Origin of the sequence: Klebsiella sp. Ech2A, from assembly GCF_030078455.1 — a bacterium.
Taxonomy (GTDB): domain Bacteria; phylum Pseudomonadota; class Gammaproteobacteria; order Enterobacterales; family Enterobacteriaceae; genus Klebsiella; species Klebsiella terrigena.
The window spans coordinates 1-56,989 of sequence record NZ_JAQGFU010000013.1; the positions used below are offsets into that span (position 1 = coordinate 1).

52 protein-coding genes and 1 rRNA gene are annotated in these 56,989 nt (G+C 55.6%); 32 read left to right on the forward strand and 21 right to left on the reverse strand.

What is annotated here, in order from left to right; genetic code table 11:
• Positions 1-218, reverse strand: a 16S ribosomal RNA gene (locus PFH44_RS05045); the annotation flags it as partial.
• Between the two features lie 482 nt (positions 219-700).
• Here PFH44_RS05045 and PFH44_RS05050 point away from each other — a divergent pair.
• Together PFH44_RS05050 and mdtD are read left to right on the forward strand one after the other, a co-directional pair.
• Positions 701-1,402 carry a FadR/GntR family transcriptional regulator gene (locus PFH44_RS05050; RefSeq protein WP_283824472.1) on the forward strand — a complete coding sequence of 234 codons (702 nt, stop codon included), beginning with the start codon at positions 701-703 and terminating at the stop codon, positions 1,400-1,402.
• A gap of 10 nt (positions 1,403-1,412) precedes the next feature.
• The gene (gene mdtD, locus PFH44_RS05055) at positions 1,413-2,810 is read left to right on the forward strand and encodes a multidrug transporter subunit MdtD (RefSeq protein WP_133600277.1); all 1,398 of its coding nucleotides are present in this window, start codon (positions 1,413-1,415) and stop codon (positions 2,808-2,810) included.
• Here mdtD and rbsR read toward each other — a convergent pair.
• The 7 genes from rbsR to kup form a co-directional block, all read right to left on the reverse strand.
• Complete coding sequence (rbsR, locus tag PFH44_RS05060) at positions 2,807-3,790, reverse strand: ribose operon transcriptional repressor RbsR (protein ID WP_045853719.1); 984 nt, start codon at positions 3,788-3,790, stop codon at positions 2,807-2,809. The two genes, mdtD and rbsR, sit on opposite strands and share 4 nt — an antisense overlap.
• Before the next feature lie 12 nt (positions 3,791-3,802).
• Positions 3,803-4,735, reverse strand: coding sequence for a ribokinase (gene rbsK / locus PFH44_RS05065; RefSeq protein ID WP_283824473.1), 933 nt, complete (start codon positions 4,733-4,735; stop codon positions 3,803-3,805).
• Between the two features lie 99 nt (positions 4,736-4,834).
• A complete protein-coding gene (gene rbsB, locus PFH44_RS05070) occupies positions 4,835-5,725 on the reverse strand; it encodes a ribose ABC transporter substrate-binding protein RbsB (RefSeq protein WP_045853720.1) in 891 nt (296 codons plus the stop codon).
• A 27-nt stretch (positions 5,726-5,752) separates the two neighbouring features.
• Positions 5,753-6,718: a ribose ABC transporter permease gene (gene rbsC / locus PFH44_RS05075; protein WP_041143370.1), complete on the reverse strand. Its 966-nt coding sequence runs from the start codon at positions 6,716-6,718 to the stop codon at positions 5,753-5,755.
• Between the two features lie 5 nt (positions 6,719-6,723).
• Positions 6,724-8,229, reverse strand: a complete 1,506-nt coding sequence (rbsA, locus tag PFH44_RS05080; RefSeq protein ID WP_283824474.1) for a ribose ABC transporter ATP-binding protein RbsA — start codon at positions 8,227-8,229, stop codon at positions 6,724-6,726.
• A gap of 10 nt (positions 8,230-8,239) precedes the next feature.
• Entirely contained in the window at positions 8,240-8,659 is a 420-nt protein-coding gene (gene rbsD, locus PFH44_RS05085; RefSeq protein ID WP_045853722.1) for a D-ribose pyranase, read from the reverse strand.
• 186 nt (positions 8,660-8,845) lie between these two features.
• On the reverse strand, positions 8,846-10,714 hold the full coding sequence (kup, locus tag PFH44_RS05090) for a low affinity potassium transporter Kup (RefSeq protein ID WP_045853723.1): 1,869 nt from the start codon (positions 10,712-10,714) through the stop codon (positions 8,846-8,848).
• 338 nt (positions 10,715-11,052) lie between these two features.
• On the opposite strand from kup, the gene ravA reads away from it, so the two are divergent.
• Both ravA and viaA read left to right on the forward strand, forming a co-directional pair.
• On the forward strand, positions 11,053-12,552 hold the full coding sequence (ravA, locus tag PFH44_RS05095; RefSeq protein ID WP_283824475.1) for an ATPase RavA: 1,500 nt from the start codon (positions 11,053-11,055) through the stop codon (positions 12,550-12,552).
• Positions 12,549-13,997 carry an ATPase RavA stimulator ViaA gene (viaA, locus tag PFH44_RS05100; RefSeq protein ID WP_283824476.1) on the forward strand — a complete coding sequence of 483 codons (1,449 nt, stop codon included), beginning with the start codon at positions 12,549-12,551 and terminating at the stop codon, positions 13,995-13,997. Before ravA ends, viaA begins: the two co-directional genes overlap by 4 nt.
• An 8-nt stretch (positions 13,998-14,005) precedes the next feature.
• Here the strand turns inward: viaA and asnA are convergent, their stop codons facing one another.
• A complete protein-coding gene (asnA, locus tag PFH44_RS05105; RefSeq protein WP_045853726.1) occupies positions 14,006-14,998 on the reverse strand; it encodes an aspartate--ammonia ligase in 993 nt (330 codons plus the stop codon).
• 151 nt (positions 14,999-15,149) lie between these two features.
• Here asnA and asnC point away from each other — a divergent pair, with 151 nt between their 5' ends.
• The 13 genes from asnC to PFH44_RS05170 all read left to right on the forward strand — a co-directional run bounded on the left by asnC (position 15,150) and on the right by PFH44_RS05170 (position 26,642).
• On the forward strand, positions 15,150-15,608 hold the full coding sequence (gene asnC, locus PFH44_RS05110) for a transcriptional regulator AsnC (RefSeq protein WP_045853727.1): 459 nt from the start codon (positions 15,150-15,152) through the stop codon (positions 15,606-15,608).
• 91 nt (positions 15,609-15,699) lie between these two features.
• On the forward strand, positions 15,700-16,140 hold the full coding sequence (gene mioC, locus PFH44_RS05115; protein WP_283824477.1) for an FMN-binding protein MioC: 441 nt from the start codon (positions 15,700-15,702) through the stop codon (positions 16,138-16,140).
• Between the two features lie 381 nt (positions 16,141-16,521).
• Positions 16,522-18,411 (forward strand): tRNA uridine-5-carboxymethylaminomethyl(34) synthesis enzyme MnmG, encoded by a 1,890-nt coding sequence (mnmG, locus tag PFH44_RS05120; RefSeq protein ID WP_045853729.1) that lies wholly within the window; start codon positions 16,522-16,524, stop codon positions 18,409-18,411.
• 109 nt (positions 18,412-18,520) lie between these two features.
• On the forward strand, positions 18,521-19,144 hold the full coding sequence (gene rsmG / locus PFH44_RS05125; RefSeq protein WP_283824478.1) for a 16S rRNA (guanine(527)-N(7))-methyltransferase RsmG: 624 nt from the start codon (positions 18,521-18,523) through the stop codon (positions 19,142-19,144).
• 616 nt (positions 19,145-19,760) lie between these two features.
• Positions 19,761-20,141: a F0F1 ATP synthase subunit I gene (gene atpI / locus PFH44_RS05130; protein WP_045853730.1), complete on the forward strand. Its 381-nt coding sequence runs from the start codon at positions 19,761-19,763 to the stop codon at positions 20,139-20,141.
• 8 nt (positions 20,142-20,149) lie between these two features.
• Positions 20,150-20,965 (forward strand): F0F1 ATP synthase subunit A, encoded by an 816-nt coding sequence (atpB, locus tag PFH44_RS05135; protein WP_041143359.1) that lies wholly within the window; start codon positions 20,150-20,152, stop codon positions 20,963-20,965.
• Positions 20,966-21,012: 47 nt separating this feature from the next.
• Complete coding sequence (gene atpE / locus PFH44_RS05140) at positions 21,013-21,252, forward strand: F0F1 ATP synthase subunit C (RefSeq protein WP_000429386.1); 240 nt, start codon at positions 21,013-21,015, stop codon at positions 21,250-21,252.
• A gap of 54 nt (positions 21,253-21,306) precedes the next feature.
• On the forward strand, positions 21,307-21,777 hold the full coding sequence (atpF, locus tag PFH44_RS05145) for a F0F1 ATP synthase subunit B (RefSeq protein ID WP_041143358.1): 471 nt from the start codon (positions 21,307-21,309) through the stop codon (positions 21,775-21,777).
• A 14-nt stretch (positions 21,778-21,791) separates the two neighbouring features.
• Positions 21,792-22,325, forward strand: a complete 534-nt coding sequence (gene atpH / locus PFH44_RS05150; protein WP_045853731.1) for a F0F1 ATP synthase subunit delta — start codon at positions 21,792-21,794, stop codon at positions 22,323-22,325.
• Positions 22,326-22,337: 12 nt separating this feature from the next.
• The gene (atpA, locus tag PFH44_RS05155) at positions 22,338-23,879 is read left to right on the forward strand and encodes a F0F1 ATP synthase subunit alpha (RefSeq protein WP_041143356.1); all 1,542 of its coding nucleotides are present in this window, start codon (positions 22,338-22,340) and stop codon (positions 23,877-23,879) included.
• A 50-nt stretch (positions 23,880-23,929) separates the two neighbouring features.
• A complete protein-coding gene (atpG, locus tag PFH44_RS05160; RefSeq protein ID WP_041143355.1) occupies positions 23,930-24,793 on the forward strand; it encodes a F0F1 ATP synthase subunit gamma in 864 nt (287 codons plus the stop codon).
• Positions 24,794-24,819: 26 nt separating this feature from the next.
• Positions 24,820-26,202 carry a F0F1 ATP synthase subunit beta gene (gene atpD / locus PFH44_RS05165; RefSeq protein ID WP_041143354.1) on the forward strand — a complete coding sequence of 461 codons (1,383 nt, stop codon included), beginning with the start codon at positions 24,820-24,822 and terminating at the stop codon, positions 26,200-26,202.
• 20 nt (positions 26,203-26,222) lie between these two features.
• Positions 26,223-26,642 carry a F0F1 ATP synthase subunit epsilon gene (locus PFH44_RS05170; RefSeq protein WP_041143353.1) on the forward strand — a complete coding sequence of 140 codons (420 nt, stop codon included), beginning with the start codon at positions 26,223-26,225 and terminating at the stop codon, positions 26,640-26,642.
• A gap of 410 nt (positions 26,643-27,052) precedes the next feature.
• Here the strand turns inward: PFH44_RS05170 and PFH44_RS05175 are convergent, their stop codons facing one another.
• Positions 27,053-29,236 (reverse strand): right-handed parallel beta-helix repeat-containing protein, encoded by a 2,184-nt coding sequence (locus PFH44_RS05175; protein ID WP_283824479.1) that lies wholly within the window; start codon positions 29,234-29,236, stop codon positions 27,053-27,055.
• Between the two features lie 346 nt (positions 29,237-29,582).
• Between PFH44_RS05175 and glmU the strand changes: the two genes are divergently transcribed.
• The 7 genes from glmU (at position 29,583) to phoU (ending at position 38,015) form a co-directional block, all read left to right on the forward strand.
• On the forward strand, positions 29,583-30,953 hold the full coding sequence (glmU, locus tag PFH44_RS05180) for a bifunctional UDP-N-acetylglucosamine diphosphorylase/glucosamine-1-phosphate N-acetyltransferase GlmU (protein WP_159236681.1): 1,371 nt from the start codon (positions 29,583-29,585) through the stop codon (positions 30,951-30,953).
• Between the two features lie 205 nt (positions 30,954-31,158).
• Positions 31,159-32,988, forward strand: coding sequence for a glutamine--fructose-6-phosphate transaminase (isomerizing) (glmS, locus tag PFH44_RS05185; protein ID WP_283824480.1), 1,830 nt, complete (start codon positions 31,159-31,161; stop codon positions 32,986-32,988).
• A 337-nt stretch (positions 32,989-33,325) separates the two neighbouring features.
• Positions 33,326-34,366 (forward strand): phosphate ABC transporter substrate-binding protein PstS, encoded by a 1,041-nt coding sequence (pstS, locus tag PFH44_RS05190; protein ID WP_045853735.1) that lies wholly within the window; start codon positions 33,326-33,328, stop codon positions 34,364-34,366.
• Between the two features lie 125 nt (positions 34,367-34,491).
• Positions 34,492-35,451, forward strand: a complete 960-nt coding sequence (gene pstC, locus PFH44_RS05195) for a phosphate ABC transporter permease PstC (RefSeq protein ID WP_045853736.1) — start codon at positions 34,492-34,494, stop codon at positions 35,449-35,451.
• A complete protein-coding gene (gene pstA, locus PFH44_RS05200) occupies positions 35,451-36,341 on the forward strand; it encodes a phosphate ABC transporter permease PstA (RefSeq protein WP_045853737.1) in 891 nt (296 codons plus the stop codon). Before pstC ends, pstA begins: the two co-directional genes overlap by 1 nt.
• Before the next feature lie 45 nt (positions 36,342-36,386).
• Positions 36,387-37,160 (forward strand): phosphate ABC transporter ATP-binding protein PstB, encoded by a 774-nt coding sequence (pstB, locus tag PFH44_RS05205; RefSeq protein ID WP_041143344.1) that lies wholly within the window; start codon positions 36,387-36,389, stop codon positions 37,158-37,160.
• Between the two features lie 129 nt (positions 37,161-37,289).
• Positions 37,290-38,015, forward strand: a complete 726-nt coding sequence (gene phoU / locus PFH44_RS05210; RefSeq protein WP_004107251.1) for a phosphate signaling complex protein PhoU — start codon at positions 37,290-37,292, stop codon at positions 38,013-38,015.
• An 86-nt stretch (positions 38,016-38,101) separates the two neighbouring features.
• Here the strand turns inward: phoU and yieH are convergent, their stop codons facing one another.
• Positions 38,102-38,767 carry a 6-phosphogluconate phosphatase gene (gene yieH, locus PFH44_RS05215; protein ID WP_283824481.1) on the reverse strand — a complete coding sequence of 222 codons (666 nt, stop codon included), beginning with the start codon at positions 38,765-38,767 and terminating at the stop codon, positions 38,102-38,104.
• Between the two features lie 169 nt (positions 38,768-38,936).
• On the opposite strand from yieH, the gene adeP reads away from it, so the two are divergent.
• A complete protein-coding gene (gene adeP, locus PFH44_RS05220; RefSeq protein WP_133600265.1) occupies positions 38,937-40,274 on the forward strand; it encodes an adenine permease AdeP in 1,338 nt (445 codons plus the stop codon).
• Between the two features lie 43 nt (positions 40,275-40,317).
• Here the strand turns inward: adeP and PFH44_RS05225 are convergent, their stop codons facing one another.
• The 10 genes from PFH44_RS05225 to PFH44_RS28050 form a co-directional block, all read right to left on the reverse strand.
• Entirely contained in the window at positions 40,318-40,884 is a 567-nt protein-coding gene (locus PFH44_RS05225; protein ID WP_041143341.1) for an NADPH-dependent FMN reductase, read from the reverse strand.
• A gap of 37 nt (positions 40,885-40,921) precedes the next feature.
• Positions 40,922-41,506, reverse strand: coding sequence for a 4'-phosphopantetheinyl transferase family protein (locus PFH44_RS05230; RefSeq protein WP_463671535.1), 585 nt, complete (start codon positions 41,504-41,506; stop codon positions 40,922-40,924).
• Between the two features lie 311 nt (positions 41,507-41,817).
• Complete coding sequence (gene yidZ, locus PFH44_RS05235; protein ID WP_045855384.1) at positions 41,818-42,777, reverse strand: HTH-type transcriptional regulator YidZ; 960 nt, start codon at positions 42,775-42,777, stop codon at positions 41,818-41,820.
• Positions 42,746-43,930, reverse strand: a complete 1,185-nt coding sequence (locus PFH44_RS05240; RefSeq protein WP_283824482.1) for an MFS transporter — start codon at positions 43,928-43,930, stop codon at positions 42,746-42,748. Before PFH44_RS05240 ends, yidZ begins: the two co-directional genes overlap by 32 nt.
• 178 nt (positions 43,931-44,108) lie before the next feature.
• Positions 44,109-45,473 (reverse strand): tRNA uridine-5-carboxymethylaminomethyl(34) synthesis GTPase MnmE, encoded by a 1,365-nt coding sequence (gene mnmE, locus PFH44_RS05245; RefSeq protein WP_045853742.1) that lies wholly within the window; start codon positions 45,471-45,473, stop codon positions 44,109-44,111.
• A gap of 194 nt (positions 45,474-45,667) precedes the next feature.
• A complete protein-coding gene (gene yidC, locus PFH44_RS05250) occupies positions 45,668-47,317 on the reverse strand; it encodes a membrane protein insertase YidC (protein WP_045853743.1) in 1,650 nt (549 codons plus the stop codon).
• A gap of 2 nt (positions 47,318-47,319) precedes the next feature.
• On the reverse strand, positions 47,320-47,577 hold the full coding sequence (gene yidD / locus PFH44_RS05255) for a membrane protein insertion efficiency factor YidD (RefSeq protein WP_071844869.1): 258 nt from the start codon (positions 47,575-47,577) through the stop codon (positions 47,320-47,322).
• A complete protein-coding gene (rnpA, locus tag PFH44_RS05260) occupies positions 47,541-47,900 on the reverse strand; it encodes a ribonuclease P protein component (protein ID WP_071844868.1) in 360 nt (119 codons plus the stop codon). The genes yidD and rnpA overlap by 37 nt, the downstream gene beginning before the upstream one ends.
• Before the next feature lie 15 nt (positions 47,901-47,915).
• Positions 47,916-48,056, reverse strand: a complete 141-nt coding sequence (gene rpmH / locus PFH44_RS05265) for a 50S ribosomal protein L34 (protein WP_002220736.1) — start codon at positions 48,054-48,056, stop codon at positions 47,916-47,918.
• Positions 48,057-48,274: 218 nt separating this feature from the next.
• Positions 48,275-48,355, reverse strand: coding sequence for a hypothetical protein (locus tag PFH44_RS28050; protein ID WP_421673008.1), 81 nt, complete (start codon positions 48,353-48,355; stop codon positions 48,275-48,277).
• A 321-nt stretch (positions 48,356-48,676) separates the two neighbouring features.
• Here PFH44_RS28050 and dnaA point away from each other — a divergent pair, with 321 nt between their 5' ends.
• From dnaA to PFH44_RS05300, 7 genes are all read left to right on the forward strand, one after another.
• Positions 48,677-50,080: a chromosomal replication initiator protein DnaA gene (gene dnaA / locus PFH44_RS05270; RefSeq protein WP_045853744.1), complete on the forward strand. Its 1,404-nt coding sequence runs from the start codon at positions 48,677-48,679 to the stop codon at positions 50,078-50,080.
• A gap of 4 nt (positions 50,081-50,084) precedes the next feature.
• Positions 50,085-51,185, forward strand: a complete 1,101-nt coding sequence (gene dnaN, locus PFH44_RS05275; RefSeq protein ID WP_076947911.1) for a DNA polymerase III subunit beta — start codon at positions 50,085-50,087, stop codon at positions 51,183-51,185.
• A gap of 138 nt (positions 51,186-51,323) precedes the next feature.
• Complete coding sequence (recF, locus tag PFH44_RS05280; RefSeq protein WP_283824483.1) at positions 51,324-52,397, forward strand: DNA replication/repair protein RecF; 1,074 nt, start codon at positions 51,324-51,326, stop codon at positions 52,395-52,397.
• Between the two features lie 28 nt (positions 52,398-52,425).
• Entirely contained in the window at positions 52,426-54,840 is a 2,415-nt protein-coding gene (gyrB, locus tag PFH44_RS05285) for a DNA topoisomerase (ATP-hydrolyzing) subunit B (RefSeq protein ID WP_045853747.1), read from the forward strand.
• A 211-nt stretch (positions 54,841-55,051) separates the two neighbouring features.
• A complete protein-coding gene (gene yidA / locus PFH44_RS05290; protein ID WP_045853748.1) occupies positions 55,052-55,864 on the forward strand; it encodes a sugar-phosphatase in 813 nt (270 codons plus the stop codon).
• Positions 55,865-56,109: 245 nt separating this feature from the next.
• Positions 56,110-56,799, forward strand: a complete 690-nt coding sequence (dgoR, locus tag PFH44_RS05295; protein WP_041143329.1) for a D-galactonate utilization transcriptional regulator DgoR — start codon at positions 56,110-56,112, stop codon at positions 56,797-56,799.
• Positions 56,796-56,989, forward strand: a 194-nt coding sequence (locus PFH44_RS05300; protein ID WP_283824484.1) for a 2-dehydro-3-deoxygalactonokinase, incomplete at its 3' end; no start/stop codon positions are given. The genes dgoR and PFH44_RS05300, both read left to right, overlap by 4 nt.

A 56,989-nucleotide genomic window follows, 5' to 3' on the forward strand; every position in this document is an offset into this window, starting at 1 on the left:
TGAGGCCCGAAGGTCCCCCACTTTGGTCTTGCGACGTTATGCGGTATTAGCTACCGTTTCCAGTAGTTATCCCCCTCCATCAGGCAGTTTCCCAGACATTACTCACCCGTCCGCCGCTCGTCACCCGGAGAGCAAGCTCTCCTGTGCTACCGCCCGACTTGCATGTGTTAGGCCTGCCGCCAGCGTTCAATCTGAGCCATGATCAAACTCTTCAATTTAAGTTTGATGCTCATGAATTAAACTTCGTAATGAATTACGTATGTTCACTCACTGAGACTTGGTATTCATTTTTCGTCCGAAGACGTTAAGAATCCATGTCACTTTGAGTGCCCACACAGATTGTCTGATAAATTGTTAAAGAGCAGTTGCGACGTGCTTTAGCGCTCTGTCGCGAGGTCCCGTATAATACGTTTTCCTCATTCAGAGTCAAGCGTTTAATTTTGCTTTTCTCTGTCGGCGTTCATCGCTGAACCCCGCTAACCCGGCGGCCTGTAAGCCGTTGTTCCGTGTCAGTGGAGGCGCATTATAGGGAGTTCTCTGACGTTGACAAGCCCTGTTTGCAAAAAACTTTTCAATCGCCTCTTTTTTCACCAAAACGGGTCGCGGAGTGGCAAAAAACCGGCGTTTTGCCGTTTTAAACAACGAAACGCCCCGCCTGGTGGCATACTGATAGAGTAGAAAAGAGAAAGGAACGGCATTTATGTCTTTAAGCGCACAGCAGCTGGCGGCACAGAAAAACATCTCCTGGGTACTGGCGGAGAAACTGGCCCAAAAAATTCTGACCGGCGAATATAAGCCGGAAAGCATTCTCCCCGGCGAAATGGAGCTGGGCGAGCAGTTCGGCGTGAGCCGAACTGCGGTACGAGAGGCGGTCAAGACGCTGACAGCGAAAGGTATGCTCTTGCCGCGCCCGCGCATCGGTACCCGCGTTATGCCACGCAGTAGCTGGAACTTTCTCGACAAGGAGCTGCTCTCCTGGTGGTTAACGGAAGATAACTTCGAAGAGGTGGTGACCCACTTCCTCGTCATGCGCAGCAGCCTCGAGCCGCAGGCCTGCTTTCTGGCCGCCACCCTGGGCTGCGCGGAGCAGAAGGCGCAGCTCAATAGCCTAATGGAAGAGATGGGCGAGCTGAAAAGACGCTTCCAGCGCGAGCGCTGGATTGAAGTCGATATGGCCTGGCATGAGCACATCTATGAAATGAGCGGTAATCCCTTCCTTATCTCTTTCGCCTCGCTATTCCATTCGGTCTATCACACTTACTTCACTTCTATTACCCAGAATGAGGTGGTGAAGCTGGATCTCCATCAGGCAATTGTTGACGCGATTCTGAACAGCGACGGCCCGCGAGCGCTCAGCGCCTGCCAGGCCCTGCTGAGCGCACCAAACCATTCAGGTAAATAAAGGGTTCCGCATGACCGAGAAGAAAGGGCGTAGTATGGCCGGACTGCCGTGGATTGCGGCGATGGCCTTTTTTATGCAGGCGCTGGACGCCACCATTCTGAATACCGCCCTTCCGGCAATAGCCCATAGCCTCAACCGTTCGCCGCTGGCAATGCAGTCCGCGATCATCAGCTATACGCTAACGGTAGCGATGCTCATTCCGGTCAGCGGGTGGCTGGCCGACCGCTTCGGCACGCGCAAAGTGTTTATTATTGCCGTAGGCCTGTTTACGCTCGGCTCCCTCGCCTGCGCGCTTTCCGGCTCCCTGATGGAGCTGGTCATCTTTCGCGTCATTCAGGGGGTTGGCGGTGCGATGATGATGCCGGTCGCGCGGCTGGCATTATTGCGGGCCTATCCGCGCAGCGAGCTGCTGCCGGTGCTGAACTTCGTGACGATGCCGGGGCTTGTCGGTCCTATTCTTGGCCCCGTTCTCGGCGGCGTGCTGGTGACCTGGGCCAGCTGGCACTGGATTTTCCTGATCAATATTCCCATTGGCATTATTGGTATCCTTTATGCGCGTAAATGCATGCCGGACTTCACCACGCCACGCCGACGTTTCGATACCCGCGGATTTTTGCTCTTTGGACTAAGCCTGGTGCTGTTCTCCAGCGGTATCGAACTGTTTGGCGAGAAAATCGTCGCCAGCTGGATCGCGCTGACGGTTATCGCCCTTAGCGTTCTTTTACTGCTGGCCTATATTCGCCATGCCCGCCGCCATCCAGCCCCGCTGATCTCGCTTTCTTTATTTAAGACCCGAACCTTTTCCGTCGGGATCGCCGGTAATCTGGCAACGCGTCTGGGTACGGGCTGCGTGCCGTTCCTGATGCCGCTGATGCTGCAGGTCGGTTTTGGCTATTCGGCAATCATCGCCGGCTGCATGATTGCGCCGACCGCCGTCGGCTCTATTATCGCGAAATCTACCGTTACGCAGATCCTGCGCTGGCTCGGCTACCGGAAAACCCTGGTAGGAGTAACGATATTTATCGGCCTGATGATCGCCCAGTTCTCGTTCCAGTCGCCCGCGATGCCCGTCTGGATGCTGCTGCTGCCGCTGTTTGTTCTGGGGATGGCGATGTCCACTCAGTTCACCTCCATGAACACCATTACGCTTGCCGACCTCACCGATGATAACGCCAGCGGCGGCAACAGCCTGCTGGCGGTCACGCAGCAGCTATCAATCAGTCTCGGGGTAGCGATTAGCGCGGCGGTACTGCGCTTTTATGAAGGGTTCGACAGCGCCAGTACCGTGGAGCAGTTTCACTACACCTTTATTACGATGGGCGCGATCACCGTCGTGTCCGCGCTGGTGTTTATGCTGTTGAAGGCGAAGGATGGCCGCAACCTGATAAAGGAACGGCATAAACGCTAGGCTGAGCCGCGAACGATAAGCTCAGGGGTGAGCTGCACGCGCTGCTGCTGCTGTCCGGGATCGGCCATCCGGTGAATCAGCACATCAATCGCCAGCTCGCCCAGCTCATCCTTTGGCTGATGGATAGTCGTCAGCGGCGGCGTCATATAGCGGGCCAGCTCGATATCGTCATAGCCCACCAGCGCCATATCCTGCGGAATACGCAGCCCGGCCTGGTAAAGCGACTGATATGCCCCAAACGCCATGGCGTCGTTGCCGACAAATACCGCCTGCGGGCGTTCCGATAAGGTCAGCAGCTCCTGCATCGCGCTGAATCCACCGCCAAACTCAAAGTCGCTGGTAATCACGTATCCCTCAGCCACTTCCAGCCCGGCGCGGGACATCGCGGCGTGATAGCCCTCAAGGCGCAGCCGCGACGGCGTTTTATCCAGCGGACCGGCAATACAGGCAATCCGGGTATGGCCCTGGTCTATCAGGTACTGGGTCGCCATATCGCCCCCCAGCAGCGAGTTATCCTGAATCAGATCGCTGTCGCCATCAAACGGCGCCCAGTCCATCATCACCGTTGGCACCGAAGGATAGCGCTGCATTATTTCTGGCGAAGGCTGATGCGTTTCGGTACAGAGCAGCAGTAAGCCATCGACGCGCTTTTGCATCAGCGTTTCAAGGTTACTGTTCATGCGCTGCTCGTCACCTTCCGTATTGCACAGCACCAGGCTATAGCCGCGTTCAAAACAGCTACGCTCTACGCCGCGCACCAGCTCAGAATAAAACGGGTTGGTACTGGCGGTGATCAGCATGCCGATGGTGCGGGTTTGATTGAGCTTGAGGCTACGCGCCAGAGCGGACGGCGCGTAGTTAAGATTTTTGATCGCCGCGTCCACTTTGGCGGTAATCGCCTCGCTGACGAAACGATCTTTATTAATGACGTGGGAAACCGTCGAAGTGGAAACGCCCGCCATGCGGGCTACATCCTTCATGGTAGCCAAGCGTTACCCCTGTTGACGTAAAAATTCGTCGATTTCTTTTCGCCATGGCACTGAAGGCTGTGCGCCTTTGCGGGTAACGGCAATGGCGGCGGCGGCATGGGCAAAGCGGATGGCCTCTGCCAGCGCGGTCCCTTCCAGTAATGCGGTGACCAGGGCGCCGTTAAAGGTATCGCCCGCGGCAATGGTATCGATGGCCTGAACCTTAAAGCCCGGGACCCGGCGGCCTTCGCCATCATGGCTCACCCAGACGCCGCGGCTGCCCAGCGTAATAATAACGGTACCGATACCTTTTTTATGCAGCGCGTTAGCCGCTTTGGCGGCATCGTCATCGTTTTCGACGCGAATACCGGTCAGCTTCTCCGCTTCCGTTTCGTTAGGGGTGATGATATCCACCAGCGCCAGCAGCTCATCCGACAGCTCGCGCGCCGGGGCCGGATTCAGCACCACGCTTGTTTGATGCTGATGGGCGATTTTGGCCGCCGCCAGCACGCTCTCCAGCGGCGACTCCAGCTGCATCAGCAGCGCATCGGCGTCGGCAATACGCGCCTTTTCTGCCTCAACCTGAGCGACCGAAAGGGCGGCATTGGCGCCGGCATGAATGCCGATCACATTCTCACCTTCGCCGTTAACAAAGATCAGCGCCACGCCGGTTGATTCATCTTTTACCGCGCGCACCGGCGCGATGTCGATGTTATCGCTCGCCAGCTGGCGGCGAACGCGCTCGCCGGTATCGTCATCGCCGGTACAGGCGATAAACGCAATGTTTGCCCCGCTGCGCCCGGCGGCTACGGCCTGGTTGGCACCTTTACCGCCAAAAGCCACCTGATAGTGGTTACCGGTGACGGTTTCGCCCGGCGTCGGGAAAGATTGAAGGTTAAGAATGTGATCGGCATTGATGCTGCCAAGGACGATAAGTTTGCCTGAGGTTTTCATCATTTGAGTTCCCGGGAAAGCGCGCCACCGGACTCCGGTGGCGCATGCCCTGCTTTTCTTTTTTATGTTGTCCCTCGGACCGTTGCCGGCCCGAATCGCATATTACTGCTTAATGACCAGTTTCAGCTCAACCGGATAGCTGGCGTCCACCTTTTCACCCTTCAGCACTTTATCGGCAGTCTCGACGCCTTTCACGCCGATCTGCTCAGGCAGCTGGGCGATAGTCGCAGCCAGTTTGCCACTATTTACCGCTTTTTCGCCATCCGGAGTGCCGTCAAATCCAACCACCATCACATCGGATTTACCCGCCGTTTGTAAAGCGCGCAGCGCGCCCAGCGCCATTTCGTCGTTCTGAGCAAATACCGCCTGCACGTCCGGATGCGCCGTCAGCAGGTTCTGCATGACGTTCAGGCCCTTGGTACGGTCGAAATCTGCCGGCTGGCTCGCCAGCACGTTAAATTTGTGCGCCGCTACGGCCTGCTTAAATCCTTCTCCACGTTCGCGCGCCGCGGATGTCCCTGCGATACCCTGCAGCTCAATCACCTTCGCGTTCTCGCCCGCTTTCTTCGCAATATAGTCGCCGGCCATTTTGCCGCCGAGCACGTTATCAGAAGCAATATGGCTAACCACGTCGCCTTTCGAAGCCTGACGGTCAAGGGTAATGACCGGGATCTTCGCCTGGTTAGCCATCTTCACGGCGTTACCTACCGCATCAGAGTCGGTCGGGTTGATCAGCAGCAGCTTCGCGCCGCGCACCGTCAAATCCTGCACGTTGGCCAGCTCTTTCGCCGGGTTATTTTGTGAATCCAGCACCACCAGGTTGTAGCCCAGCTTGTCGGCTTCTTTCTGCGCCCCCTCTTTCAGGGAGACAAAGAACGGGTTGTTAAGGGTCGAGATAACCAGGGCAATGGTATCTTTCGCCATCGCGTTGGCGCTCACGGTCGCGCTTAAAGCAACAGCAGATACCAGGGTCGCCAGTTTTTTCATATTCATAGTTAAGATGTCCTGTAGAGTTCTTAGTTACTGCTTTTTGTTATCTACCAGCACCGCCAGCAAAATGACCACCGCTTTAACGATCATCTGGTAATAGGAAGAAACGCCTAATAGGTTCAATCCGTTATTCAGGAAGCCGAGGATCAGTGCCCCAATCAGGGTACCGACGATGCGCCCCTTGCCGCCGGCCAGGCTGGTACCGCCCAGCACCACCGCCGCAATGGCATCCAGCTCATAGCCGGTCCCCGCCGTCGGCTGCGCGGAGGAGAGGCGCGCCACTTCGATAATGCCCGCCAGCGAAGCCAGCAGGCCACACAGAGAATAGACGATGATTTTAACTTTATTGACGCTGATACCGGACAGGCGCGTGGCCGCTTCGTTGCCGCCCAGCGCGTAGATATAGCGGCCCAGGCGGGTGTGGTGCAGCATGTACCAGGCGGCAAGGAAGACGATCGCCATAATCCACACCGGCGTCGGGATCCCCAGCGGACGGCCGATACCAAACCAGCCAAACAGATCGGCATTATCCGTAAACCCGGTATTCACCGGACTGCCGTTGGTGTAGACCATCGTCACGCCGCGCAGCAGCAGCATCATCACCAGCGTAGCGATAAAGGCCTGCACGCGCCCTTTCGCTACAATCACCCCGGTCACCGCACCGATGGCCGCACCCAGCGCCAGCGCGCCGGCAATCGCCACCAGCGCATTAACCTCCAGGCCAACAATCGACGCGGCAACCGCGCCGGTCAGCGCCAGCAGGGAGCCCACCGACAGGTCGATCCCCGAAGTGAGGATAACCAGCGTCATGCCGACCGCCATAATGGCGTTAACCGAAGTCTGCTGCAGGATATTGAACAGGTTATTGACGGTAAAAAAGTTGGGGCTCATGGTCGAGACAATCGCTATCAGCACCAGCAGGGCAATCAGCGATTTTTGCTCCATCAGCCATGCTTTAGTGAAATAGCGGCGACCAGCAGCAGCCTGGGTTGTCATCTTTTTTACTCCTGATTCACACGGTTAAGCTTGCCCACAGCGGCAGCCATCAATACTTCCTGGGTGGCCTGCTCGCGTGTAAATTCACCGCCGAGATGCCCTTCATGCATCACAATGATGCGATCGCTCATGCCCAACACTTCCGGCATCTCCGAAGAGACCAGAATGATGCTCAGACCATCGGCCTTAAACTGGTTAATCAGCTGGTAGATCTCTTTCTTCGCCCCAACGTCAACGCCGCGGGTAGGCTCATCAAGGATCAGGACCTTCGGGCGGGTCATCAGCCCGCGGGCGATGGCCACCTTCTGCTGGTTACCGCCGGAGAGCAGGCCTATCGCCTGCTCCATCGATGGCGTTTTGACATTGAACAGGCGGATAAAATCGCTTACCGCCTGCTGTTCATCTTTATGCTTCAGCCGGCCGCCGGCGTGGCTGAAGTAGCGCAGCGCGGTCAGCGACATGTTTTCCTTTACCGACATGCCGAGGACTAAGCCATCGCGCTTGCGGTCTTCGGAGATATAAACGATGCCGTTCGCCAGGCCATCCTGCGGGGAGCGGGCGATCACTTCACGCCCGTCGAGGGTGACGGAACCGCTGCTGCGCGGCAGTGCGCCGTACAGAACCTTCATCAGCTCCGTGCGACCGGCCCCCATCAGCCCGGCGACGCCCAGAATCTCCCCCTGACGCAGGGTAAAGGAGACGTTTTCCACGCCCGGCCCGCACAGGTTATCCACCTTGAGACGCACGGCGCCCGGCGCTTTATCCAGGCGCGGATACTGGTCTTCCAGCTTGCGGCCGACCATCATCTCAATCAGCAGGTCTTCATCCAGGCTCGCCACCTCGCGCTCGGCGATAAACTGCCCGTCGCGAAAGACGGTAACATCGTCGCAAATCTCGAAGATCTCTTTCATGCGGTGGGAGATATAGACGATCCCGCGCCCCTGAGATTTCAGCTCGCGGATAACGCGGAACAGGGAGGCCGTTTCGGTGTCGGTCAGGGCGTCCGTAGGCTCATCCATAATGATGACCTTCGACTCAAAGCTCAGCACCTTGGCAATTTCAACCATCTGCTGGTCGCCGATCGACAGATCGCCCACCAGCTTTTGGCTGTTAAAACGTAAATTCAGCTTCGCCAGCAGCTTGTCCGCTTCGGCATACATCGTTTTCCAGTCGATTTTGCCAAACCGGTTCACGAACTCACGGCCGAGGAAAATATTTTCCGCGATCGTCAGCTGGGGGATGAGGTTAAGTTCCTGGTGAATAATACCGATCCCGGCTTCCTGAGAGGATTTCGGTCCGTTGAAGGTGGTCTCTTTGCCTAACCACGTTAAGGAGCCAGCGTCGCGGGCGTAGATCCCGGCCAGCACCTTCATCATGGTGGACTTACCGGCACCGTTTTCGCCAACCAGCGCCATCACCCGGCCGGCATAAACGTTGAGCGCGGCGCCGGAGAGCGCTTTGACGCCTGGGAACGCTTTATCGATCCCTTTTAGCTGCAATAAGGCTTCCATATCGGCGACCTCAGAACGTGACGCCGGCACAGAGAATGACGTTCGCAAACGGGGAGCACTCCCCGCTGCGAATCACCGCCTGACTATCCGCGGTTTGTTTTTTAAACTGCTCATGACTGGTGTAACGAATTTCAATGGTGTTTCCCTGGTATTGCTGCAGCAGCTCAAGGTGAGTGAGCAACGTCGCATGGAGCTGCGGATTATGAGTTTTAATCTCTTCCGCAAGGATCGCCGCTTCAACCTGCATTTCCGCCGTTACCACCTCCAGAACCTGCATAAAGGAGGGAACGCCCTGGGTTAACGCCATATCAATACGCGCGCTGCTGCGGGGAACCGGCAACCCGGCATCGCAGACCACCAGCGTATCGGTATGACCCAGGCGGGAGATAACCGAGGAAATATCAGCGTTAAGTACGGTGCCCTTTTTCATTTTTCTCTTCTGCTCCAGTAGCGAAACGTTTCGCTGAACAGAGTATTGTCAAAATACGCGCAGAAAACCATCGCCAAAAGAGAGAAATGTGATCGCCATCGAAACGTTTCGCAAGCGTGGGGGAGAGAAAAGTGAGCGCAGGCAAAAAACAATAAAAAGCCCTTCGCAAGGAAGGGCTTCGGTACATCAAATTTCGACCTGGGTACCCAGCTCAATCACCCGGTTAGGCGGGATCTCAAACTGATCCGGCGCCCGCAGGGCGTTGCGCTGCAGCAGGAGATAGAGCTTGCCTCGCAGCCGCAGATACCACGGGCGTTTGCCGATAATCAGCGATTCATGCGACATGAAGAACGAGGTTTCCATCATCCGACAGCTCAGCCCTTCCAGCCCGCAGCGGTGGAAAACTTCTTCCACATTCGGCGTTTCGCGCCAGCCGTAGCTCGCCACCACGCGCCAGAACGACGGTGAGATTTGCTCGATCTGCACCCGGCGAACGTTGTGCACGTAAGGCGCATCTTCGGTCCGCAGCGTCAGCAGGATCACCCGCTCATGCAGCACCTTGTTGTGCTTGAGGTTGTGCAGCAGGGCAAACGGAATAACGTTCAGGGCGCGGGACATATACACCGCAGTGCCCGGCACGCGGACCGGCGGCGATTTCTCCAGCGAAGAGATCATTGCTTCCAGCGAGTTGCCGTGTTCGTGCATCCGGCGCAGCAGGCGGAAACGCTCGCTCTTCCAGGTGGTCATCACGGTGAACATCACCAGGCCAAGGGTTAGCGGCAGCCAGCCGCCGGAGACGATTTTATCCAGGTTGGCCGAGAACAGCGGCAGGTCGATGCACATAAAGGCGATAAACAGCAGCGCCACGAGGAATTTATTCCAGTGCCAGTTTTGCCGCGCCACGGTGGTGAACAGGATAGTGGTCAGCACCATGGTGCCGGTCACCGCGATACCGTACGCCGCCGCCAGGTTGGAGGAGTGCTCGAAGCTGATAATCACAATGACCACCGAAACGTACAGCAGCCAGTTGATGAACGGGATATAAATCTGCCCGGACTCCATCTCGGAGGTATGGATGATGCGCATTGGCGACAGGTATCCCAGGCGCACCGCCTGGCGGGTCAACGAGAAGACCCCGGAAATAACCGCCTGGGAGGCAATGACCGTCGCCAGAGCGGCGATAATCAGCATCGGGATCAGCGCCCATTCAGGCGCCAGCAGGAAGAACGGGTTTTTGATCGCCTCAGGATGTTTGAGCAGCAGCGCCCCCTGGCCGAAGTAGTTCAGCACCAGCGAAGGCAGCACCACGGAGAACCACGCTAAGCGAATAGGCAATTTACCGAAGTGGCCCATATCGGCATACAGCGCCTCAACGCCGGTAATGGAGAGCACCACCGCCCCAAGGGCGACAAAAGAGACGGTCTTATATTCGAGGAAGAAGTGCACCGCCCAATAGGGATTGAGCGCCTGCAGTACTTGCGGATTATCAATGATGCTGCGCGCACCAAGCACCGCCAGCAGCAGGAACCAAATCAGCATAATCGGCGCAAACAGCTTACCCACCATACTGGTACCGTGCTTCTGGATGGCAAACAGCAGCGTCAGCACAATAATGGATATCGGAACAACCCAGGTATCCAGATTGGGCGCAATAATTTCCAGCCCCTCAATCGCCGACATCACCGAGATCGCCGGGGTGATGACCACCTCGCCATAGAAGAAGCTGCCGCCAATCAGCCCAAGGATAACCAGCACCGACGTCATTCGCGCGGACGTATTGCGTCCCGCCAGCGACATTAGCGTCAGAATGCCCCCCTCTCCGGCGTTGTCCGCCCGCATGACGAAGGTGATATATTTGAGTGATACGGTAAAAATTAACAGCCAGAAAATTAGCGACAGAAAGCCAAAAACGGCATCACGTTCAACGCCAAACCCAAACTGACCTGACAGACATTCACGCAGCGTATACAGCGGGCTGGTGCCAATATCGCCGTATACCACGCCGATTGCCGCCAGCGTTACTGCCGGAAGCGATTGCTTATTATCAGAGCTCATAGACTAGTCTTTTCGTTTATACATATCATTTTTCAAGCTGCTTCTGCGCAGGTGGCGTCCAGAAATCCCTGTCACATAGCCGTGCGCCAGGGGATTTCATCCCTTGCTGCCTTGCCGCATCCTGAATGTTTTTGTGTATATAAAACAAATGTGTTCCCGGTCCTCAGGCTCACAAAAAGCGCACAGTATGCACGATTCTTTGCTGAATCGTACCCCTAACGGACACCATATTAACCTGGCTCAAAGAAAATAAATCGAATCTTCAGGCTATTACCACACCTAATCAAACATCTATACTCGACTCAATAACGACACATGAAAAAGCACGCAACTCAATTATGGCTCAATCACATTTACTGGCAGAAAGAATTTCCCGGCTCAGCGCAGCGCTGGAAAAAGGTTTGTTTGAACGCAGTCATGCGATACGGCTCTGTCTGCTTGCCGCGCTCAGCGGCGAGAGCGTGTTTTTACTCGGTCCGCCGGGCATCGCCAAGAGCCTGATCGCCCGCCGTCTTAAATTCGCCTTCCAGCAGGCTCGCGCCTTTGAATACCTGATGACCCGCTTCTCTACCCCGGAAGAGGTTTTTGGTCCGCTATCCATCCAGGCCCTGAAGGATGAAGGCCGTTACGAGCGCTTAACCGCAGGCTACCTGCCGGAAGCGGAGATCGTCTTCCTCGATGAGATCTGGAAAGCCGGTCCGGCTATCCTTAACACCCTGCTGACCGCCATTAACGAACGCCACTTCCGCAACGGCGCCACCGAGGAGAAAATCCCGATGCGCCTGCTGGTGGCGGCGTCCAATGAACTCCCGGAAGCGGATAGCAGCCTGGAAGCACTGTATGACCGAATGCTGATCCGCCTGTGGCTCGATAAGGTACAGGATAAAACCAACTTCCGCTCCATGCTGCTCAGCCAGCAGGATGAAAACAGTAATCCGGTGCCGGTTGCCCTGCAGGTCAGTAACGAAGAGTTTACGCAGTGGCAGCAGGATATCAGCGGCGTGAAGCTGACGGATAGCGTATTCGAGCTTGTCTATCAGCTGCGCCAGCAGCTGGAGACGCAGCCCAAGGCGCCCTACGTTTCGGACCGCCGCTGGAAAAAGGCCATTCGCCTGCTGCAGGCCAGCGCCTTCTTCAGCGGCCGCGATAGCATCGCGCCCATCGACCTGATTCTGCTGAAAGACTGCCTGTGGCACGACGTAGAAAGCATGAACCTGATGTCACAGCTGCTGGAAACCCTGATGACCAACCACGCCTGGCAGCAGCAGGCCATGCTGACGCGCCTCGGGGCGATCACCCAAAGGCGTATTCAGATCCAACAGCAGCACAGCGACAAAACCGCGCTGAAGGTTACGCGTCTCGGCGGCATGTTCAGCCGGAAAGCGCACTACGAGCTTCCCGCCGACGTAGAAGGGACAACGCTCCTTCTGCTGCTTCAGCAGCCGCTTAAGCTACACGATATGCAGGTCATCCATATTACCTTTACCCGTGAGGAGCTCTCCCACTGGCTGGAGAAGGGCGGCGAGATCCGCGGCAAGCTCAACGGCATTGGTTTTGCCCAGCCGCTAGATATGGACGTTGATACCAGCCAGCATCTGGTGGTGCGCGACGTCAGCCTGCAGGGCTCGCGGCTGGCTCTTCCCGGCAGCGAATCGCAGGAAAATATGCCTGCTGAAATTCGCCAGCAGCTGGAAGCTCTCGATGACGAGTGGCATCAGCAGCACAACCGCTTTAGCGAACAGCAAAAATGTCTGTTCATTCCCGGTGACTGGCTGGGACGTATCGAAGCCAGCCTGCAGGACGTCGGGGCGCAGATTAAACAGGCCCGTCAGCCATGACGCTGGATATGCTGAATGTCATGCTGGCAGTCAGCGAAGAGGGGATGATCGAAGAGATGCTGCTGGCGCTGCTGGCCTCCCCGCAGCTTGCCGTTTTCTTTGAAAAATTCCCGCGGCTGAAAAACATTATCGCCGCCGATATCCCGCGCTGGCGCGAAGCCGTCAGGGCCAGGCTAAAAGAGACGCATATCCCGCCAGAGCTCGATGCCGAAGTGCAGAACTATCAGCGGTCGCAGCTTCTTTCGACCTCTCAGTTCATCGTTCAGCTGCCGCAAATTCTTACGCAGCTGCACAGGCTCGAATCCCCTTTTGCCGCCCAGGCCCAGCAGCTGGCGGATGATAACCCGCACTTTACGCCCGCGTTGCACACCCTGTTCCTGCAGCGCTGGCGCCTGAGCCTGGTGGTGCAGGCCACCACCCTCAATCAGCAGCTGCTGGATGAAGAGCGCGATCGGCTGCTCAACACGATGCAGGAGCGGATGACCCTCAGCGGCCAGCTCGAGCCGGTGCTGGTGGAAAACGATAACTCCGCAGGGCGCCTGTGGGATATGAGCGCAGGCGAGCTGAAGCGCGGCGATTATCAGCTGATCGTTCGCTACGGCGATTTTCTGACGCAGCAGCCGGAGCTGATGCAGCTGGCTGAACAGCTCGGGCGCTCGCGGGAAGCAAAATCGGTCCCCAAAAAGGATGCGCCGATGGAGGCCTTTCGCAGCCTCGTGCGCGAACCGGCAACGGTACCGGAACAGGTTGATGGCCTGCAGCAAAGCGACGATATTCTGCGCCTGCTTCCGCCGGAGCTGGCCACCCTTGGGATCACCGAGCTGGAGTTCGAGTTCTACCGCAAGCTGGTGGAAAAGCAGCTGCTGACCTACCGGCTGCACGGCGACGCGTGGCGGGAAAAAATCACCGAACGACCGGTTATCCGGCAGGATTTTGACGAACAGCCGCGCGGGCCATTTATCGTCTGCGTCGATACCTCAGGCTCAATGGGCGGTTTTAACGAACAGTGCGCCAAGGCGTTTTGCCTGGCATTGATGCGGGTCGCGCTGGCGGACAACCGGCGCTGCTTTATCATGCTGTTTTCCAGCGAAGTGGTGCATTACGAGCTCACCGGCCCGCAGGGGCTGGAGCAGGCGATTCGTTTCCTCAGCCAGCGTTTCCGCGGCGGTACCGATCTGGCCAGCTGTTTTCGGGCCATTATTGAGCGCATGCAAAACCCGCAGTGGGTGGATGCCGATGCGGTGGTGATTTCTGATTTTATCGCCCAGCGCCTGCCGGATGAGGTGATCAATAAGGTGGGGGAACTTCAGCGCAGGCACCAGCATCGCTTTCACGCGGTGGCGATGTCGATGCATGGCAAACCCGGGATCATGCGCATCTTCGATCATATCTGGCGCTTTGATACCGGGCTGCGTAGCCGCCTGCTGAGGCGCTGGCGGCGTTAAGGCGCGGATTAAAGCAGGGCAGCGACGCTTTCACGGACCTGTGCAGGCCATACGCCGCACTGGACCTGTCCGATATGGTCGAGCTGCAGCAGCAGCATCGTCAAGCGCGACTGACCGATACCGCCGCCGATGGTCTGCGGCATTTCGCCGCGCAGCAGCGCCTGGTGCCACTCCAGCTTCAGGCGATCTTCATCACCGGTGATCGCCAGCTGACGCTTCAGAGCCTCGGCATCGACGCGGATCCCCATAGAAGAAAGCTCGAAGGCATCTTCCAGAACCGGGTTCCACACCAGAATATCGCCGTTCAGGCCGGCAAAGCCTTCGGCAACCTCGGTGCTCCAGTCATCATAATCCGGCGCACGCACGTCGTGGCGCTGGCCGTCGGTCAGCTTGCCGCCAATCCCGATAAGAAATACGGCGCCCAGCTCTTTGGCAATCGCCCGCTCGCGCCCTTTAGCGTCGAGATCCGGGTAGCGGCTCAGCAGATCCTGGCTATGAACAAACTGGATCCGTTCCGGCAGGAACGGCGTCAGGCCAAACTCTTTGCTGACGGCCGCTTCGGTCGCTTTGATCCCGGCATAGATGGCTTCTACGGTGGCTTTCAGCGTCCCGTCGTGGCGTTCATCATCGCCCATCACGCGCTCCCAGTCCCACTGGTCAACGTAGACGGAGTGGATGGCGGTCAGACGGTCTTCATCGGGGCGAAGGGCCTTCATGTGCGTGTACAGCCCTTCGCCCGCGCTGAAGTCGTGTTGTCCCAGCGTTTGACGCTTCCATTTAGCCAGTGAGTGAACGACTTCAAACTGGGCATCCGGCAGCGTTTTCACTTTTACCTGAACCGCCTTCTCGCAGCCAGACAGGTTGTCCTGAGTCCCGTCCCCTACGCGGCTTAAAATGGGAGCCTGGACTTCGATCAGGCCCAGTTTGTCTTCCAGCTGGCGGGAAAAGTGAGACTTAACGAAGCTGATCTGGCGTTGTTTTGCGATATATGCGGTTTTCATTTTTATGACTCCTGCGTCCTGTTGCTATTGATTAAGCAACAAACCAGGCCGTCAATTCAATAATCAAACAACAAAAAGGCTCATACACTTTTGATTCATTAAAATATAGGGCTAATATAGAAAGAACCTTCAAACATCATAAGAAAAACCTATGGAAAATTATCAGATCGATAATCTGGACCGCGGCATCCTTGAAGCCTTAATGGCCAATGCGCGCACCGCCTACGCCGAACTGGCCAAACAATTTGGCGTCAGCCCGGGGACTATCCACGTGCGGGTGGAGAAGATGAAGCAGGCGGGCATTATTACAGGCGCGCGGATCGACGTGAATCCGAAGCAGCTCGGCTACGACGTGTGCTGCTTTATCGGCATTATCCTGAAAAGCGCTAAAGACTACCCTTCGGCGCTGGCCCGGCTTGAAAGCCTGGATGAGGTGACCGAAGCCTACTACACCACCGGCCACTACAGCATCTTTATTAAGGTGATGTGCCGCTCGATCGACGCCCTTCAGCAGGTACTTATCAACAAGATCCAAACAATCGATGAAATTCAGTCCACCGAGACGCTGATCTCCCTGCAAAACCCGATTATGCGTACCATCCGCCCGTGATCGGGCTTTTTTAATCCCACATTTTCCACAGGTAGATCCCAGCTCACACACAGCGTACAATGTGCCACACTGAATAAATGAGCGGACGATCATGGCAGACATTACTCTTATCAGCGGCAGCACCTTAGGCAGTGCGGAATATGTAGCAGAGCATCTGGCGGAAAAGCTGGAAGAAGCGGGCTACAGCAGCGAAATCCAGCACGGCCCACTGATTGAAGATCTGCCGACGGACGGGATCTGGCTGGTTATCTCCTCAACGCACGGTGCCGGCGATATTCCTGACAACCTGATGCCTTTCTATGAGGCGCTGCAGGAGCAGAAGACGGACCTTTCAGCCGTACGCTTTGGCTCAGTCGGGATCGGCAGTCGTGAATATGACACCTTCTGCGGCGCAATCGACAAGATTGACGATGCGCTGAAGGCATGCGGAGCGAAACAGATCGGCGAAACGCTGAAGATTAACGTCCTCGATCATGAGATTCCGGAAGATCCGGCCGAGATTTGGCTGGGATCCTGGAAAAACCTGATCTAATTTTTGTAAAGATCGCCCGATCATCTGTGGATAACTATGCTTAAAACCACTGATCAACCGGTAGTTATCCAAAGCATAAGCGTTGACTGCTTTTTGAGCTGTGCATAACCCTTCATTTTGATCCCAGCTTATACGGAACAGGATCACCGATCATTCACAGAAAGTGATCCTCCTTAACCGATTGATCTTAAAACGCGGATCCGGCTTATCCACAGGAAGGTCCGATCCTAATAAGAGATCACAATAAAACAGATCTCTAAATAAAAGATCTTCTTTTAAATACTCAAGATCCCGGAGCTTTCTCGGAACTCGAAAGTTGAGTAGAATCCACGGCCCGGGCTTCAATCCATTTTCAAACCGCTTTATGCGAGGCATACCACCATGTTTTATCAGGATCCTTTTGACGTCATCATCATTGGCGGGGGTCATGCAGGCACTGAGGCCGCAATGGCCGCAGCGCGTATGGGTCAGCAGACCCTGCTTTTGACACACAATATCGACACTCTGGGGCAGATGAGCTGCAACCCGGCGATTGGCGGCATTGGGAAAGGACACCTGGTAAAAGAAGTGGATGCTCTTGGCGGCCTGATGGCGAAAGCGATCGACCATGCGGGCATTCAGTTTAGGATACTAAACGCCAGCAAAGGCCCGGCGGTACGCGCCACTCGCGCTCAGGCAGACCGCGTGCTCTACCGCCAGGCGGTACGGACGGCGCTGGAAAACCAGCCCAATCTGATGATCTTCCAGCAGGCGGTTGAGGATCTGATTGTCGAAAACGATCGCGTTGTCGGCGCTGTGACCCAGATGGGGCTGAAGTTCCGCGCCAAAGCGGTTGTGCTGACCGTCGGAACCTTCCTTGACGGCAAGATCCACATCGGACTGGATAACTACAGCGGCGGTCGTGCAGGCGATCCGCCGGCGATCTCGCTCTCCCGCCGCTTACGCGAACTGCCGCTGCGCGTCAGCCGTTTGAAAACCGGTACTCCGCCGCGTATTGACGCGCGCACCATCGATTTCAGCGTCCTGGCACAGCAGCATGGCGATGACCCTATGCCGGTATTCTCGTTCATGGGATCTGCGGATCAGCATCCGCGTCAGGTTCCGTGCTACATCACGCACACTAACGAGAAAACGCACGACGTCATCCGCAATAACCTCGATCGCAGCCCGATGTACGCCGGGGTGATTGAAGGGATCGGCCCGCGTTACTGCCCGTCGATCGAAGATAAGGTGATGCGCTTTGCCGATCGCAACCAGCATCAGATCTTCCTCGAGCCGGAAGGCCTGACCTCTAACGAAATTTATCCGAACGGTATCTCCACTAGCCTGCCGTTCGATGTCCAGATGCAGATTGTTCGCTCAATGCAGGGTATGGAAAACGCCAAAATCGTCCGCCCGGGCTACGCCATTGAGTATGATTTCTTCGATCCGCGCGACCTGAAGCCGACGCTGGAAAGCAAATATATCCAGGGTCTGTTCTTCGCCGGCCAGATTAACGGCACCACCGGCTATGAAGAAGCCGCGGCCCAGGGCCTGCTTGCCGGCCTGAACGCCGGTCGCTTCTCTGCCGAAAAAGAGGGCTGGGCGCCGGGTCGCTCTCAGGCCTACCTTGGCGTGCTGGTGGACGATCTGTGCACCCTCGGTACCAAAGAACCGTACCGCATGTTTACCTCCCGCGCGGAGTATCGCCTGATGCTGCGCGAAGATAACGCCGATCTGCGCCTGACCGAACAGGGTCGCGAGCTGGGTCTGGTGGATGACGAGCGCTGGGCGCGCTTCAATCAGAAGCTGGAAAGCATCGAACTTGAGCGTCAGCGGCTGAAAACGAGCTGGGTCAACCCGCAGGCCGCAGGCGTCGAAGAAGTGAATGCTCACCTCACTGCGCCGCTCTCACGCGAAGCCAGCGGCGAGGATCTGCTCCGCCGTCCGGAGATGACCTATCAACAGCTGGTGCAGCTGTCGCCTTTCGCTCCGGGTCTGCAGGACCCGCAGGCGGCTGAGCAGGTTGAGATCCAGGTTAAGTATGAAGGCTATATCGCTCGTCAGCAGGATGAGATCGAAAGACACCAGCGCAATGAAAACACCTTGCTGCCTGCTACGCTTGATTATCGCCAGGTCATTGGGCTCTCCAATGAGGTGATTGCCAAGCTGAACGATCATAAGCCGTCTTCAATCGGTCAGGCATCGCGCATTTCTGGCGTGACGCCTGCGGCGATCTCCATTCTGCTGGTCTGGCTGAAAAAGCAGGGGATGCTGCGCCGCAGCGCCTGATCCTCAGACAGGTTTTTTGGCGGATAGCGTCCCGTTTTCCGCCTCGTTGTTCATCAGCCCGGTAAGCGTTTTCGCCTCCGGGCTCATTATTTTTAGACAGGTACCGACCGTGCTCAACAAACTTTCTCGTCTACTGGATGAAGCGGCTATTACGCTCACCGATCATCAGAAAAATCAGCTGGTAGCGTATGTTGGACTGCTGGATAAGTGGAACAAAGCCTACAACCTGACCTCCGTTCGCGACCCGAATGAGATGCTGGTGCGGCATATTCTCGACAGCATTGTCGTTGCACCCTATCTTCAAGGAAGCCGTTTTATCGATGTCGGCACCGGTCCAGGACTGCCCGGTATTCCGCTGGCCATCGTACGCCCTGAATCCTATTTCACCCTGCTGGACAGCCTTGGCAAGCGCGTGCGCTTTCTCCGTCAGGTTCAGCATGAGCTCAAGCTTGAGAACGTGGCGCCGGTGCAGAGCAGGGTAGAGGCGTTCCCGGCCGAGCCGCCGTTTGATGGCGTGATCAGCCGCGCGTTCGCCTCGCTGAATGATATGGTGAGCTGGTGCCACCATTTGCCGGCAGAAGAGGGGAGTTTTTACGCGCTTAAGGGCGTGGCTCAGGAAGAGGAGCTCACCGACTTACCTGCCGGATACGCGGTGAGCGAGGTGATTAAACTGCGCGTCCCTCAGCTGGAAGGGGAGCGACACCTGGTGGTTATTAAATCAAAAATGATTTAATTTTTACCAAAAAATGTGGAAAAAATGTCGCCTGCGGATGTTACAAAAATGAAGGTAACGCCGGGGTATTATCGGGAGGCATTTAACCATATTTTCACTATGGCTTTTCTGGCGATTAACTTTTGCTGATTCATTTACCAGAACAATAGTCAACTTTGAAAATATCAGCCCGCTACAAATCAAGGCGCTGAACAGGCATATAGTTGTTAAATATTTATTATAAATGTCAATAAAACGTTTTTAATGTATGTAGGGTTGTTTTGGAAAAAGTCCCTGGTTTTTATGTTGAATATCAAAAGGATGAAAACTCATGATTTATGAACAAAATTAATTCAGCAAAACCCTAAATGTTTATAATGTGATCTAATGCACGCTTTATAGGCCGTGTTTTCTCGGTATTTGCAGTTTTGCATGATCGCTCACAGATTGGCAAAATGCAGGAAAAGTTGCCTGTCAGAAAATAATTAAACATTTATTCACTATTTTGCTACTTATTGTTTGAATTCACGGGTTGTCACCGTATAATTTGTCCGCTTTTTGATGCTTGACTCTTCGCCTCAAAGGACGTTTTATACGACACGCGACATACCTCGAAGGGAGCAGGAGTAAAAACGTGATGTCTGTGTCGCTCTTGAGTCGAAACGTTGCTCGTAAGCTTCTGTTTATTCAGTTACTGGCAGTAATAGCAAGTGGACTGCTGTTCAGCCTCAAAGACCCCTTCTGGGGCATCTCTGCAATATGCGGAGGTTTGGCGGTGGTCGTGCCAAACATAATGTTTATGATTTTTGCCTGGCGTCATCAGGCGCATACACCAGCCAGAGGCCGAATGGCCTGGACCTTCGCTATCGGCGAAGCTTCCAAGGTGTTGCTGACCTTCGCCCTCCTTGTGGTGGCGCTGGCCGTTTTCAAAGCGGTATTTTTACCGCTGATCGTGACGTGGGTTTTGGTGCTGGTGGTACAAATTCTGGCACCAGCTGTAATTAACAACAAAGGGTAAAAGGCATCATGGCTGCAGAAAATATGACGCCGCAGGAATACATAGGACACCATCTGAATAACCTTCAGCTGGACCTGCGTACTTTCTCGCTGGTGGATCCGCACAACCCCCCGGCCACCTTCTGGACGCTCAACATTGACTCCATGTTCTTCTCAGTGGTGCTCGGTCTGTTGTTCCTTACCATTTTCCGTAGCGTTGCGAAGAAAGCGACCAGCGGAGTACCAGGTAAACTCCAGACGGCTATCGAGATGACCATTGGCTTCGTCCATGGCAGCGTTAAAGATATGTATCATGGCAAGAGCAAGCTGATTGCTCCGCTGGCCCTCACCGTGTTCGTCTGGGTATTCCTGATGAACCTGATGGACCTGCTGCCAATCGACCTGATTCCTTACATCGGTGAACACATTTTCGGCCTGCCTGCACTGCGCGTGGTTCCGTCTGCGGACGTTAACATCACCCTGTCGATGGCGCTTGGCGTGTTTATCCTGATTCTTTTCTACAGCATCAAAATGAAAGGCGTGGGTGGGTTCGTTAAAGAACTGACGCTGCAGCCGTTCAATCACTGGGCGTTCATTCCTGTCAACTTAATCCTTGAAGGGGTAAGCCTGCTGTCCAAACCTGTTTCACTGGGTCTGCGACTGTTCGGCAACATGTATGCCGGTGAGCTGATTTTCATTCTGATTGCTGGCCTGCTGCCGTGGTGGTCACAGTGGATTCTGAATGTGCCATGGGCCATTTTCCACATCCTGATTATTACGCTGCAAGCCTTCATCTTCATGGTTCTGACGATCGTCTATCTGTCGATGGCATCCGAAGAGCATTGATTTTTACCAACATACTACGTTTTTATTGAAACAAACTGGAGACTGTCATGGAAAACCTGAATATGGATCTGCTGTACATGGCTGCCGCTGTGATGATGGGTCTGGCGGCGATCGGTGCTGCGATCGGTATCGGCATCCTCGGGGGCAAATTCCTGGAAGGCGCAGCGCGTCAACCGGATCTGATTCCTCTGCTGCGTACTCAGTTCTTTATCGTTATGGGTCTGGTGGATGCAATCCCGATGATCGCTGTAGGTCTGGGTCTGTACGTGATGTTTGCTGTCGCGTAGTAAGTTGTACGTAAGAAACCTAAGCCACAGAGTTAATTTAAGAGGTATTGTGCTGTGAACATGAACGCAACAATCCTCGGCCAGGCCATCGCGTTTGTTCTTTTCGTATGGTTCTGCATGAAGTACGTATGGCCGCCTTTAATGGCTGCCATCGAAAAGCGGCAGAAAGAGATTTCTGACGGCTTAGCTTCTGCAGAACGCGCTAAGAAGGATTTGGACCTTGCACAGGCCAACGCGACCGACCAGCTGAAAAAAGCGAAAGCGGAAGCCCAGGTAATCATCGAGCAGGCGAACAAGCGTCGCGCTCAGATTCTGGATGAAACTAAAGCTGAAGCAGAACAGGAACGCACCAAAATCGTCGCACAGGCGCAGGCTGAAATTGATGCCGAACGTAAACGTGCTCGTGAGGAGCTGCGTAAGCAGGTCGCAATCCTGGCTGTTGCTGGCGCCGAGAAGATCATCGAACGTTCCGTGGATGAAGCTGCTAACAGCGACATCGTGGATAAACTTGTCGCTGAACTGTAAGGAGGGAGGGGCTGATGTCTGAATTTGTAACGGTAGCTCGCCCCTACGCCAAAGCAGCTTTTGACTTTGCCGTCGAACACAAAGGTGTTGAGCGCTGGCAGGATATGCTGGCGTTTGCCGCTGAAGTGACTAAAAACGAACAAATGGCAGAGCTTCTGTCCGGTGCCCTGGCGCCGGAAACGCTCTCTGAAGCGTTCATCGCGGTCTGCGGCGAGCAGCTGGACGACAGCGGCCAGAACCTGATTCGGGTTATGGCTGAAAACGGTCGTCTGAAGGTGCTCCCGGATGTTCTTGAGCAGTTCATTCACCTGCGCGCTGCCAGTGAGGCAACCGCAGAGGTAGATGTTATTTCTGCCACCCAACTGAGTGAAGAACAGCTCGCGAAGATTGCCGACGCGATGGAAAAACGTTTGTCACGCAAAGTTAAGCTGAATTGCAAAATCGATAAGTCTGTACTGGCAGGTGTTATCATCCGTGCGGGTGATATGGTCATTGATGGCAGCGTACGCGGCCGTCTTGATCGCCTTGCAGACGTCTTGCAGTCTTAAGGGGACTGGAGCATGCAACTGAATTCCACCGAAATCAGCGAACTGATCAAGCAGCGCATTGCTCAGTTCAATGTTGTGAGCGAGGCTCACAACGAAGGTACTATCGTTTCCGTCAGTGACGGCGTTATCCGCATACACGGCCTGGCCGATTGTATGCAGGGTGAGATGATTTCCCTGCCGGGTAACCGTTTCGCTATCGCCCTGAACCTGGAGCGCGACTCCGTAGGTGCGGTCGTGATGGGTCCGTACGCTGACCTTGCCGAAGGCATGAAGGTTAAGTGTACTGGCCGTATCCTGGAAGTTCCTGTCGGTCGTGGCCTGCTGGGCCGCGTAGTGAACACCCTGGGTGCACCCATTGACGGTAAAGGTCCGGTTGAACACGATGGCTTCTCGCCAATCGAAGTTATCGCACCGGGCGTAATCGAACGTCAGTCCGTCGACCAGCCGGTACAGACCGGTTATAAATCCGTCGATGCCATGATCCCAATCGGCCGTGGCCAGCGTGAGCTGATCATCGGTGACCGTCAGACCGGTAAAACCGCGATGGCAATCGATGCGATCATCAACCAGCGTGATTCCGGCATTAAGTGCGTCTACGTGGCTATCGGCCAGAAAGCGTCCACCATCTCTAACGTGGTACGTAAACTGGAAGAACACGGCGCGCTGTCCAACACCATCGTTGTTGTGGCGACCGCTTCTGAATCCGCTGCGCTGCAGTACCTGGCTCCGTATGCCGGTTGCGCAATGGGCGAATACTTCCGCGACCGCGGCGAAGATGCGCTGATCGTATACGATGACCTGTCTAAACAGGCCGTTGCTTACCGTCAGGTGTCCCTGCTGCTCCGCCGTCCGCCAGGACGTGAAGCATTCCCAGGCGACGTGTTCTACCTCCACTCCCGTCTGCTGGAGCGCGCATCCCGCGTTAACGCTGAATACGTTGAGAACTTCACCAAAGGTGAAGTGAAAGGTAAAACAGGTTCCCTGACCGCGCTGCCGATTATCGAAACTCAGGCTGGTGACGTTTCCGCATTCGTTCCGACTAACGTAATTTCGATTACCGATGGTCAGATTTTCCTGGAAACCAACCTGTTTAACTCCGGTATTCGTCCGGCGGTCAACCCGGGTATCTCCGTATCCCGCGTTGGTGGTGCTGCTCAGACCAAGATCATCAAGAAACTGTCCGGTGGTATTCGTACCGCTCTGGCACAGTATCGTGAACTGGCTGCGTTCTCTCAGTTCGCATCCGATCTGGATGAAGCAACCCGTAAACAGCTGAGCCATGGTCAGAAAGTAACCGAGCTGCTGAAACAGAAACAGTATGCTCCGATGTCTGTAGCACAGCAGGGCCTGGTTCTGTTTGCTGCGGAACGCGGTTACCTCGAAGATGTGGAACTGGCGAAAATCGGTAGCTTCGAAGCCGCTCTGCTGGCTTACGTTGACCGTGACCACGCTCCGCTGATGCAAGAGATTAACCAGACCGGTGGCTATAACGACGAGATCGAAGGCAAGCTGAAAGGCATCCTCGACTCCTTCAAAGCAACCCAGTCCTGGTAAAGTCTGGCGGCTTGTCTTAGGGCAAGCCGCACGGCATTGAGGAGAAGTTCATGGCCGGCGCAAAAGAGATACGTAGTAAGATCGCAAGCGTCCAGAACACGCAGAAGATCACTAAAGCGATGGAAATGGTCGCCGCTTCCAAAATGCGTAAATCGCAGGATCGCATGGCGGCCAGCCGTCCTTATGCAGAGACCATGCGCAAAGTGATTGGTCACCTTGCGAACGGTAATCTGGAATATAAGCACCCTTACCTGGAAGAACGCGACGTTAAGCGCGTAGGCTACCTGGTGGTGTCGACCGACCGTGGTCTGTGCGGTGGCTTGAACATTAACCTGTTCAAAAAACTGCTGGCGGATATGAAAGTCTGGTCCGATAAAGGCGTTCAGTGCGATATCGCAATGATCGGCTCTAAAGGCGTTTCTTTCTTTAATTCCGTGGGCGGCAATATTGTCGCTCAGGTGACCGGCATGGGTGATAACCCGTCCCTGTCCGAACTGATCGGTCCGGTAAAAGTGATGTTGCAGGCCTATGATGAAGGCCGTCTGGACAAGCTGTACGTTGTCAGCAACAAATTTATTAATACCATGTCTCAGGCTCCGACCATTACTCAGCTGCTGCCGTTACCGGCGTCAGACGATGCTGATCTGAAGCGTAAATCCTGGGATTACCTGTATGAGCCAGACCCAAAAGCGCTGCTGGATACCCTCCTGCGTCGCTACGTTGAGTCTCAGGTTTATCAGGGCGTGGTAGAAAACCTGGCCAGCGAGCAGGCCGCACGTATGGTGGCGATGAAAGCCGCTACCGATAATGGCGGCAGCCTGATTAAAGAGCTGCAGTTGGTATACAACAAAGCTCGTCAGGCCAGCATTACTCAGGAACTCACCGAAATCGTCGGTGGTGCATCCGCGGTATAACCAGGTTAATTCGTAGAGGATTCAAGATGGCTACTGGAAAAATTGTCCAGGTAATCGGCGCCGTGGTTGACGTCGAATTCCCTCAGGATGCCGTACCGCGCGTGTACGATGCTCTTGAGGTACAAAATGGTAACGAGAGTCTGGTGCTGGAAGTTCAGCAGCAGCTCGGCGGTGGTATCGTACGTGCTATCGCCATGGGTTCTTCTGACGGTCTGCGCCGTGGTCTGGAAGTGAAAGACCTCGAGCACCCGATCGAAGTCCCGGTTGGTAAAGCAACGCTGGGTCGTATCATGAACGTGCTGGGTCAGCCGATCGATATGAAAGGCGACATCGGTGAAGAAGACCGTTGGGCTATCCACCGCGCGGCACCTTCCTACGAAGAGCTGTCAAGCTCTCAGGAACTGCTGGAAACCGGTATCAAAGTAATCGACCTGATGTGTCCGTTCGCTAAGGGCGGTAAAGTCGGTCTGTTCGGTGGTGCGGGCGTGGGTAAAACTGTAAACATGATGGAGCTGATCCGTAACATCGCGATCGAGCACTCCGGTTACTCCGTGTTTGCGGGCGTAGGTGAGCGTACTCGTGAGGGTAACGACTTCTACCACGAGATGACCGACTCCAACGTTCTGGATAAAGTATCCCTGGTTTACGGCCAGATGAACGAGCCGCCGGGAAACCGTCTGCGCGTTGCGCTGACCGGTCTGACCATGGCTGAGAAATTCCGTGACGAAGGTCGTGACGTACTGCTGTTCGTCGATAACATCTATCGTTATACCCTGGCCGGTACGGAAGTATCCGCACTGCTGGGTCGTATGCCTTCAGCGGTAGGTTATCAGCCGACTCTGGCGGAAGAGATGGGCGTTCTGCAGGAACGTATCACCTCCACCAAAACCGGTTCTATCACTTCCGTACAGGCGGTATACGTCCCTGCGGATGACTTGACTGACCCATCCCCAGCAACCACCTTTGCTCACTTAGATGCAACCGTGGTACTGAGCCGTCAGATCGCGTCTCTGGGTATCTACCCGGCCGTTGACCCGCTGGACTCCACCAGCCGTCAGCTGGATCCGCTGGTTGTTGGTCAGGAACACTACGACACCGCGCGTGGCGTACAGTCTCTGCTGCAACGTTATCAGGAACTGAAAGACATCATCGCCATCCTCGGTATGGATGAGCTGTCTGAAGAAGATAAACTGGTGGTAGCTCGCGCGCGTAAGATCCAGCGCTTCCTGTCCCAGCCGTTCTTCGTGGCAGAAGTATTTACCGGTTCTCCGGGCAAATACGTCTCCCTGAAAGACACCATCCGTGGCTTTAAAGGCATCATGGAAGGCGAATACGATCACCTGCCGGAGCAGGCGTTCTACATGGTTGGTTCCATCGACGAAGCCGTGGAAAAAGCCAAAAAACTTTAACGCCTTAATCGGAGGGTGATATGGCAATGACTTACCACCTGGACGTCGTCAGCGCAGAGAAGCAAATGTTCTCTGGTCTGGTCGAGAAAATCCAGGTAACGGGTAGCGAAGGTGAGCTGGGTATTTTCCCGGGTCACGCCCCGCTGCTCACCGCCATTAAGCCTGGTATGATTCGCATCGTTAAACAGCACGGTCATGAAGAGTTTATCTATCTGTCCGGCGGCATTCTTGAAGTGCAGCCTGGCAGCGTGACCGTACTGGCTGATACGGCAATTCGTGGCCAGGATCTCGACGAAGCACGAGCCCTGGAATCGAAGCGTAAAGCGGAAGAGCACATTAACAGCTCTCACGGCGACGTAGATTACGCTCAGGCGTCTGCGGAACTGGCCAAAGCGATCGCCAAACTGCGCGTTATCGAATTGACCAAAAAAGCGATGTAACACCGGCTTGAAAGTTAAAAAGCCAGTCTGGTTTCCAGGCTGGCTTTTTTTATGGTTTCGTTTCAGTAATTTCAAAACTAAAAAGATATTTTAAAAATTTTGTGATGATGATCTCATTTTTGTTGATCGCTCAAAAAATGAGGCGTAGACTTCTTTTTGTGATGTGTATCACGAAAAATAATTTATCAAAGCGTCTCTCTATTCAGGAAGTCATCATGAAACTGCTCAATAAAATCATCGCCTTCTTCAGCACTATGAACGTAACCTTCGGTACCTTCAATAACTAAGAAGCTCGCTCTCCGGCCTGCGTTTGCGCTGTACCGCTAACTAAAACGACAACACATGCGGTGTGAAGCAGGAAAGAAAGTAAAAGGTCGCCCGCGGGCGACCTTTGTATTTTAGAGCCAGTATCAGGAACGAGGCTGGCTGCGGCTGAGGAAATCACCTGTATTGAAACGACCATCCGCATGGCGTAGCAGCGGGTCCGGCAGCGCCAGCGTTTTATAGTCGTCGCTCTTAATGCTCTTTCCCTGGGCGTTGATGCTCTTACCGTCGTGGATAAAATAGTTGCTGTCGTCGATATTGCCGACCACGGCATCATCATATTTTCCAGGCTGGCTGCGCAGGGAGATATTGTCGCTAAACGAGCCCTGAGTCTCGGGTTTACCGTACGGGCTGGCGCGGAAGATGTAGTTAAAGCGCTGATTATCCACCGCCACGTTGTTGACCACCACCAGCCTGCCGGGGTTGAAGTTATCCGTAAAACCGTCCAGGTGATTACCTATCGCAATGCTGTTGCGCACTTCATGCGCCACCGGCTGGCCTTCCCCACCCAGCTTAAAACCATTGCTGGTGTTATTACGGGCAATTGAGTTCTCGATCGTCACAACGCCGTTGGCGCCATCTTCAATCTTGTTGAACAGGTCAAATCCGTCGTCGATATTATCGTAGGAGTAGCACCCTTCGAGCCGGTTTCCCTCACCGACCCGCATTTTGACCGCAAACCCATCGGCGTTGATCTTGCCCGGATCTTCATTGCTGAACGATTCGGAGTTGACCACCCGGTTGTAGCTGGCCCACAGCGGGCGCCCCACGTCCGGCGGAGAGGAAATTTGAATCCCGGTATCATCGTTGCGATAAGCGGTGACGTTCTCAATCAGATTATGACTGCCCTGCACGCGCAGGCTTTTATCGGTGACGGCGATCCCCTTGATGTGCCAGTAGCTGGCGTCGAGCTGCAGGCCGTGAATAACCGCCTTTCCATCGGCCCGCAGCGTCTTGACTTGCCCTTTGAGCCCGCTGGCGCTGAGCGGGATCTGCGTTTGCGGGTAGTCTCCGGCGGCTAAGATAAGCGTGCCGCCAGCCGGCAGTAGCTCCACGCCGCGGGAGAGAGTGAGCGGAGCGTCAGCCGTTCCGCTGGCGTTTGCCTGCCCTTGCGCAGAAACGTAGAGGGTACGGCCTTCGACGCCGACGCTGCGTTCAACCGTCAGCGTTTGCGCCACCGGCTTGCCGCTGGTGGCCGGCGTAAACAGCACCTCGAAGGTGTTCTTGTCTTTGAGCGTGGCGGGTTGCGTAAACATCTCCCCGGCTTTGACGGCGATGTCCTTGCCGATGATGACTTCGTCCTGGCGGACGGTGAAGCGCCCGTCATAGTTAGCCCGCGCCTGCAGAATATACTCCGCGCTCTGGCTTTGGGCGCCAGAGGCAATCTGCATCACAACCGGCCAGGCTTTCGCAATATAGGGAGGAGAAGCCTGCGTCCTGGCTGCTGAAGTCGTCAGCGAGGCGTTGCTGATGGTGATTTTGGCATTACGCGAGGCGAAAAAGCCGACGTAGTAATGGTCTTTATCCTGCTGGGCGATCGTGTCGCTGCGGGGAACCTTCTTGCTTACCCATTCGCTGCTGCCCGTCGGCGCCCATGAGGTGATGAAACCGTCGTTAGTTCGTTCCAGCTTGAGCTGAAAGGCTGGGGTTTGCTGAAGATCGATATTCTCTTTGTAGCTCTGCCTGGTAATAGAAGAACCGGCATTGCCCCAGGGCTGGGAAATCCCTTCCCGGCCGATCGCCTGCAGTTTTATATGCGAACGATCTTTCTTATCCTGGGTCACGATCGCGTTCATGAGCATATTCGATGCTGCCGGAAACTCTTCATAGCCCACCTTTAAAGGCTGCTGGCGCGGCAGACCGATAACATCACGCACCAGCAGCCCGGCGCCCTCCTGCGCTGCTGGAAGGGCGCCGTTCTCCGGGCCGAACTGATCCACCGTGACCGTCGCCTGCAGGACAAAGTTTTGGCTAACCGGCAGCATGGTATAAAAGAAGGTCAGGCCATCATGCGAATTCGCGATCTTGCCTCCCCGACTCTCAATGGTGACGGGAGCGCTGAGATCGGCAGTATCCTGGGGCGTCAGCTTTTTCCCTGCTATCGTAACGTCATTCACCCCGATTTTTTCCGCCAGGACGTTGGAGGAGAAATTAACGTCGGTTGATTGACCAAAAGCGATACCTCGCCAGACATGAGCCTCGCCAGCGTGCAGCGGCAATGCGATAATTGAGCTACAAAGGGCTAATGCCAAAGGGATTTTTTTATTCATTTTTTTCTCCAGAGTAAATAATGAGCAGCATTATCATCGTAATGAAACGCTGTTTCTATTTGCCGTGTCACAATAAATGAATAATAAAACAATGTTTTAATTTTGTGTTTTCGCTTTATTCAGGCGTCGAAAAAACAGAAAAAGCAGAGGGATAGCAAATATTCATCTCTCTTAGCGGGTTTTTTCGGAGATAAACTGATTTGCAGTGACTAAAAATAGCGCCATAAAATGGTGTATAGCGTTGAGCCTGAGCGTTTTATCCTCGTCTCGTTTCATGATGAAAAATATGTAGTAATTTCAACGTGAAAGGCTTTTACTTTTCGTTCTAACAGCTGTCAGGATGCGTATGTCAAACAGTGCGATGAGCGTGGTTGTCCTTGCCGCAGGCAAAGGGACCCGCATGTATTCCGATCTTCCCAAGGTGCTGCACGCTCTGGCTGGGAAGCCAATGGTTCAGCATGTCATTGATGCTACTAAAGATTTAGGTGCCTCTTCCGTACACCTTGTGTATGGCCACGGCGGCGATCTGCTGCGTCAAACGCTGCATGAAGACAACCTTAACTGGGTTCTGCAGGCGGAACAGCTGGGAACCGGCCATGCGATGCAGCAGGCGGCACCTTTCTTTGCCGATGATGAAGACATCATGATGCTGTACGGCGACGTCCCGCTGATCTCCGTCGATACCCTGCAGCGCCTGCGCGCCGCCAAACCGCAGGGCGGGATTGGCCTGCTGACGGTGAAGCTGGACGATCCGAGCGGCTATGGACGCATCACCCGTGAAAACGGCCGGGTAAGCGGTATCGTTGAACATAAAGATGCCAGCGAAGCGCAGCGTCAAATTCAGGAAATCAATACCGGGATCCTCATCGCCGGCGGCGCGGATTTAAAACGCTGGCTGGCGAAGCTGACGAATAACAACGTCCAGGGCGAATACTACATTACCGATATCATCGCCATGGCGTATCAGGAAGGCCGGGAAATCGTTGCCGTCCATCCGCAGCGTTTAAGCGAAGTTGAAGGCGTCAACAACCGCCTGCAGCTCTCCCGACTCGAGCGCGTCTATCAGTCTGAACAGGCGGAAAAACTGCTGCTGGCGGGCGTGATGCTGCGCGATCCGGCTCGTTTCGATCTCCGCGGCACCCTGACGCACGGGCGCGACGTTGAGATTGATACTAACGTTATCCTTGAGGGCAACGTAGTGCTGGGCGAACGGGTGAAAATTGGTACCGGCTGCGTGATTAAAAACAGCACCATCGGCGATGACTGCGAAATCAGCCCGTACTCGGTGGTGGAAGATGCCCACCTGCAGGCTGCCTGCACTATCGGACCTTTTGCCCGTCTGCGTCCAGGTGCGGAGCTGCTGGAAGGCGCGCACGTCGGCAACTTTGTCGAAATGAAGAAAGCGCGTCTGGGTAAAGGCTCGAAGGCGGGGCACCTCTCCTACCTTGGTGATGCGGAAATCGGCGATAACGTCAATATCGGTGCAGGTACCATCACCTGTAACTATGACGGCGCCAATAAATTTAAAACCATCATCGGCAACGACGTGTTTGTCGGCTCGGACAGCCAGCTGGTGGCGCCCGTCACCGTAGGCAACGGCGCGACGATTGCCGCCGGTACGACGGTAACCCGCGATATCGCTGATAATGAATTGGTATTAAGCCGCGTGCCGCAGGTCCACAAGCAGGGCTGGCAGCGTCCGGTGAAGAAAAAGTAGATCATTTATCCCTCGTCCTTTTGGGATGAGGGCTGGGGTGAGAGGATAAAATAATCCTCCCCCCACGGCAGTAACCATAAAAATAACCCCACTCTCTACAAGGCTCGGGGCGCCCGAAAAGGGCATTACCCAACGGCAAATGCGTTGGGTAAAACACAGGTCAGCGACAACGCATGGCATAACGCCATTATCAGGAAATTTAACTATGTGTGGAATTGTTGGCGCAGTCGCGCAGCGTGATATTGCTGAAATCCTTATCGAAGGTTTACGTCGTCTGGAATACCGTGGCTATGACTCTGCCGGTCTGGCAGTGGTTGATAACGAAGGACATATGTCCCGCGTTCGTCGGCTCGGTAAGGTACAGATGCTGGCTCAGGCGGTAGAAGAGCAGCCGTTGCACGGCGGTACGGGGATTGCCCATACCCGCTGGGCGACCCACGGCGAGCCGTCCGAGAGCAATGCGCATCCGCATGTTTCTGAACATATTGTGGTGGTCCACAACGGAATCATCGAAAACCATGAACCGCTGCGCGAGCTGCTGCAGTCGCGCGGCTATATTTTCGTATCAGAGACTGATACGGAAGTGATTGCTCACCTGGTGCACTGGGAGCTGGAGCAAGGCGGCACCCTGCGGGAAGCCGTTCTGCGTACTATCCCACAGCTGCGCGGCGCTTACGGTACCGTGATCGTGGATACCCGCGAACCGGGCACCCTGCTGGCCGCTCGTTCAGGCAGCCCGCTGGTTATCGGTCTGGGCATGGGGGAGAACTTCATCGCCTCCGATCAGCTGGCGCTGCTGCCGGTGACCCGCCGCTTTATCTTCCTCGAAGAGGGCGATATCGCGGAAGTTTCCCGCCGCTCGGTGGTGGTGTTTGATAAGTCAGGCGCGGAGGTTAAACGCCCGGATATCGAATCCAACCTGCAGTACGACGCGGGCGATAAGGGCATCTACCGCCACTACATGCAAAAAGAGATCTACGAGCAGCCGAACGCAATCAAGAACACCCTCTCCGGGCGCATTAGCCACGGAGAAGTCGATCTGAGCGAGCTGGGCGTTAACGCCAACGAGATGCTGTCCCAGGTTGAGCATATCCAGATTGTCGCCTGCGGTACTTCGTATAACTCCGGGATGGTTTCTCGCTACTGGTTTGAAGCGCTGGCCGGCGTGCCGTGCGATGTCGAAATCGCCTCTGAATTCCGCTATCGCAAATCGGCTGTACGCCGCAACAGCCTGATGATCACGCTCTCCCAGTCCGGCGAGACGGCGGATACGCTGGCCGCTCTGCGCCTGTCGAAAGAGCTGGGATATCTTGGCTCTCTGGCTATTTGCAACGTCCCTGGCTCGTCGCTGGTTCGCGAGTCCGATCTGTCGCTGATGACCAAAGCGGGCACCGAAATCGGCGTGGCATCCACGAAAGCCTTCACCACTCAGCTGACCGTGCTGCTGATGCTGGTGGCGAAGCTGGCGCGTCTGAAGGGCCAGGATGCGGCGATTGAGCACGATATCGTGCACGGTCTGCAGGCGTTACCGAGCCGAATCGAACAGATGCTGTCGCAGGACAAGCGTATTGAAGCGCTGGCGGAAAGCTTCTCTGATAAGCACCACGCGCTGTTCCTCGGCCGTGGCGATCAGTTCCCTATTGCTCTTGAAGGGGCGCTGAAGCTGAAAGAGATCTCGTATATCCACGCGGAAGCCTACGCTGCCGGCGAGCTGAAGCACGGTCCTCTGGCACTGATTGACGCCGAGATGCCGGTTATTGTGGTCGCACCGAACAACGAACTGCTGGAGAAGCTCAAATCCAACATTGAAGAAGTTCGCGCCCGCGGCGGCCAGCTGTACGTCTTTGCCGACGGTGATGCTGGCTTTAGCAGCAGCGACAATATGCACATCATCCAGATGCCGCATGTTGAAGAGGCGATCGCGCCAATCTTCTACACCGTGCCGCTGCAGCTGCTGGCCTATCACGTGGCGCTGATTAAAGGCACCGACGTTGACCAGCCGCGTAACCTGGCCAAATCGGTAACCGTAGAATAGAGTACAGCTCACCTTACAAGGGCTGCCATTCGGTGGCCCTTTTTGTTACCCGCCGATCGTTTTTTATCGCAGCGTAAAAAATTGGGCGACGCTGGTTTATGACAAACGGTCATCTTTGACGACGATTTTGGCTGTCAAAAAAATAAAATATTCCCGCAAAATTCCCGTCACTTAAATAATTAACACCATGATTTATAGTGTTTTTATTTTATTCTGTTTCGCACCTTTTCGCCTGTCATAAAACTGTAATAATTCGTACATTTTACTGTCACCTCTTTGTCCTATTTTGCTCACCATAGCCTCGAAACAACGATTTACGAATCCAGCAGGAGACATTATGAACGTTATGCGTACCACCGTCGCAACAGTTGTCGCCGCGACCTTATCTATGAGCGCTTTTTCTGCATTTGCAGCAGCAAGTCTGACGGGCGCAGGCGCAACTTTCCCTGCGCCGGTGTATGCCAAATGGGCTGATACCTATCAGAAAGAAACCGGCAATAAAGTGAACTACCAGGGCATAGGCTCTTCCGGTGGTGTAAAACAAATTATTGCCAACACCGTTGATTTCGGTGCTTCTGATGCTCCTCTGGCTGACGACAAGCTGGCTCAGGAAGGTTTGTTCCAGTTCCCAACCGTTATCGGCGGCGTGGTGCTGGCCATTAACCTGCCAGGCGTGAAGTCCGGCGAGCTGGTGCTGGATGGTAAAACGCTGGGTGACATCTACCTGGGCAAAATTAAGAAGTGGGATGACGAAGCGATTGCCAAACTCAACCCAGGCAAGAAGCTGCCGGCACAGAATATTGCCGTGGTTCGTCGTGCCGATGGCTCCGGTACCTCCTTCGTCTTCACCAGCTACCTGGCGAAAGTGAACGAAGAGTGGAAATCCAAAATCGGCGCAGGCTCTACCGTTAACTGGCCGACCGGTCTGGGCGGTAAAGGTAACGACGGTATCGCCGCTTTCGTTCAGCGTCTGCCGGGTTCCATTGGCTACGTTGAGTACGCCTATGCGAAACAAAACAACCTCGCCTACACCAAACTGCTGTCTGCCGACGGCAAGCCGGTTAGCCCAACCGAAGATAACTTCGCGAACGCCGCGAAAGGTATCGACTGGAGCAAGTCCTTTGCTCAGGACCTGACTAACCAGAAAGGTGAAAATGCATGGCCGATCACCTCAACCACCTTTATCCTGGTGCACAAGGCTTCCAGCAAGCCTGAGCAGACGGCTGAAGTGCTGAAGTTCTTCGACTGGGCGTATAAAAACGGCGGTAAAGAAGCTAACGCACTGGATTACGCAACGCTGCCGGAAAGCGTGGTTGAGCAGGTTCGCGCTGCATGGAAAACCAACGTGAAAGACAGCAGCGGTAAAGCGCTGTACTAATACTCGCTATACTTCGCGCTGCAGGCCAGGTTGCTGCGGCGCGAATTATTTTGGGTATAGCATTACCTTTGTCTAACAGGTCAGTAATATAGCGGCCTTTCGGACCCGAACTTAAAGAGTAACCTATGGCTGCAACCAAGCCGGCATTCAACCCTCCGGGGAAAAAGGGTGACATAATTTTCGGCGTGCTGGTCAAACTGGCGGCGCTGATTGTGCTATTGATGCTGGGCGGCATCATCGTTTCCCTGATTATCTCTTCGTGGCCAAGCATGCAAAAGTTTGGCTTTGCCTTTTTGTGGACTAAAGAGTGGGATGCGCCGAACGAAGTCTTCGGGGCGCTGGTTCCGATCTACGGTACGCTGGTTACCTCATTTATCGCGCTGCTGATTGCCGTTCCGGTGAGCTTTGGCATTGCGCTGTTCCTGACTGAACTCTCTCCCGCCTGGCTTAAGCGCCCGCTTGGTATTGCGATCGAACTGCTGGCGGCTATTCCGAGTATCGTTTACGGCATGTGGGGCCTGTTTATCTTTGCGCCGCTGTTCGCCACCTACTTCCAGGAACCGGTTGGCAACATCATGTCGACCATTCCTTTCGTCGGCGCCCTGTTTGCGGGACCGGCATTTGGTATCGGTATTCTGGCGGCCGGCGTCATTCTGGCCATCATGATCATCCCTTACATCGCCGCGGTTATGCGCGATGTGTTCGAGCAGACGCCGGTGATGATGAAAGAGTCGGCCTACGGCATCGGCTGCACCACCTGGGAGGTTATCTGGCGCATCGTGCTGCCCTTTACCCGCAACGGGGTTATAGGCGGGGTGATGCTCGGACTGGGGCGCGCGCTGGGGGAAACCATGGCGGTGACCTTTATTATCGGTAACACCTACCAGCTGGATAGCGCTTCGCTGTATATGCCGGGCAACAGTATCACCTCCGCGCTGGCGAACGAGTTTGCCGAAGCTGAGTCCGGCCTGCACGTTGCCGCGCTGATGGAGCTGGGTCTGATTCTGTTCGTTATTACCTTTATTGTTCTGGCCGCATCTAAGTTCATGGTGATGCGTCTGGCGAAGAATGAGGGAGCGCGCTAATGGCGACGATTGAGCTACAAACCACCGCCGAGCTGGCGGAGTCCCGCCGTAAAATGCAGGCTAAGCGGCGCCTGAAAAACCGGATCGCGCTGGGTCTCTCAATGGGGACGATGGTATTTGGTCTGTTCTGGCTTATCTGGATCCTCATGGCCACGGTGACCCGCGGTATTGATGGTATGAGCCTGGCGCTGTTCACCGAAATGACCCCGCCGCCGAACACCGCTGGCGGCGGCCTGGCTAACGCCCTCGCGGGCAGCGGCCTGCTGATCCTGTGGTCAACGATCTTCGGCACGCCGCTGGGCATTATGGCGGGGATTTATCTGGCGGAATATGGCCGTAAATCCGCGCTGGCGGAAGTGATTCGTTTTATTAACGATATCCTGCTCTCCGCCCCGTCTATCGTAGTGGGCCTGTTCGTTTACACCATCGTGGTGGCACAGATGCAGCACTTCTCCGGCTGGGCGGGCGTTATTGCGCTGGCGCTGCTGCAGGTGCCTATCGTGATTCGTACCACCGAGAATATGCTGAAGCTGGTGCCGGACAGCCTGCGTGAAGCGGCCTACGCCCTGGGTACGCCGAAATGGCGGATGATTTCCGCTATTACCCTGAAAGCCTCGGTTTCCGGCATTATGACGGGCATCCTGCTGGCTATCGCGCGTATCGCCGGGGAAACGGCGCCGCTGCTGTTTACCGCGCTCTCCAACCAGTTCTGGAGTACCGACATGATGCAGCCGATCGCCAACCTGCCGGTAACGATTTTCAAATTTGCCATGAGTCCGTTTGCGGAGTGGCAGCAACTGGCATGGGCCGGGGTATTGATTATCACCCTGTGCGTACTGCTGCTGAACGTTCTGGCGCGCGTGGTTTTCGCGAAGAATAAACACGGTTAATTTTTGCAGCGCGGCGAAACGCGGCGCTGAATGAGGAAGAGATTGATGAGTATGGTGAATACTATCCCGGGTAAGCTTTCAGTTCGTAACCTGAACTTCTACTACGGAAAATTCCATGCCCTGAAAAACATCAACCTGGATATTTCCAAAAACCAGGTTACGGCGTTTATCGGCCCGTCAGGCTGCGGTAAGTCGACCCTGCTGCGGACGTTCAACAAAATGTTTGAGCTGTATCCGGAGCAGCGCGCGGAAGGCGAAATTTTGCTGGATGGCGATAATATTCTGACCAACACTCAGGACATCGCCCTGCTGCGCGCCAAGGTCGGGATGGTCTTCCAGAAGCCGACGCCGTTCCCGATGTCGATTTATGACAATATCGCCTTTGGCGTTCGCCTGTTTGAAAAGCTGTCGCGCACCGATATGGACGAGCGCGTGCAGTGGGCGCTGACCAAGGCCGCGTTGTGGAACGAAACCAAAGATAAGCTGCATCAGAGCGGCTATTCTCTCTCCGGCGGCCAGCAGCAGCGTTTGTGCATTGCGCGCGGTATCGCTATTCGCCCGGAAGTGCTGTTGCTCGATGAACCCTGCTCCGCGCTGGATCCGATTTCCACCGGGCGCATTGAAGAGCTGATCACCGAGCTGAAGCAGGATTACACCGTCGTTATCGTTACTCACAACATGCAGCAGGCTGCGCGTTGTTCTGACCATACGGCATTTATGTATCTTGGCGAGCTGATTGAATTCAGCAACACGGACGATCTGTTTACTAAGCCCGCTAAGAAGCAAACTGAAGATTACATTACCGGCCGCTACGGTTGATATGCTCCTCAGCTTTCAGGCTGTACCCGCGCTGGCTGCCTTTGCTCACCCCGGTTACGTACGCGCCCGGGGATTTGCGCTGTTGCCGCCTCGCTATGGCCAGAAATCTTTTGGGCATCTGGAGGAACGATGGATAACCTAAATCTTAATAAACATATTTCCGGCCAGTTCAACGCTGAACTGGAGTATATCCGCACCCAGGTCATGACGATGGGTGGGCTGGTGGAGCAGCAGCTTTCTGATGCGATCACCGCGATGCACAACCAGGACAGCGAGCTGGCCAAGCGCGTCATCGATGGTGATAAGCAGGTCAATATGATGGAAGTGGCGATTGATGAAGCCTGCGTGCGCATCATCGCCAAACGTCAGCCTACCGCCAGCGACCTGCGCTTAGTGATGGCGATTATCAAAACTATCGCCGAGCTGGAACGTATCGGTGACGTGGCGGATAAAATTTGCCGCACGGCGCTGGAGAAGTTCTCCCAGCAGCATCAGCCGCTGCTGGTGAGCCTGGAGTCGCTCGGCCGCCACACCGTGCAGATGCTGCACGATGTGCTCGACGCCTTTGCGCGAATGGATCTGGACGAAGCCGTGCGTATCTATCGTGAAGATAAGAAAGTGGATCAGGAGTATGAGGGCATCGTGCGTCAGCTGATGACCTATATGATGGAAGATTCACGTACGATTCCGAGCGTGCTGACCGCCCTGTTCTGCGCCCGCTCTATTGAGCGCATCGGCGATCGCTGCCAGAACATCTGCGAATATATCTTCTACTTCGTCAAAGGCCAGGACTTCCGCCACGTTGGCGGCGACGAGCTGGATAAGCTGCTGGCGGGTAAAGATCCGAAAGAGTAACCACCGCTCCCCGGCCGCGCGACGCTGGCCGGGGTTACGGCATCTCGCGAAACCCTGGCCCGGCCGAGCGCAGCGACGCCGGGAGCTTAACGGGTCACTTCCCAGCCCCGCGCTTTCCACAGCGCCGGAAGCTGCGCTAAATCGGTAAACATCGTCACTTTCGGATGCACGATCGGCGGATTGTGCGGATCGGCGCAGAAGTAGAACACCTCCATTCCGGCATCAATTCCCGACCGGGCGCCGGCGCTGGAGTCATCCACCAGAATGCAGTTTTCGACGTTAACGTTCATCGCCTTCGCCGCGTGGAACATCAGCGCCGGATCGGGCTTCCAGCGCTGAATATCGTAGCCGCTGTACAGCCTGTCGGGGAAATGGTGCAGCATGCCGGTTCTGCCGAGCGAGTGCTGCATTTTGCTGACCGGGCCGTTCGAGACCACGCACTGGGGAACGGTCACCGCGTCCAGCAGCGCTTCAGCGCCGGCGATAGCCTCCAGCTCTGAATCAAACAGGCGCGCTACCTCGTCACGATAGACCGGCTCAAGCGTCGCCTTTTGCAGGCTAACGCCGTACTCCTCGTTTATGGTATCGATGATTTCGTAGAGCTTTACGCCTTTGAAGCGCTTAAAGATCTCTTCTAAATCCAGCGTAATGCCGAACTCTTTGAACATGTGAACATAGGCGCGGGAACAGATCACTTCGCTGTCGACCAGCGTGCCGTCACAGTCGAAAAACAGGGCTTCTATTGGGGACATGCTGTTTCCATTTTAACAAGTTTAACGTTTTCGTAATGCTGATTTGCGGGACGCAATCGTTGCCGTATAAGCAAAAGCAATGAAAAAAAATTAACACACAACTGCACCAGGTGTCGCATTTTGGTATAGGATAGCCTCGAATTTTCCCTCCTTTGTTCGGAAACCGATAATGAGTCAACAACAAACCAGCCAGTCTTCTGGCCAGGGTCTGCTGGAGCGCGTGTTCAAGCTGCGTGAACATGGCACGACGGCACGCACCGAAGCGATCGCAGGTTTCACCACCTTCCTGACGATGGTCTACATTGTTTTCGTTAACCCACAGATTCTCGGCGTGGCGGGTATGGATACCAGCGCTGTGTTTGTGACGACCTGCCTGATCGCGGCATTCGGCAGTATTATGATGGGGCTGTTTGCTAATCTGCCCGTCGCCCTGGCGCCGGCAATGGGCCTTAACGCCTTCTTCGCCTTTGTGGTCGTTCAGGCAATGGGCCTGCCCTGGCAGGTTGGGATGGGGGCTATTTTCTGGGGCGCCGTCGGCCTGCTGCTGCTGACGATTTTCCGCGTACGCTACTGGATGATCGCCAATATTCCAGTGAGCCTGCGGGTGGGCATCACCAGCGGTATCGGTCTGTTCATCGGTATGATGGGGCTGAAAAATGCGGGAGTGATTGTTGCCAACCAGGACACGCTGGTCAGCATCGGTAACCTGACCTCCCACAGCGTGCTGCTGGGGATCCTCGGCTTCTTTATCATCGCCATTCTGGCGTCGCGTAACATCCACGCGGCGGTCCTGGTTTCTATCGTGGTGACAACGCTGCTGGGCTGGATGCTGGGTGATGTTCACTACACCGGCATTGTTTCTGCGCCGCCGAGCGTGATGACGGTTGTCGGTCATGTCGATTTAGCCGGTTCGTTTAACCTTGGCCTGGCCGGCGTTATCTTCTCCTTTATGCTGGTCAACCTGTTTGACTCCTCCGGTACCCTGATTGGGGTGACGGATAAAGCCGGTCTTGCCGATGAGAAAGGTAAATTCCCGCGCATGAAGCAGGCGCTGTTCGTGGACAGCGTCTCTTCCGTAGCGGGCTCCTTTATCGGCACCTCGTCGGTCACGGCCTATATCGAATCCTCCTCCGGCGTCTCCGTCGGCGGGCGTACCGGCCTGACGGCGGTAGTTGTCGGCATTCTGTTCCTGCTGGTGATTTTCCTGTCGCCGCTGGCGGGAATGGTGCCAGCCTACGCTGCCGCCGGTGCGCTAATCTACGTCGGCGTGCTGATGACCTCCAGCCTGGCGCGCGTGAAGTGGGACGATCTGACGGAAGCGGTACCGGCGTTCATTACCGCGGTGATGATGCCGTTTAGCTTCTCGATCACCGAAGGTATCGCTCTGGGCTTTATCTCCTACTGCGTGATGAAGATTGGCACCGGTCGCCTGCGCGACCTCAGCCCGTGCGTGATTATCGTATCACTGCTGTTCGTGCTGAAAATTGTGTTTATCGACGCCCACTGATTTGCCGCACTCAACCCTCTCCCGGCAGGGAGAGGGTTATCACCTAGGCTTTAACGCGCTGAATATAGTCGCCAAAGGCGCTCAGCTGGCCGCTGAGATGATCGAGCGTGCTCTGATCGACCACTTCTCCCGACTGCGGATCGACCTTGTTCTGAATAACCCCACCCATAAACTCAGGTTTGTTCATCACCATCGCGTCGAGGAACACCAGAATCTGCCGCAGGTGATACTGGCAGCGCGCGCCGCCGATAGCGCCCATCGAGCTGGTTTGGATCAGTACCGGCTTCCCTGAGAGCGGCTGTTCAGGCAGGCGAGATAGCCAGTCAATCGCATTTTTCAGGCCGCCGGGAACCGAGTAGTTATACTCCGGCGTCACGATGACCACCCCATCCGCTTCGCGAATCTGGCGTGCAATCTCCTGCACGCTTTGCGGGAAACCCTCTTCCTGCTGAACATCCGCGTCGTACAGCGGAATGTCGCCAATCGACGGCAGCGCGGAGATCGCCATCCCCGCAGGCGCGATGCCCGGCAGGGTACGTGCAACCATGCCATTAAACGACTCTTTGCGCAGACTTCCGAGTAACGTAACAACTTTCAACGTATCAGACATGATTGCTCCTTTGCATCATGATGGCCGGGCTAACCGGTCAGTTGAGGGAGAGTGCTTTTTCCACCGGCAGGCTGGTGAAGCGCATCAGGCGGGCTGCGGGCTCTTTCGCACGCGCCTGGGCGTCCGGTAGAGTACGCCAGCCGTCGCTACCCGCGTATTCCCAGACCTTAAGCTGGCCGATACCCGGCGTAGCGGCAATGGACCAGACCAGCACCGACTCGGCATCGCAGAGCGCCTCTATGGGCTGCATGTTGGCGGTACGCAGCCGACCTGCTCCTGGCAGCAGCTGCAGGCGCACGGGCGATTCTCCGGTGAGCTTGAGGACGCTGCGACGCAGCGCGACCAGCTGGGCGCGAGCTTCATCAGGATCGTGCTGGTTGTTAATCCAGAGATTTTCGTTGCTGTTGAAAACATACCGGTTGGCGTCGTGCAGCGGATGCACGCCGCGAGAAGCGTGCTGCAGCTCCATGTCCAGCCCGCAGTCGCCTTCCGTTGTCAGCGTGACGCCAACGATATTTCCGGCATATGAAATGGAAAAGCGGGGAAGGTGGCTGTCGCGAAAGACCGGCCTGCCGTCGGCTTCTCTGATGATTTCGGGAAGCTCGCTAATGCCGTACAGCATAAACAGCAGCTCTGCGAGCAGCGACCGCGATGCGCAGTAGCGGGTTTGTCGGTACTCCGGCAAACGTCGTGCGCTTTGATGACAGGCCGCCGACAGGCGTGTCGATAGCGGCTCCCTTGCGCTTAGTATCCCTCTTGCAAAATGCGTTGCCATTCGTCGCTCCGTGATTAATGGGCAGAGATAAAAATTGAGAACTACATTATCGCCTGGAATTGATAGGTTTTAATGCGGAAATCATCCCTTGAAAAGGGGGATTATGTGAATTTTACAAATTCTTGCGTAACAAAGAGAGGGTGATACGTATAACGTCGCTATAGCGGGTCAGTATAGAGTCGTTTCAGGGTTTCCCTGAGCCAGACGATTTTGGGATTGTAGCTGTTACGCTTATGCCACAGCAGGACGAACGGCACCCGGACTTTTTCCAGCAGCTGGGGCTCCAGAGGAAGGGGGCGCGACACCAGCGGCAGCTGGTGCTGGCGGTTATAGTGGTGGCAGTAGCGCGGCGCCGTCGCCAGCATGTGGTGATCCGGCTGGGCGGCCATAAACAGCGATTGCTCAAAGCCCGGCAGGGTCAGGGCAACGGTGCGCTTGTGCCCCAAATCCTGCAATACGTCGTCCAGCGCCCAGGTATCGATTTGCTCCCAGCTGATATTAATATGCGGGTAGCGTAAAAATGTCTCCAGATTCCACTCTTCGCTGAGGGCCGGATGATCCGCGCGCAGCCACACCTGCGGCAGGTCGGTAAACAGCACCTCGAAATCGATATACCACGGCAGCTGGCTCAGCTGTTCCCGTGAGCGCGGGTGCGTTTCCCGCCCGCAAAATCCAATATCAACCTCGCCGCGAATAATGGCGTCCAGCGAATCATAGTCCCAGCCGCGCAGGCGGATCAGCGCCTGGGGATAGCGCTGGTAGATCTGCCGGGCAAGGGTATCAAAGAGGATCATCATTAGCGGCATTTCCGCCGCCAGCTCGAACTTCAGGCCGCTGGGCGTGGCGTGATGCGGCTTATCGAGGATCTGGTTGCCCATCTGCATCCAGTCCGCCAGATCCTGCTCCATGCTGGTCATCAGCGGGGTTGGCGTCAGGCCGAGAGGCGTTTTAACGAATAGCGGATCGTCGAACCAGGCGCGGAGCTTGGCCAGCGACTTGCTTACCGCCGACGGCGAAACGTTCATCCGTTTCGCCGTGCGGGTGACGCTGAGCTCCTGGGTTAAGAGCTGCAGGCAGAGTAATAAATTAAGATCGAGACTCGACAGGGGTTTCTTCATAATTTTGCGCGGCCCGTGCGGGGGCAGCGGCCACAATCAGCACAATGCTGACTATGCTACAGCCAATGAGGATCCCGATCAGCATATTCATTGCGCTTAAGCCTACGACGGCGGCCAGCCAAATCCACAGCGAAGAGCCGCAGACCTGAGCGATACCCAGCGCGGAGCTGGCGACGCCGGCGCGCAGGGTAAACGGCCCCAGCGCCTGGCTCATTGCCACGCCGAAACCGACGGAGAAGCCCGCGCAAATCAGCGCCAGCCCCAGCATGGTCACCGTTTGGCTGGTGGCGAGGCTGAGCAGCACCCCGGCAATAAAGAACATCCCCTGCGAGGTCAGCATCAGGGTGCGCGGTTTAAACAGGGTGAGCGCAAACGGCGTGGAGAACGAGACGGCCATGCTGATCAGCGCCATCAGGGCCATCGCCATCGAGTATTTTCCGCGGTCGAAGCCCATCTCCTCCATCATCAGCACCGGCGAGACGTTCACGTAGGTGAGGATGGCGGTGACGCTAAGGGTGGTGACGATCACCCGGCTGAGGAAAAAGCGGTTCAGCAGCGACTCGGAGCCGGCGGGTTGCTGAGCGGCCTCGTTTGGCTGCACGGTTGGGCGCGTTTCCCGCAGCACGAAGATCGACAGCAGGCCGACCATCACGCCCATGCCGGTCATGGTGTAAAACAGGCTTTGCCACGGGTACTTAAGCATAATCAGATGGCCCAGCACCGGCGCCAGCACCGGGATAATGCAGGTAATGCCGTTGAGGAGCGACAGCACCTTGGCACGCCGCCGGTCATCAAGGGTATCGCGCAGCACCGCAAAAGCCACCACGTAGCAGCTGCCGGCGCCGATACCCTGAATAAAGCGTCCGATCAGGAAAAGGGTGCTGGTATGCGCCAGCGAGCAGAGCAGGGAGGCCAGAATAAAGATAAAGGCGCCAAATATAGCGACCGGCTTGCGTCCGGACCTGTCGGCAATGCGCCCGGCAAACAGCATCGCGGTGGCCATACCCGCCAGGTAGACCGAGAAGGCAATATGCAGCTGCGCCTCGCTGGCCCCCAGATCCTGCGCAATTTTCGGCAGACCAACCAAATACATATCAATGCCGGATGGATAGAGCAAAACCAGTGCAAAACCACAGATCAGAAAGCGTGCCATAGAACCCCTCGCGATAATAGTGCCGTACAGAGTAATGGTGAATGCCTGCCAGTACGAGTTGCCATTTGGACAACAATTATTTCCTGGGAGGAAAAATGGGGGGCTTAAAAAGTAAAAACCCGCATCAACAGCCGGTTAATGCGGGTTAGTGAACGTTTACGGACTACACGAGGCGCGGTTACTTACCAATACAGAAGCTGGAGAAAATGCGCCCCAGCAGATCGTCAGAGGTAAATTCGCCGGTAATTTCGCTTAAGGCCTGCTGTGAGAGCCGCAGCTCTTCAGCCAGCAGCTCGCCAGCCCATGCGCCAAGCAGCTGGGCTTTACCCTGCTGCAGATGGTTAGCCGCTGCTTCCAGCGCCTGCAGGTGGCGACGGCGGGCGAGGAAGCCGCCCTCCATATTGGTCTCGAAGCCCATGCTCTGCTTAAGATGATTGCGCAGCGCCTCAACGCCCTCGCCGGTACGCGCCGACAGGCGAATAAGCGAGTGACCATTTACTTCACTCAGGCCCAGCGTTTCGCCGGTGACGTCGGCTTTATTGCGCACCACGGTAATCGGCAGCTTTGCCGGCAGGCGTTCAATAAAGTCCGGCCAGATCTCGGCGGGGTCGACGGCGTCGGTAGTGGTGCCATCCACCATAAACAGCACCCGGTCGGCCTGGGCGATTTCCTGCCACGCGCGCTCGATACCGATGCGTTCAACCTCATCGTTGGCGTCGCGCAGACCGGCAGTATCGATGATGTGCAGCGGCATGCCGTCGATGTGGATATGCTCGCGAAGCACGTCGCGGGTGGTACCGGCGATATCGGTCACAATCGCGGCTTCACGCCCCGCCAGCGCGTTCAGCAGGCTCGATTTCCCGGCGTTCGGCCGCCCGGCAATCACCACCTTCATTCCTTCGCGCAGCAGGCTGCCCTGACGGGCCTCGGCGCGAACCGCGTCGAGATCGGCCATCACGTCGTTAAGCTGGGCCTCTATTTTGCCGTCGGAGAGAAAATCAATTTCCTCATCCGGGAAGTCGATAGCCGCTTCGACGTAGATACGCAGGTGCGTCAGCGCTTCCACAAGGTGGTTTACGCGCGCGGAGAAGGCACCCTGCAGCGAGTTCAGCGCCGAACGCGCCGCCTGCTCGGAGCTGGCGTCAATCAGATCGGCAATCGCCTCGGCCTGAGCCAGGTCGAGCTTATCGTTGAGAAACGCGCGTTCGGAGAACTCTCCCGGGTGAGCAATGCGCAGGCCCGGAAGGGTCAGGATGCGTTTGAGCAGCAGATCGAGAATGACCGGGCCGCCGTGCCCCTGCAGCTCGAGGACGTCTTCGCCGGTAAAGGAGTTTGGCCCCGGGAACCACAGGGCGATGCCCTGATCCAGCGCCGTTCCGTTAACGTCCTTGAACGGCAGGTAGTCGGCGTAGCGCGGTTTTGGCAGCTTGCCGAGTACCGCCTCTGCGACCTCGCGCGCCTTCAGGCCAGAGATGCGCAGAATGCCCACACCACCGCGTCCCGGTGGGGTTGCCTGGGCGACGATAGTGTCGTTATGGCTCATGATGACTCTCTATGTAAATGTAAAAAAGGCGGTCTATTGACCGCCTTCTCTGGCATTAACTTTACCGTATATTCTCGAAATAGTTCAAGTTGCAGGAAGGCGACAGGTTAGAGAGGCCCCAGGAGCTTACTGAAGTAAGTGACTGGGGCGAACTAACGAAGCCAACGCATCTGCGGCTTGAAGAATGAAGAGAATCAGGTTTTTTTCTTCTCGCGGCTATGCAGGCCACGTTTCTCCAGACCACGGTAAATCAGCTGCTGCTGGATAATGGTCACCAGGTTGCTGACGATGTAGTAAACCACCAGGCCAGACGGGAACCACAGGAAGAACACTGTGAAGATGACCGGCATAAAGGTCATGATCTTCTGCTGCATCGGGTCGGTCACGGTGGTTGGCGACATCTTCTGAATGAAGAACATCGTTGCGCCCATGATGATCGGCAGGATGTAGTACGGGTCTTGTGCAGACAGGTCGTGGATCCACAGGATAAACGGCGCATGACGCAGTTCAACCGAGGCGCTCAGCATGTAGTACAGCGCAAGGAAGATTGGCATCTGGATAATCAGCGGGAAGCAGCCGCCCAGCGGGTTAACCTTCTCCGCTTTATACAGGGCCATCATTTCCTGGCTTTGACGCTGTTTGTCATCGCCCAGACGCTCACGCATGGCCTGAATCTTCGGCTGCAGCATACGCATCTTGGCCATGGAGGTGTACTGCGCTTTAGTCAGCGGGTACATGATGCCACGAACGATAAAGGTAATAACGATGATCGAGAAGCCCCAGTTGCCGAGGAAGCTATGGATCCATTTCAGCAGCTTGAACAGCGGCTGAGAAATAAACCACAGCCAGCCGTAGTCAACGGTCAGATCCAGGTGCGGCGCAACGGCAGCCATTTTGTCCTGAATTGCCGGGCCGACCCACAGCACGCTTTCCAGCTTATCAGCCTGACCTGGCTGTACCAGAACCGGCTGAGATTTGTAGCCAATAGCGACGATACCGTTACCGAGGTTAGCGGTGTAGAAGCTGTTGGTGCCGCTATTCTGCGGAACCCATGCGGTCGTAAAGTACTGCTGCAGCATGGCGACCCAACCGTCTTTGGTGCTGACGTTCAGGTTTTCGTTATCGACGATGGTATCGAATTTATATTTTTCGTACTTCGTCTCTGCGGTTGAATACGCGGCACCGCGGAAGGTGTGCATCGTAGACAGGCCACCGGTTTGCGTATCGCGAGCGGATGGCAGGTTAGCAGACTGTTTCAGCTGACCGAAGGTGGAGATCTCCAACGGTTTTTCGCCGACGTTTTGTACGTTATAGCCTACGTTCACCGCATACTCACCACGTTTCAGGGTGAACGTTTTGGTGAATACGTTGCCGGCTTTGTCGGTGTACGTCAGCGGAATGACGATTTCGTTCTGGCCATCGGCCAGCACAAACGCATCTTTATCGACGTTATACAGCGGACGAGAGCCATTCGCCGGGTTATCCGGGCCATCACGACCGGTTAAACCGCTCTGAGCCTGATAGATAAACTGCGGAGTGGTCTCCAGTAGCTGGAACGGTTCGGTAGACTTAAGCGCTTTCGGGTAAGCCGGAAGCAGCGCCTGCTCAACATCACCACCGCGGGTGTTGATGGTCAGATCAAGCACGTCTGTTTTAACCGTAATCAGTTTCCCCTGGCCACTGGCCGGTACGCCCTGGTCGGCGGCGCTACCCGCTGCGGTGGTCGTTGTCTGCGTGGTCTGCTGCTGCTGGGCTTGCGGATTGTTATCCTGCTCCCAGGCTTGCCAGATCATGAAAGACACGAACAACAAAGCGATGATAAGAAGATTGCGTTGCGAATCCATCGTTAGTGTTCTCTGGTATCAAATGGTCCAGGCGGGACGGGATCGTCACCACCAGGGTGTAAAGGGTGGCATTTTAATACGCGTTTCACTGTCAACCAACTGCCTTTTACCACCCCAAACCTGCGCAATGCCTCAATTCCATAGCTTGAACAGGTTGGAGTGAAACGACAATGCGGCCCGAGTAGCGGACTAATCAGGCGCTGATAGACCCGTATAAGGCCTATCAGGACCCGGGAGCCAGGCGACAATGGCGGCGCCATAATTTTTCCAACGCTTCCGAGAGAGCACGGTTATCGAGTTCGGCAACCCCTTTCTTTGCCACCACCACAAAATCCATTGGCGGGAGTTCATGCTGACGTAAACGGAAGCTTTCACGCGTCAGACGTTTAATCCGATTGCGTTCATGCGCGCGTTTGACGTTTTTCTTGGCGACAGTAAGACCGATGCGGGGATGCCCCAGCGAATTCAGGCGGCCGAGGATGGTGATTTGCGGCGTGCCAGCCCGTTGTGGCTGCTGGAAGACGAAAGTGAAATGACTGGGAGTTAACAAACGTAACTCCCTGGGAAATGCTAGCTTAACCACGCAGGGTTAGCTTTATTACTTGGAAACGGTCAGACGGGAACGGCTTTTAGCACGACGACGTGCCAGAACCTGACGACCATTTTTAGTAGCCATACGTGCACGGAAGCCGTGAGAACGGTTGCGCTTCAGTACAGACGGTTGAAAAGTGCGTTTCATGGCGGTTTCTACCTAAACTTGAATTATTTCACTGACTTTTGCGTATACCCGAACGAACTTCGAACGACTAACGCCTCAGCGATGGTGATTAAAGAGGCCGGATTGTAATAATTGTACACTCCGGAGTCAATTCTCTTTCCTTATTTCTCACACCTTGTCGCACAAAAAATGAGCTGAGACAGGCTGCGGAAAACGGGCATTACGCACCGGGTGGAGGATTATACGGCCTGACGGGTAAAGCGCAAGGATCGCAGGGGATCTTTGTTAGATCGTTTAGGCCCAAAACCGGCATAGCTCATTAATTTTTCCAATATGCGGGCGAAATCGTGTCCCACCCTTCCCAGGATCGATTACACTTACCCGGCTTCGATCCTTCCTGTGGATAAAACGGGAAGAATCTGTTGAGAAACACAAGATATCTTTTTCAGTTTAGGCTATGATCCCCGGTCCCGATCGCGATCCCCGGATCCGCATCGGACAAAAACCGCAGATAGCGGTTCGCACGTCACCCCTTTTGTGCAGGGGCTTTTCGGCTTATGCAGGGTCTGGTCGACGTGCGCCAACAATCACGATTGTTTCTTTTTTCTTTATATCGATTTTATGTTCGAGTGGAGTCCGCCGTGTCACTTTCGCTTTGGCAGCAGTGTCTTGCCCGATTGCAGGATGAGTTACCAGCCACAGAATTTAGTATGTGGATACGCCCGTTGCAGGCGGAACTGAGCGATAACACGCTGGCACTGTATGCGCCAAACCGTTTTGTGCTCGATTGGGTAAGGGATAAATACCTCAATAATATCAATGGACTCCTCAATGATTTTTGCGGTGCTGATGCCCCACAGCTGCGGTTTGAAGTCGGCACTAAACCGGCGGTACAGCCGCAGCGCGGCGCGGTAAACAACGTCGCGGCAGCCGTACCGGCCGCGCAGGTCCAGATGGCGCGCGTTGCGCCGACGATCGTCCGCCCAGGCTGGGATAACGTCCCGGCGCCGGCGGAACCGACCTACCGCTCTAACGTCAACGTCAAGCATACCTTTGATAACTTTGTCGAAGGTAAGTCTAACCAGCTGGCCCGCGCGGCGGCGCGTCAGGTTGCGGATAACCCGGGCGGCGCCTACAACCCGTTATTCCTTTATGGCGGTACCGGTTTGGGTAAAACCCACCTTTTGCACGCGGTCGGTAACGGCATTGTTGCGCGCAAACCGAACGCCAAAGTGGTCTATATGCACTCCGAGCGCTTTGTTCAGGACATGGTTAAAGCCTTGCAGAACAACGCGATCGAAGAATTTAAGCGCTACTACCGCTCCGTAGACGCCCTGCTGATCGATGATATTCAGTTCTTTGCTAATAAAGAGCGCTCGCAGGAAGAGTTTTTCCACACCTTCAACGCCCTGCTGGAAGGTAATCAGCAGATCATTCTCACCTCGGATCGCTATCCGAAAGAGATCAACGGCGTTGAGGATCGTCTGAAATCACGCTTCGGTTGGGGGCTGACGGTGGCGATCGAGCCGCCTGAGCTGGAAACCCGCGTGGCGATCCTGATGAAAAAAGCGGACGAAAACGACATTCGTCTGCCGGGTGAAGTGGCCTTCTTTATTGCCAAGCGTTTACGTTCCAACGTACGTGAGCTGGAAGGGGCGCTGAACCGCGTTATCGCTAACGCCAACTTTACCGGCCGGGCGATCACCATCGATTTCGTGCGCGAAGCGCTGCGCGATCTGCTGGCGCTGCAGGAAAAGCTGGTCACCATCGACAATATTCAGAAGACGGTGGCGGAGTACTATAAAATTAAGGTGGCGGATCTGCTCTCCAAGCGCCGCTCCCGCTCGGTGGCGCGTCCTCGTCAGATGGCGATGGCGCTGGCTAAAGAGCTGACGAACCACAGTTTGCCGGAAATTGGCGACGCGTTCGGTGGCCGTGACCATACCACCGTGCTGCACGCCTGCCGTAAGATTGAGCAGCTGCGTGAAGAAAGCCACGATATCAAAGAAGATTTTTCCAATTTAATCAGAACATTATCCTCGTGACGCTATGAAATTTACCGTAGAACGTGAACATTTATTAAAACCTTTGCAACAGGTAAGCGGCCCGTTAGGCGGTCGTCCGACGCTGCCCATTCTCGGTAACCTGCTGCTTCAGGTCTCGGAAGGCGCGCTGTCGCTCACCGGTACGGACCTGGAAATGGAAATGGTGGCGCGCGTTGCGCTGATGCAACCGCATGAAACGGGCGCTACGACGGTTCCGGCACGTAAATTCTTTGATATCTGCCGTGGCCTCCCTGAAGGGGCGGAGATCGCCGTTCAGCTGGAAGGCGATCGGATGCTGGTGCGCTCCGGGCGCAGCCGCTTCTCGCTGTCGACGCTGCCTGCCGCTGATTTCCCTAATCTCGACGACTGGCAGAGCGAAGTTGAATTCACGCTGCCGCAGGCGACGATGAAGCGCCTGATTGAAGCCACCCAGTTTTCAATGGCGCATCAGGACGTCCGCTATTACTTAAACGGTATGCTGTTTGAGACCGAAGGCGACGAGCTGCGCACCGTCGCAACCGACGGGCACCGCCTGGCGGTCTGCTCTATGCCGCTGGGTGAATCGCTGCCTAACCATTCGGTGATCGTGCCGCGTAAAGGGGTGATTGAGCTGATGCGCATGCTCGACGGTGGCGATACGCCGCTGCGCGTGCAGATTGGCAGCAACAACATCCGCGCCCACGTCGGCGACTTCATCTTTACCTCGAAGCTGGTTGACGGTCGTTTCCCTGACTACCGCCGCGTGCTGCCGAAGAATCCGGATAAGCATCTGGATGCCGGCTGCGATATCCTCAAGCAGGCGTTTGCGCGGGCGGCAATTCTCTCGAACGAGAAGTTCCGCGGCGTGCGCCTCTACGTAAGCGAAAATCAGCTGAAAATCACCGCCAACAACCCGGAGCAGGAAGAAGCGGAAGAGATCCTCGACGTTTCTTACTCCGGCAGCGAGATGGAAATTGGCTTTAACGTCAGCTACGTGCTGGACGTGCTGAATGCGCTGAAGTGCGAAAACGTGCGTATTTTGCTGACCGATTCGGTGTCGAGCGTGCAGATTGAGGATGCGGCGTCGCAATCGGCAGCCTACGTCGTCATGCCCATGAGGTTGTAGAAAATATCGGGCTATCTTACTTGTTATTCTGGCTCCGGGCAGCGCTCGCAATCCTCACGTACTTTAGTACGCTCCGGTTGCTTCGCGCTGGCCGTAACCAGACTAACTGCGACGATAACGCCCTGGCTATGAGTTGATATGTCGCTATCCCGACTCCTGATTAAAGACTTCCGCAATATCGAAAATGCGGATCTCGCCCTATCTCCCGGCTTTAACTTTCTGGTTGGCGCCAACGGCAGCGGCAAAACCAGCGTGCTGGAAGCCATTTATACGCTTGGTCACGGCCGGGCGTTTCGCAGTTTGCAAATTGGTCGCGTCATCCGCCATGAGCAGGAGTCATTTATCCTGCACGGGCGCTTACAGGATGACGAGCGCGAAGTCGCCATCGGCCTGACTAAAGACAAGCTCGGCGACAGCAAGGTGCGGATTGACGGCACCGATGGTCACAAAGTGGCCGAGCTGGCGCATTTAATGCCGATGCAGCTGATTACGCCGGAAGGGTTTACTTTGCTCAACGGCGGCCCGAAGTACAGAAGAGCCTTCCTTGACTGGGGATGCTTTCACAATGAAAGCGGGTTTTTTACCGCCTGGAGCAACCTGAAGCGCCTGCTGAAGCAGCGCAACGCCGCGCTGCGTCAGGTTAACCGCTACGCGCAAATTCGGCCCTGGGATCTGGAGCTGATCCCGCTGGCGGAGCAGATTAGCCGCTGGCGTGCCGACTACAGCGCCGCTATCGTCGAAGACATGGCGGATACCTGTAAGCAGTTTTTACCTGAATTCTCTCTGACCTTTTCCTTCCAGCGCGGCTGGGAAAAAGAAACGGATTACGCTGAGGTACTGGAGAGAAACTTCGAGCGTGACCGCATGCTGACCTATACCGCCCACGGCCCGCACAAAGCGGATTTCCGCATACGTGCCGATGGTGCGCCGGTCGAAGATACCTTGTCACGTGGACAGCTTAAGCTCCTGATGTGCGCGCTACGGCTGGCACAGGGCGAGTTTTTAACCCGCGAAAGCGGGAGACGCTGTCTGTATCTGATAGATGATTTTGCCTCGGAACTTGATGACGCGCGGCGCGGGCTGCTTGCCAGCCGCTTAAAAGCCACGCAGTCGCAGGTTTTCGTCAGCGCAATAAGCGCTGAGCACGTAATGGACATGTCGGACAAAAATTCGAAGATGTTCACCGTGGAAAAGGGTAAAATAACGGATTAACCCAAGATTAAATGAGCGAGAAACGTTGATGTCGAATTCTTATGACTCCTCCAGTATCAAAGTCCTGAAAGGGCTGGATGCGGTGCGTAAGCGCCCGGGTATGTATATCGGCGACACGGATGACGGCACCGGTCTGCACCACATGGTATTCGAGGTTGTGGATAACGCTATCGACGAAGCGCTCGCAGGGTACTGTAAAGACATCGTTGTCACCATCCATAGCGATAACTCCGTCTCCGTACAGGATGATGGTCGCGGCATCCCGACCGGTATTCACCCGGAAGAGGGCGTATCGGCGGCAGAAGTCATCATGACCGTACTGCACGCAGGCGGCAAGTTTGATGATAACTCCTATAAAGTTTCCGGCGGCCTGCACGGCGTAGGCGTTTCCGTGGTTAACGCCCTGTCGCAGAAGCTGGAGCTGGTGATTCAGCGCGATAATAAAGTTCACCGTCAGCTGTACGCCCACGGCGTGCCGCAGGCGCCGCTGGCCGTGACCGGCGATACCGAAAAAACCGGCACCATGGTCCGTTTCTGGCCGAGCTATGAAACCTTCACCAACGTGATCGAATTCGAGTATGAGATTCTGGCTAAACGCCTGCGCGAGCTGTCGTTCCTGAACTCCGGCGTCTCCATCCGCCTGCGCGATAAGCGTGACGGCAAAGAAGACCACTTCCACTACGAAGGCGGCATCAAGGCGTTCGTTGAGTATCTCAACAAGAACAAAACGCCAATTCACCCGAATATCTTCTATTTCTCCACCGAAAAAGACGGTATCGGCGTTGAAGTTGCGCTGCAGTGGAACGACGGCTTCCAGGAAAATATCTACTGCTTTACCAACAACATTCCGCAGCGCGACGGCGGGACGCACCTTGCGGGCTTCCGCGCGGCGATGACCCGTACCCTGAACGCCTACATGGATAAAGAAGGCTACAGCAAAAAGGCGAAAGTCAGCGCCACCGGCGACGATGCCCGCGAAGGCCTGATTGCCGTCGTTTCCGTAAAAGTACCGGATCCTAAGTTCTCCTCGCAGACCAAAGACAAGCTGGTCTCCTCCGAGGTGAAAACCGCGGTAGAGCAGCAGATGAACGAGCTGCTGAACGAATATCTGCTGGAAAACCCGTCAGACGCCAAGATCGTGGTAGGCAAAATTATCGATGCCGCGCGCGCGCGCGAAGCGGCACGCCGTGCCCGTGAGATGACCCGTCGTAAAGGCGCCCTGGACCTGGCCGGTCTGCCGGGCAAGCTGGCGGACTGTCAGGAACGCGACCCGGCGCTCTCCGAACTGTACCTCGTGGAAGGGGACTCCGCGGGCGGTTCTGCCAAGCAGGGCCGTAACCGTAAAAACCAGGCTATCCTGCCGCTGAAGGGTAAAATCCTCAACGTCGAGAAGGCCCGTTTTGACAAGATGCTCTCTTCCCAGGAAGTCGCTACGCTTATCACCGCGCTGGGCTGCGGTATCGGCCGCGACGAGTACAACCCGGATAAGCTGCGCTACCACAGCATCATCATCATGACCGATGCCGACGTCGATGGTTCACACATTCGTACCCTGCTGCTGACTTTCTTCTACCGTCAGATGCCGGAAATCGTTGAGCGTGGCCACGTCTACATTGCGCAGCCGCCGCTGTACAAAGTGAAGAAAGGCAAGCAGGAACAGTACATTAAAGACGATGAAGCGATGGATCAGTACCAGATCTCCATCGCCCTCGATGGCGCTACCCTGCACACTAACGCCAGCGCCCCGGCCCTGGCCGGCGAAGCGTTAGAGAAGCTGGTTGCTGAGTTCAACGCCACGCAGAAAATGATTGGCCGCATGGAGCGTCGCTTCCCGAAAACGATGCTGAAAGAGCTTATCTACCAGCCAACGCTGAGCGAAGCCGAGCTTTCTGACGAGCAGGCCGTTACGCGCTGGGTGAATGCGCTGGTAACCGATCTGAATGAGAAAGAGCAGCACGGTAGCCTGTGGAAATTCGACATTCACGAAAACAGCGAACAGCAGCTGTTTGAGCCGATTGTTCGCGTCCGTACCCACGGCGTAGACACCGATTATCCGCTGGATCATGAGTTTGTGACCGGCGGCGAGTACCGTCGTATCTGCACCCTCGGCGAGAAGCTGCGCGGCCTGGTCGAAGACGACGCGTTTATCGAACGCGGCGAACGCCGTCAGCCGGTTGCCAGCTTCGAGCAGGCGCTGGAGTGGCTGGTGAAAGAGTCCCGACGCGGCCTGGCTATCCAGCGCTATAAAGGTCTGGGCGAGATGAACCCGGATCAGCTGTGGGAAACCACCATGGACCCGGATAGCCGCCGTATGCTGCGCGTCACCGTTAAGGACGCGATCGCCGCTGACCAGCTGTTCACCACCCTGATGGGCGACGCCGTTGAACCGCGCCGCGCCTTTATCGAAGAAAACGCCCTGAAAGCGGCGAATATCGATATCTAAGCCGCAGATTCCCCGGTCTGGCGCTTCGCTGACCGGGGTAGGCGTTTGATAAACCCGGATCGCACGCTTAACGGCGTCATCCGGGTTTTTTTACGCAGGAAAAGGGGAATCTCTCCTGCCGAACCCATCCTCGTTTTCCCTGGTTTCTGTTGCTGTTTTTTGAGCGGAATCGCGTTAGCATGAGTCAGGACTCATCTTACCTGGGGATCTCATGGCCATTAAACTGATTGCAATTGATATGGACGGCACGCTTCTGCTGCCGGACCATACCATCTCTCCTGCCGTTAAAACCGCGATTGCCGCGGCCCGTGCGCGCGGCGTCAACGTGGTGCTGACCACCGGTCGGCCGTATGCCGGCGTGCACAGCTACCTGAAAGAACTGCACATGGAGCAGCCGGGAGACTACTGCATCACCTACAACGGTGCGTTAGTGCAGAAGGCAAGCGACGGCAGCACCGTCGCGCAAACTGCGCTGAGCTATGATGACTACCGCTATCTGGAACAGCTTTCCCGCGACGTCGGCTCCCACTTCCACGCGCTTGACCGCAATACGCTCTATACCGCTAACCGCGATGTGAGCTACTACACGGTGCATGAATCCTACGTCGCAACCATCCCGCTGGTCTTCTGTGAAGCAGAAAATATGGATCCCAACATCCAGCTGCTGAAGGTGATGATGATTGATGAGCCGGTGATTCTGGACCAGGCCATCGCCCGCATTCCGGCTGAAGTGAAAGAGAAGTATACCGTGCTGAAAAGCGCGCCATACTTCCTCGAGATCCTCGATAAGCGGGTCAATAAAGGCACCGGCGTGAAGTCGCTGGCCGACGCGCTGAATATCAAGCAGGAAGAGATCATGGCGATTGGCGATCAGGAAAACGACATCGCGATGATTGAGTTCGCCGGCGTCGGCGTGGCGATGGATAACGCGATACCGACCGTGAAAGAAGCGGCAAACTTTATTACCAAATCAAATCTTGAAGACGGCGTGGCGTATGCCATTGAAAAATATGTTCTAAATTAAGCCCTCTTCCCTGGAAATCAGCCCGCGATCCTCGCGGGTTTTTTTATGTCTGCCGTTTCCCCGCCATTAATATTCTTATCAGCAATTGTCGTTTTTGTGATCTAAATTGTAGTACAACACAATGTCATTGTACTACATTACGGTCAGAGGCAATGATGAGTGCTATCACGTTAGTACTACAAAGTTGAGGCGCAAACCGGCAGTCAGGGTAAAGTAAGGCAGAGTGTTTTCTTAGAGGACGTGCCATGAACCTGACTAAAACCGATCGCATCATCATGACGCTGGGCCGCCAGATTGTCGGCGGCAAATACGTTCCCGGCTCGGCGCTGCCGGCAGAAGCGGACCTGTGCGAAGAGTTTGAAACGTCGCGCAATATTATCCGGGAAGTGTTTCGCTCGCTGATGGCGAAGCGGCTGATTGAGATGAAGCGCTATCGCGGAGCCTTCGTTTCGCCGCGTAACCACTGGAACTACCTGGATACCGAGGTGCTGCAGTGGGTGCTGGAGAATGATTACGACCCGCGCCTGATTGGCGCGATGAGCGAGGTGCGAAACCTGGTGGAACCGGCCATCGCCCGCTGGGCGGCTGAACGCGCGACCTCCAGCGATCTGGCGCAAATTGAAGACGCGCTGAACGAGATGATTGCCAATAACCAGGACCGGGATGCGTTTAACGAAGCCGACATTCGCTATCACGAAGCGGTGCTGCAGTCGGTGCATAATCCGGTGTTACAGCAGCTGAGCGTGGCAATTAGCTCGCTGCAGCGAGCGGTATTTGAACGAACCTGGATGGGGGATGAAGGCAATATGCCGAAGACCCTCCAGGAACATAAGGCGCTGTTTGATGCTATCCGGCATCAGGATAGCGAAGCGGCGGAGCAGGCGGCGCTCACCATGATCGCCAGCTCAACACGAAGGCTGAAGGAAATCACATGACATCTCGCTACATCGCAATTGACTGGGGATCGACCAACCTGCGCGCCTGGCTTTTTCAGGGCGACATATGCCTGGAGAGCAGGCAGTCGGAAGCTGGCGTAACCCGCCTCAACGGCAGATCCCCGGCGGCGGTGTTTAGTGAGATAACCGAGAGCTGGCGCGATGACGCCACGCCAGCGGTTATGGCGGG

Bases quoted from the DNA above. Each gene is read 5' to 3' on its own strand.
- PFH44_RS05175 (WP_283824479.1), bottom strand. From the start codon at position 29,236: ATGAATAAAAAAATCCCTTTGGCATTAGCCCTTTGTAGCTCAATTATC.
- PFH44_RS05230 (WP_463671535.1), bottom strand. From the start codon at position 41,506: ATGCTGTACGGCATTAGCGAGCTTCCCGAAATCATCAGAGAAGCCGAC.
- yidC (WP_045853743.1), bottom strand. From the start codon at position 47,317: ATGGATTCGCAACGCAATCTTCTTATCATCGCTTTGTTGTTCGTGTCT.
- dnaN (WP_076947911.1), top strand. From the start codon at position 50,085: ATGAAATTTACCGTAGAACGTGAACATTTATTAAAACCTTTGCAACAG.
- PFH44_RS05050 (WP_283824472.1), top strand. From the start codon at position 701: ATGTCTTTAAGCGCACAGCAGCTGGCGGCACAGAAAAACATCTCCTGG.
- rbsR (WP_045853719.1), bottom strand. From the start codon at position 3,790: ATGAAGGATGTAGCCCGCATGGCGGGCGTTTCCACTTCGACGGTTTCC.
- rbsK (WP_283824473.1), bottom strand. From the start codon at position 4,735: ATGATGAAAACCTCAGGCAAACTTATCGTCCTTGGCAGCATCAATGCC.
- mnmG (WP_045853729.1), top strand. From the start codon at position 16,522: ATGTTTTATCAGGATCCTTTTGACGTCATCATCATTGGCGGGGGTCAT.
- atpD (WP_041143354.1), top strand. From the start codon at position 24,820: ATGGCTACTGGAAAAATTGTCCAGGTAATCGGCGCCGTGGTTGACGTC.
- atpG (WP_041143355.1), top strand. From the start codon at position 23,930: ATGGCCGGCGCAAAAGAGATACGTAGTAAGATCGCAAGCGTCCAGAAC.
- ravA (WP_283824475.1), top strand. From the start codon at position 11,053: ATGGCTCAATCACATTTACTGGCAGAAAGAATTTCCCGGCTCAGCGCA.
- gyrB (WP_045853747.1), top strand. From the start codon at position 52,426: ATGTCGAATTCTTATGACTCCTCCAGTATCAAAGTCCTGAAAGGGCTG.
- asnC (WP_045853727.1), top strand. From the start codon at position 15,150: ATGGAAAATTATCAGATCGATAATCTGGACCGCGGCATCCTTGAAGCC.
- atpI (WP_045853730.1), top strand. From the start codon at position 19,761: ATGTCTGTGTCGCTCTTGAGTCGAAACGTTGCTCGTAAGCTTCTGTTT.
- glmS (WP_283824480.1), top strand. From the start codon at position 31,159: ATGTGTGGAATTGTTGGCGCAGTCGCGCAGCGTGATATTGCTGAAATC.
- pstB (WP_041143344.1), top strand. From the start codon at position 36,387: ATGAGTATGGTGAATACTATCCCGGGTAAGCTTTCAGTTCGTAACCTG.
- atpB (WP_041143359.1), top strand. From the start codon at position 20,150: ATGGCTGCAGAAAATATGACGCCGCAGGAATACATAGGACACCATCTG.
- rbsA (WP_283824474.1), bottom strand. From the start codon at position 8,229: ATGGAAGCCTTATTGCAGCTAAAAGGGATCGATAAAGCGTTCCCAGGC.
- PFH44_RS05225 (WP_041143341.1), bottom strand. From the start codon at position 40,884: ATGTCTGATACGTTGAAAGTTGTTACGTTACTCGGAAGTCTGCGCAAA.
- PFH44_RS28050 (WP_421673008.1), bottom strand. From the start codon at position 48,355: ATGAGCTATGCCGGTTTTGGGCCTAAACGATCTAACAAAGATCCCCTG.
- viaA (WP_283824476.1), top strand. From the start codon at position 12,549: ATGACGCTGGATATGCTGAATGTCATGCTGGCAGTCAGCGAAGAGGGG.
- yidA (WP_045853748.1), top strand. From the start codon at position 55,052: ATGGCCATTAAACTGATTGCAATTGATATGGACGGCACGCTTCTGCTG.
- phoU (WP_004107251.1), top strand. From the start codon at position 37,290: ATGGATAACCTAAATCTTAATAAACATATTTCCGGCCAGTTCAACGCT.
- dgoR (WP_041143329.1), top strand. From the start codon at position 56,110: ATGAACCTGACTAAAACCGATCGCATCATCATGACGCTGGGCCGCCAG.
- PFH44_RS05170 (WP_041143353.1), top strand. From the start codon at position 26,223: ATGGCAATGACTTACCACCTGGACGTCGTCAGCGCAGAGAAGCAAATG.
- atpA (WP_041143356.1), top strand. From the start codon at position 22,338: ATGCAACTGAATTCCACCGAAATCAGCGAACTGATCAAGCAGCGCATT.
- yieH (WP_283824481.1), bottom strand. From the start codon at position 38,767: ATGTCCCCAATAGAAGCCCTGTTTTTCGACTGTGACGGCACGCTGGTC.
- rbsB (WP_045853720.1), bottom strand. From the start codon at position 5,725: ATGAATATGAAAAAACTGGCGACCCTGGTATCTGCTGTTGCTTTAAGC.
- atpH (WP_045853731.1), top strand. From the start codon at position 21,792: ATGTCTGAATTTGTAACGGTAGCTCGCCCCTACGCCAAAGCAGCTTTT.
- PFH44_RS05240 (WP_283824482.1), bottom strand. From the start codon at position 43,930: ATGGCACGCTTTCTGATCTGTGGTTTTGCACTGGTTTTGCTCTATCCA.
- adeP (WP_133600265.1), top strand. From the start codon at position 38,937: ATGAGTCAACAACAAACCAGCCAGTCTTCTGGCCAGGGTCTGCTGGAG.
- pstS (WP_045853735.1), top strand. From the start codon at position 33,326: ATGAACGTTATGCGTACCACCGTCGCAACAGTTGTCGCCGCGACCTTA.
- yidZ (WP_045855384.1), bottom strand. From the start codon at position 42,777: ATGAAGAAACCCCTGTCGAGTCTCGATCTTAATTTATTACTCTGCCTG.
- rbsD (WP_045853722.1), bottom strand. From the start codon at position 8,659: ATGAAAAAGGGCACCGTACTTAACGCTGATATTTCCTCGGTTATCTCC.
- kup (WP_045853723.1), bottom strand. From the start codon at position 10,714: ATGAGCTCTGATAATAAGCAATCGCTTCCGGCAGTAACGCTGGCGGCA.
- pstC (WP_045853736.1), top strand. From the start codon at position 34,492: ATGGCTGCAACCAAGCCGGCATTCAACCCTCCGGGGAAAAAGGGTGAC.
- yidD (WP_071844869.1), bottom strand. From the start codon at position 47,577: ATGGCGCCGCCATTGTCGCCTGGCTCCCGGGTCCTGATAGGCCTTATA.
- rpmH (WP_002220736.1), bottom strand. From the start codon at position 48,056: ATGAAACGCACTTTTCAACCGTCTGTACTGAAGCGCAACCGTTCTCAC.
- glmU (WP_159236681.1), top strand. From the start codon at position 29,583: ATGTCAAACAGTGCGATGAGCGTGGTTGTCCTTGCCGCAGGCAAAGGG.
- mdtD (WP_133600277.1), top strand. From the start codon at position 1,413: ATGACCGAGAAGAAAGGGCGTAGTATGGCCGGACTGCCGTGGATTGCG.
- atpE (WP_000429386.1), top strand. From the start codon at position 21,013: ATGGAAAACCTGAATATGGATCTGCTGTACATGGCTGCCGCTGTGATG.
- rbsC (WP_041143370.1), bottom strand. From the start codon at position 6,718: ATGACAACCCAGGCTGCTGCTGGTCGCCGCTATTTCACTAAAGCATGG.
- mnmE (WP_045853742.1), bottom strand. From the start codon at position 45,473: ATGAGCCATAACGACACTATCGTCGCCCAGGCAACCCCACCGGGACGC.
- pstA (WP_045853737.1), top strand. From the start codon at position 35,451: ATGGCGACGATTGAGCTACAAACCACCGCCGAGCTGGCGGAGTCCCGC.
- asnA (WP_045853726.1), bottom strand. From the start codon at position 14,998: ATGAAAACCGCATATATCGCAAAACAACGCCAGATCAGCTTCGTTAAG.
- mioC (WP_283824477.1), top strand. From the start codon at position 15,700: ATGGCAGACATTACTCTTATCAGCGGCAGCACCTTAGGCAGTGCGGAA.
- recF (WP_283824483.1), top strand. From the start codon at position 51,324: ATGTCGCTATCCCGACTCCTGATTAAAGACTTCCGCAATATCGAAAAT.